General features: G+C 69.5%; 59 protein-coding genes (1 of these 59 running past the window's edge). 19 read left to right on the forward strand and 40 right to left on the reverse strand.

The features are described from left to right. Positions 1–227: 227 nt before the first annotated feature. Together A5678_RS18135 and A5678_RS18140 are read right to left on the reverse strand one after the other, a co-directional pair. Positions 228–1283: an NAD(P)-dependent oxidoreductase gene (locus A5678_RS18135; protein ID WP_068044809.1), complete on the reverse strand. Its 1056-nt coding sequence runs from the start codon at positions 1281–1283 to the stop codon at positions 228–230. Continuing rightward, positions 1280–2056 carry an S-methyl-5'-thioadenosine phosphorylase gene (locus A5678_RS18140; RefSeq protein ID WP_068044811.1) on the reverse strand — a complete coding sequence of 259 codons (777 nt, stop codon included), beginning with the start codon at positions 2054–2056 and terminating at the stop codon, positions 1280–1282. The genes A5678_RS18135 and A5678_RS18140 overlap by 4 nt, the downstream gene beginning before the upstream one ends. A 74-nt stretch (positions 2057–2130) precedes the next feature. Between A5678_RS18140 and A5678_RS18145 the strand changes: the two genes are divergently transcribed. Beyond that, a complete protein-coding gene (locus tag A5678_RS18145) occupies positions 2131–3003 on the forward strand; it encodes a 1,4-dihydroxy-2-naphthoate polyprenyltransferase (RefSeq protein ID WP_068044813.1) in 873 nt (290 codons plus the stop codon). A gap of 167 nt (positions 3004–3170) precedes the next feature. Beyond that, entirely contained in the window at positions 3171–4178 is a 1008-nt protein-coding gene (fabH, locus tag A5678_RS18150) for a beta-ketoacyl-ACP synthase III (protein WP_068044816.1), read from the forward strand. A 6-nt stretch (positions 4179–4184) separates the two neighbouring features. Here fabH and A5678_RS18155 read toward each other — a convergent pair whose 3' ends face one another. Continuing rightward, the gene (locus tag A5678_RS18155; RefSeq protein WP_197502189.1) at positions 4185–4493 is read right to left on the reverse strand and encodes a DUF4229 domain-containing protein; all 309 of its coding nucleotides are present in this window, start codon (positions 4491–4493) and stop codon (positions 4185–4187) included. Between the two features lie 96 nt (positions 4494–4589). Between A5678_RS18155 and A5678_RS27250 the strand changes: the two genes are divergently transcribed. Continuing rightward, positions 4590–4751, forward strand: a complete 162-nt coding sequence (locus tag A5678_RS27250) for a hypothetical protein (RefSeq protein ID WP_156746972.1) — start codon at positions 4590–4592, stop codon at positions 4749–4751. A 4-nt stretch (positions 4752–4755) separates the two neighbouring features. Here the strand turns inward: A5678_RS27250 and A5678_RS18160 are convergent, their stop codons facing one another. From A5678_RS18160 to A5678_RS18195, 8 genes are all read right to left on the reverse strand, one after another. Continuing rightward, complete coding sequence (locus tag A5678_RS18160) at positions 4756–5985, reverse strand: MinD/ParA family protein (RefSeq protein WP_231983711.1); 1230 nt, start codon at positions 5983–5985, stop codon at positions 4756–4758. Between the two features lie 95 nt (positions 5986–6080). Further along, a complete protein-coding gene (ccsB, locus tag A5678_RS18165; protein ID WP_068044817.1) occupies positions 6081–7058 on the reverse strand; it encodes a c-type cytochrome biogenesis protein CcsB in 978 nt (325 codons plus the stop codon). Further along, positions 7055–8635, reverse strand: a complete 1581-nt coding sequence (locus tag A5678_RS18170; RefSeq protein ID WP_068044909.1) for a cytochrome c biogenesis protein ResB — start codon at positions 8633–8635, stop codon at positions 7055–7057. Before A5678_RS18170 ends, ccsB begins: the two co-directional genes overlap by 4 nt. 122 nt (positions 8636–8757) lie before the next feature. After that, positions 8758–9537: a cytochrome c biogenesis CcdA family protein gene (locus tag A5678_RS18175; protein WP_068044819.1), complete on the reverse strand. Its 780-nt coding sequence runs from the start codon at positions 9535–9537 to the stop codon at positions 8758–8760. Further along, positions 9534–10121 carry a TlpA disulfide reductase family protein gene (locus tag A5678_RS18180; protein ID WP_068044820.1) on the reverse strand — a complete coding sequence of 196 codons (588 nt, stop codon included), beginning with the start codon at positions 10119–10121 and terminating at the stop codon, positions 9534–9536. Before A5678_RS18180 ends, A5678_RS18175 begins: the two co-directional genes overlap by 4 nt. A 2-nt stretch (positions 10122–10123) precedes the next feature. Further along, positions 10124–10729 (reverse strand): histidine phosphatase family protein, encoded by a 606-nt coding sequence (locus A5678_RS18185; protein WP_068044821.1) that lies wholly within the window; start codon positions 10727–10729, stop codon positions 10124–10126. Next, on the reverse strand, positions 10729–12060 hold the full coding sequence (hemL, locus tag A5678_RS18190) for a glutamate-1-semialdehyde 2,1-aminomutase (protein WP_068044822.1): 1332 nt from the start codon (positions 12058–12060) through the stop codon (positions 10729–10731). The genes A5678_RS18185 and hemL overlap by 1 nt, the downstream gene beginning before the upstream one ends. A gap of 51 nt (positions 12061–12111) precedes the next feature. Continuing rightward, complete coding sequence (locus A5678_RS18195; RefSeq protein WP_068044824.1) at positions 12112–12456, reverse strand: hypothetical protein; 345 nt, start codon at positions 12454–12456, stop codon at positions 12112–12114. Positions 12457–12529: 73 nt separating this feature from the next. On the opposite strand from A5678_RS18195, the gene A5678_RS18200 reads away from it, so the two are divergent. Then, positions 12530–12922, forward strand: coding sequence for a nitroreductase family deazaflavin-dependent oxidoreductase (locus A5678_RS18200; protein WP_068044825.1), 393 nt, complete (start codon positions 12530–12532; stop codon positions 12920–12922). Between the two features lie 66 nt (positions 12923–12988). Here A5678_RS18200 and A5678_RS18205 read toward each other — a convergent pair whose 3' ends face one another. Together A5678_RS18205 and A5678_RS18210 are read right to left on the reverse strand one after the other, a co-directional pair. After that, complete coding sequence (locus tag A5678_RS18205) at positions 12989–14347, reverse strand: amino acid permease (RefSeq protein ID WP_068044828.1); 1359 nt, start codon at positions 14345–14347, stop codon at positions 12989–12991. Positions 14348–14367: 20 nt separating this feature from the next. Further along, on the reverse strand, positions 14368–15108 hold the full coding sequence (locus tag A5678_RS18210; protein ID WP_156746973.1) for a class I SAM-dependent methyltransferase: 741 nt from the start codon (positions 15106–15108) through the stop codon (positions 14368–14370). A 501-nt stretch (positions 15109–15609) separates the two neighbouring features. On the opposite strand from A5678_RS18210, the gene A5678_RS18215 reads away from it, so the two are divergent. The 4 genes from A5678_RS18215 (at position 15610) to A5678_RS18230 (ending at position 22225) form a co-directional block, all read left to right on the forward strand. Beyond that, positions 15610–16485 carry an alpha/beta hydrolase family protein gene (locus tag A5678_RS18215; protein ID WP_197502190.1) on the forward strand — a complete coding sequence of 292 codons (876 nt, stop codon included), beginning with the start codon at positions 15610–15612 and terminating at the stop codon, positions 16483–16485. 9 nt (positions 16486–16494) lie between these two features. Beyond that, positions 16495–18654 (forward strand): acyltransferase family protein, encoded by a 2160-nt coding sequence (locus A5678_RS18220; protein WP_068044829.1) that lies wholly within the window; start codon positions 16495–16497, stop codon positions 18652–18654. Further along, positions 18651–18836, forward strand: a complete 186-nt coding sequence (locus tag A5678_RS28015; protein WP_068044832.1) for a hypothetical protein — start codon at positions 18651–18653, stop codon at positions 18834–18836. Before A5678_RS18220 ends, A5678_RS28015 begins: the two co-directional genes overlap by 4 nt. Positions 18837–18913: 77 nt before the next feature. After that, positions 18914–22225, forward strand: a complete 3312-nt coding sequence (locus A5678_RS18230; protein ID WP_068044834.1) for a LuxR family transcriptional regulator — start codon at positions 18914–18916, stop codon at positions 22223–22225. A 1-nt stretch (position 22226) separates the two neighbouring features. On the opposite strand, the gene A5678_RS18235 is transcribed toward A5678_RS18230, so the two are convergent. Further along, on the reverse strand, positions 22227–22913 hold the full coding sequence (locus tag A5678_RS18235) for a GDSL lipase (protein WP_068044915.1): 687 nt from the start codon (positions 22911–22913) through the stop codon (positions 22227–22229). Positions 22914–23003: 90 nt separating this feature from the next. Further along, complete coding sequence (locus A5678_RS18240) at positions 23004–24242, reverse strand: acyltransferase (protein WP_068044836.1); 1239 nt, start codon at positions 24240–24242, stop codon at positions 23004–23006. A 316-nt stretch (positions 24243–24558) separates the two neighbouring features. Between A5678_RS18240 and A5678_RS18245 the strand changes: the two genes are divergently transcribed. After that, a complete protein-coding gene (locus A5678_RS18245; protein ID WP_068044917.1) occupies positions 24559–24984 on the forward strand; it encodes an STAS domain-containing protein in 426 nt (141 codons plus the stop codon). On the opposite strand, the gene A5678_RS18250 is transcribed toward A5678_RS18245, so the two are convergent. The 7 genes from A5678_RS18250 to A5678_RS18280 form a co-directional block, all read right to left on the reverse strand. After that, complete coding sequence (locus A5678_RS18250) at positions 24971–25234, reverse strand: hypothetical protein (protein WP_068044838.1); 264 nt, start codon at positions 25232–25234, stop codon at positions 24971–24973. The two genes, A5678_RS18245 and A5678_RS18250, sit on opposite strands and share 14 nt — an antisense overlap. Then, positions 25231–25794: a DUF3093 domain-containing protein gene (locus A5678_RS18255; RefSeq protein WP_068044840.1), complete on the reverse strand. Its 564-nt coding sequence runs from the start codon at positions 25792–25794 to the stop codon at positions 25231–25233. Before A5678_RS18255 ends, A5678_RS18250 begins: the two co-directional genes overlap by 4 nt. A 1-nt stretch (position 25795) precedes the next feature. Further along, positions 25796–26776: a porphobilinogen synthase gene (hemB, locus tag A5678_RS18260; RefSeq protein ID WP_082945613.1), complete on the reverse strand. Its 981-nt coding sequence runs from the start codon at positions 26774–26776 to the stop codon at positions 25796–25798. Positions 26777–26889: 113 nt separating this feature from the next. Continuing rightward, a complete protein-coding gene (locus tag A5678_RS18265; RefSeq protein WP_068044843.1) occupies positions 26890–28542 on the reverse strand; it encodes a uroporphyrinogen-III synthase in 1653 nt (550 codons plus the stop codon). A gap of 23 nt (positions 28543–28565) precedes the next feature. Then, positions 28566–29510, reverse strand: coding sequence for a hydroxymethylbilane synthase (gene hemC / locus A5678_RS18270; RefSeq protein WP_068044919.1), 945 nt, complete (start codon positions 29508–29510; stop codon positions 28566–28568). 13 nt (positions 29511–29523) lie between these two features. Further along, on the reverse strand, positions 29524–30894 hold the full coding sequence (locus A5678_RS18275; protein ID WP_068044846.1) for a glutamyl-tRNA reductase: 1371 nt from the start codon (positions 30892–30894) through the stop codon (positions 29524–29526). 103 nt (positions 30895–30997) lie between these two features. After that, positions 30998–31258: a glutaredoxin family protein gene (locus tag A5678_RS18280; RefSeq protein WP_068044921.1), complete on the reverse strand. Its 261-nt coding sequence runs from the start codon at positions 31256–31258 to the stop codon at positions 30998–31000. Positions 31259–31317: 59 nt separating this feature from the next. On the opposite strand from A5678_RS18280, the gene A5678_RS18285 reads away from it, so the two are divergent. From A5678_RS18285 to A5678_RS18305, 5 genes are all read left to right on the forward strand, one after another. After that, positions 31318–31626, forward strand: a complete 309-nt coding sequence (locus A5678_RS18285) for a WXG100 family type VII secretion target (protein WP_068044847.1) — start codon at positions 31318–31320, stop codon at positions 31624–31626. Continuing rightward, positions 31619–31909 (forward strand): WXG100 family type VII secretion target, encoded by a 291-nt coding sequence (locus tag A5678_RS18290; protein WP_068044851.1) that lies wholly within the window; start codon positions 31619–31621, stop codon positions 31907–31909. The genes A5678_RS18285 and A5678_RS18290 overlap by 8 nt, the downstream gene beginning before the upstream one ends. Before the next feature lie 167 nt (positions 31910–32076). Beyond that, on the forward strand, positions 32077–32982 hold the full coding sequence (locus tag A5678_RS18295; RefSeq protein ID WP_068044853.1) for an HAD family phosphatase: 906 nt from the start codon (positions 32077–32079) through the stop codon (positions 32980–32982). 45 nt (positions 32983–33027) lie between these two features. Beyond that, the gene (locus tag A5678_RS18300; RefSeq protein WP_068044855.1) at positions 33028–33537 is read left to right on the forward strand and encodes a MaoC family dehydratase N-terminal domain-containing protein; all 510 of its coding nucleotides are present in this window, start codon (positions 33028–33030) and stop codon (positions 33535–33537) included. A gap of 10 nt (positions 33538–33547) precedes the next feature. Further along, positions 33548–34477, forward strand: coding sequence for a cyclopropane mycolic acid synthase family methyltransferase (locus A5678_RS18305; protein ID WP_068044857.1), 930 nt, complete (start codon positions 33548–33550; stop codon positions 34475–34477). 65 nt (positions 34478–34542) lie between these two features. Here A5678_RS18305 and A5678_RS18310 read toward each other — a convergent pair whose 3' ends face one another. The 9 genes from A5678_RS18310 to A5678_RS18350 form a co-directional block, all read right to left on the reverse strand. Further along, positions 34543–35631, reverse strand: coding sequence for a lysophospholipid acyltransferase family protein (locus A5678_RS18310; protein ID WP_197502187.1), 1089 nt, complete (start codon positions 35629–35631; stop codon positions 34543–34545). Beyond that, positions 35613–36740, reverse strand: a complete 1128-nt coding sequence (locus A5678_RS18315; RefSeq protein WP_068044859.1) for an SDR family oxidoreductase — start codon at positions 36738–36740, stop codon at positions 35613–35615. Before A5678_RS18315 ends, A5678_RS18310 begins: the two co-directional genes overlap by 19 nt. Positions 36741–36791: 51 nt before the next feature. After that, on the reverse strand, positions 36792–36893 hold the full coding sequence (locus A5678_RS26635; protein WP_003402602.1) for an AURKAIP1/COX24 domain-containing protein: 102 nt from the start codon (positions 36891–36893) through the stop codon (positions 36792–36794). Between the two features lie 157 nt (positions 36894–37050). Further along, positions 37051–37305 carry a cell division/environmental response transcriptional regulator gene (locus A5678_RS18325; RefSeq protein ID WP_066956383.1) on the reverse strand — a complete coding sequence of 85 codons (255 nt, stop codon included), beginning with the start codon at positions 37303–37305 and terminating at the stop codon, positions 37051–37053. 140 nt (positions 37306–37445) lie between these two features. Then, positions 37446–38321, reverse strand: coding sequence for a pyrroline-5-carboxylate reductase (gene proC, locus A5678_RS18330; RefSeq protein WP_197502188.1), 876 nt, complete (start codon positions 38319–38321; stop codon positions 37446–37448). A gap of 27 nt (positions 38322–38348) precedes the next feature. Beyond that, positions 38349–39191: a thioesterase family protein gene (locus A5678_RS18335; RefSeq protein ID WP_068044865.1), complete on the reverse strand. Its 843-nt coding sequence runs from the start codon at positions 39189–39191 to the stop codon at positions 38349–38351. 15 nt (positions 39192–39206) lie between these two features. Further along, positions 39207–40049, reverse strand: coding sequence for a sugar phosphate isomerase/epimerase (locus A5678_RS18340; RefSeq protein ID WP_068044867.1), 843 nt, complete (start codon positions 40047–40049; stop codon positions 39207–39209). A gap of 24 nt (positions 40050–40073) precedes the next feature. Next, on the reverse strand, positions 40074–41009 hold the full coding sequence (locus A5678_RS18345; RefSeq protein WP_068044868.1) for a hypothetical protein: 936 nt from the start codon (positions 41007–41009) through the stop codon (positions 40074–40076). Further along, entirely contained in the window at positions 41006–42022 is a 1017-nt protein-coding gene (locus A5678_RS18350; protein ID WP_068044870.1) for a Ppx/GppA phosphatase family protein, read from the reverse strand. The genes A5678_RS18345 and A5678_RS18350 overlap by 4 nt, the downstream gene beginning before the upstream one ends. A gap of 128 nt (positions 42023–42150) precedes the next feature. Between A5678_RS18350 and A5678_RS18355 the strand changes: the two genes are divergently transcribed. Next, positions 42151–42936, forward strand: coding sequence for a hypothetical protein (locus A5678_RS18355; RefSeq protein ID WP_068044877.1), 786 nt, complete (start codon positions 42151–42153; stop codon positions 42934–42936). Here A5678_RS18355 and A5678_RS18360 read toward each other — a convergent pair. After that, entirely contained in the window at positions 42899–43651 is a 753-nt protein-coding gene (locus tag A5678_RS18360) for a FadR/GntR family transcriptional regulator (RefSeq protein ID WP_068044879.1), read from the reverse strand. The two genes, A5678_RS18355 and A5678_RS18360, sit on opposite strands and share 38 nt — an antisense overlap. A 42-nt stretch (positions 43652–43693) precedes the next feature. On the opposite strand from A5678_RS18360, the gene A5678_RS18365 reads away from it, so the two are divergent. The 3 genes from A5678_RS18365 to A5678_RS18375 are packed head-to-tail and all read left to right on the forward strand — an operon-like array spanning position 43694 to position 46820. After that, on the forward strand, positions 43694–44647 hold the full coding sequence (locus A5678_RS18365) for a hypothetical protein (RefSeq protein WP_068044881.1): 954 nt from the start codon (positions 43694–43696) through the stop codon (positions 44645–44647). Beyond that, entirely contained in the window at positions 44644–44973 is a 330-nt protein-coding gene (locus A5678_RS18370; RefSeq protein WP_068044883.1) for a hypothetical protein, read from the forward strand. Before A5678_RS18365 ends, A5678_RS18370 begins: the two co-directional genes overlap by 4 nt. Then, complete coding sequence (locus tag A5678_RS18375; RefSeq protein ID WP_068044885.1) at positions 44970–46820, forward strand: GMC family oxidoreductase N-terminal domain-containing protein; 1851 nt, start codon at positions 44970–44972, stop codon at positions 46818–46820. The genes A5678_RS18370 and A5678_RS18375 overlap by 4 nt, the downstream gene beginning before the upstream one ends. 15 nt (positions 46821–46835) lie before the next feature. Here A5678_RS18375 and regX read toward each other — a convergent pair whose 3' ends face one another. The 6 genes from regX to A5678_RS18405 all read right to left on the reverse strand — a co-directional run bounded on the left by regX (position 46836) and on the right by A5678_RS18405 (position 52858). Next, positions 46836–47519 (reverse strand): two-component sensory transduction protein RegX, encoded by a 684-nt coding sequence (gene regX / locus A5678_RS18380; protein ID WP_007167631.1) that lies wholly within the window; start codon positions 47517–47519, stop codon positions 46836–46838. 49 nt (positions 47520–47568) lie between these two features. Continuing rightward, the gene (locus A5678_RS18385) at positions 47569–48789 is read right to left on the reverse strand and encodes a cell wall metabolism sensor histidine kinase WalK (protein ID WP_156746976.1); all 1221 of its coding nucleotides are present in this window, start codon (positions 48787–48789) and stop codon (positions 47569–47571) included. A 152-nt stretch (positions 48790–48941) separates the two neighbouring features. Then, positions 48942–49691 (reverse strand): phosphoglyceromutase, encoded by a 750-nt coding sequence (locus A5678_RS18390; protein ID WP_068044888.1) that lies wholly within the window; start codon positions 49689–49691, stop codon positions 48942–48944. 13 nt (positions 49692–49704) lie between these two features. Beyond that, positions 49705–50241, reverse strand: coding sequence for a YbjN domain-containing protein (locus tag A5678_RS18395; protein WP_068044890.1), 537 nt, complete (start codon positions 50239–50241; stop codon positions 49705–49707). After that, positions 50238–51509: a D-inositol-3-phosphate glycosyltransferase gene (mshA, locus tag A5678_RS18400; protein WP_068044892.1), complete on the reverse strand. Its 1272-nt coding sequence runs from the start codon at positions 51507–51509 to the stop codon at positions 50238–50240. The genes A5678_RS18395 and mshA overlap by 4 nt, the downstream gene beginning before the upstream one ends. A 98-nt stretch (positions 51510–51607) precedes the next feature. Then, positions 51608–52858 carry an ROK family protein gene (locus A5678_RS18405; protein WP_231983713.1) on the reverse strand — a complete coding sequence of 417 codons (1251 nt, stop codon included), beginning with the start codon at positions 52856–52858 and terminating at the stop codon, positions 51608–51610. 238 nt (positions 52859–53096) lie between these two features. Between A5678_RS18405 and A5678_RS18410 the strand changes: the two genes are divergently transcribed. Beyond that, entirely contained in the window at positions 53097–53846 is a 750-nt protein-coding gene (locus A5678_RS18410) for an SDR family NAD(P)-dependent oxidoreductase (RefSeq protein WP_068044895.1), read from the forward strand. Here the strand turns inward: A5678_RS18410 and A5678_RS18415 are convergent. Beyond that, positions 53830–55158, reverse strand: coding sequence for an Ig-like domain-containing protein (locus A5678_RS18415; protein WP_156746979.1), 1329 nt, complete (start codon positions 55156–55158; stop codon positions 53830–53832). The two genes, A5678_RS18410 and A5678_RS18415, sit on opposite strands and share 17 nt — an antisense overlap. An 87-nt stretch (positions 55159–55245) precedes the next feature. Beyond that, on the reverse strand, positions 55246–55556 hold the final stretch of the coding sequence (locus tag A5678_RS18420) for a UDP-N-acetylmuramate dehydrogenase (protein ID WP_068044899.1). It continues 787 nt past the right edge of the window; 311 of the gene's 1098 nt are visible here — the last part of the coding sequence; its start codon lies beyond the right edge, outside the window — the gene reads right to left on this strand; the stop codon is at positions 55246–55248.

Genomic DNA, 55556 nt, shown 5'->3' on the forward strand with positions numbered 1-55556 from the left:
ATGCTTGCGCGGCCGGTACTTCTTTGGCCTGTTTATCGGTATGTTTCGGGGCCCGGAGTTGGTGCCCCGAGGGCGCGCGTCCCGGTGGGTCACGCAGCCCCGCCGTCGGCCACGGACACCACCCGCATCACCACCGGCCCACGGCTCTTCCGGGGCGACGACTCCGCGACGCGACAGATTCCGGTTCAGAAGCCCAAGATCTACCGGCCGCCGCAGGCTTAGGGCGATCAGCGCAGCGGGGCGAACGCGAACTCGCGCAGGCCCTCGGCCGGGTCGATTGCCGCGCGGAAGCCGAGCACCTCGGCCGCCCGGGACGGATCGGCGACGATGTGGCGCACGTCGCCGCTGCGGTATTGACCGGTGATCACCGGCGAGAGCGAACCGCCGCGCGCCTCGCACAGCGCGCCGGCCACCTGCAGGATGGAGACGGGCCGCCCCGAACAGACGTTGACCGCGGTGAAGCCGTCGACATCGGCAACCGCGGCGGCGAGGTTGGCGGCGGCCACGTCGTCGACGTGAACGAAGTCCCGCATCTGGCCGCCGTCCTCGAAAACCCTTGGCGGCTCGCCCCTTTCGAGTGACGACCGGAAGATGGCCGCCACCCCGGAATACGGGGTGTCGCGCGGCATCCCGGGGCCGTAGACGTTGTGGTAGCGCAACGCCACCACCGAGCCGCCATTCGAGCCGCCCTTCGAACCGCCCACCGCCTCCGTCCACGCCAGCGCGTAGTGCTCCTGCGCGGTCTTGCTGGCCGCGTACAGGCTGCGCGGCCGCAGCGCGGCGTCCTCGTCGACCAGGCGCCACTGCAGTTCCTCGCCCCCGATCGGGCAGCGGTGTTCGAAGACCCCGGCGTCGAGGTCTTCGCGCCGCCGCGGCAGCGGGTCCACGTCCCCGTGCTGCCCGCAGTGGTAACGGCCCTGTCCGTACACCACCATCGACGACGCCAGCACCAGGCGGCGCACCCCGGCGGCGAACATCTGCGCCAGCAGCACCGTGGTGGCGAAATCGTTGTGGCCGCCGTAGGCAGGCGCGTCGGCGGCGTCCACACCGGCGCCGACCATCGCCGCCTGATGGCAGACCAGGTCCACCCCGTCCAGCAGGGGCGCCAGGGCGTCGGCGTCGCGGACGTCGACGCGGTGACATCCCTGCGGCAGCACCGGGTTCTGGCCGTGCGCCGCCGGCAGCATGGCGTCGACGCCGACCACTTCGTGACCTGCCGCCCACAGCGCCGCGGCGACCCGCGAACCGATGAAACCGGCCGCCCCGGTGAGCAACACCCTCACGGCAGATCGACGGGGAGCGTGACGCCGGTGTGCGGCAGGCAGTGTGTGCAGTTGCGTTCGTCGGCGACACGGCCGATGGCCTCGCGCACCAGCTCTTTGAACGGCCCGATGTTCTTCTCGAATTCGGCGAACACCTCGACGGTCGTCACGCCCTCGCCGGCCACCACACCGGCGTCCAGGTCGGTGACCAAAGCGATTGTGGCATAGCACATCTCGAGTTCCCGGGCGAGTACCGCCTCCGGGTAGCCGGTCATGTTGACCAGTGAGAACCCGGCGGAGGCGAACCACTGGCTTTCCGCACGCGTGGAAAACCGGGGCCCCTGGATCACCACCATGGTGCCGCCGTCGACCACGCCGGGCAGGCCGGCGACCGCGGCGCGCAGGGTGGGGCAGTACGGGTCGGCGAAGTCGACATGGATGCCGCCGGAGTCGAAGTATGTGTCGGGCCGGCCGCTGGTGCGGTCCACCAGCTGATCGGGCACCACCACCGCGCCCGGCCCGTTGTTGAAGTTCAGGCTGCCGACCGCGCACGGGCCGAAGACGCGTCGCACCCCGAGCTTGCGCAGCGCCCACATGTTGGCCCGGTACGGCACGGTGTGCGCCGAGAACTGGTGCGTGGCCCCGTGCCGGGGCAGGAACGCGACCTCGTGGCCCCCGACGGCACCGACCGTCACCGGGGCGCTGGGCGGGCCGTACGGTGTGTCGACGTCGACGGCGCGGGTGTCGGACTCGAAGAAGGTGTAAAAGCCGCTGCCGCCGATGACTCCGAGCATTCGCCCATTGTGGTGCATGGCCCCACGCCGATCGCGGGTGCGGGGGCGCGCCGGCCTCCTGGCAGGATGCGTGCGTGGCCAATTTCGGGCAGTGGATCTCCGGTGCACGGCCGCGGACGCTGCCCAACGCGGTGGCGCCGGTGGTCGCGGGCACCGGCGCGGCGGCGTGGCTGGGATCCGCCGTGTGGTGGAAGGCGTTGCTCGCGCTGGCCGTCGCGGTCGCGCTGACCGTCGGCGTCAACTACGCCAACGACTACTCCGACGGCATCCGCGGCACCGACGACGACCGGGCCGGGCCGGTGCGCCTGGTGGGCTCGCGGCTGGCCTCCCCCCGCTCGGTGCTGACCGCCGCGGTGGCGAGCCTGGCGATCGGGGCGGCGGCCGGCCTGGTGCTGGCGCTCGTCAGCGCGCCGTGGCTGATCGCGGTGGGCGCGGTGTGCATCGCCGGCGCGTGGCTGTACACGGGCGGCTCGAAACCCTACGGCTACGCCGGTTTTGGCGAGGTCGCGGTGTTCGTGTTCTTCGGCCTGGTGGCCGTCCTCGGCACCGAGTACACGCAGGCGCTGCGGGTGGACTGGGTCGGCCTGGCGCTGGCGGTGTCGATCGGGGCGCTGTCGTCGTCGGTGCTGGTGGCCAACAACCTGCGGGACATTCCGACCGACGCGCAGTCGGGGAAGATCACCCTGGCCGTCCGGCTGGGCGACGCGCGCACCCGCGTCCTGTACCAGACGCTGCTGGCGACCGCCGGGGTGTTGACCCTGGTGCTGATGGCGGCGACGCCGTGGTGCGCTGTGGGATTCGGTGCGACACCGCTGGCGCTGCGCGCGGCGGGTCCGGTGCGGTCGGGACGCGGCGGCCCGGAGTTGATTCCCGTGCTGCGGGATACCGGGTTGGCCATGGTCGCCTGGGCGATCGCGGTGTCCGCGGCCCTGGCGCTGGCCGGCTGATCGACCGTGCGCCCGCGGCGTTGACTGTGCACCGGTGGCGCGGTTTTACGGCGTGTCGCCGCCGTAAATGCACACTCGAGTGAAATGGCGCGACCGGATCCGATAACAATGAGGGACCGGCGTCGGGACCGATGGCCGTTCACAGCGAGCACCGATCGGGGACAGCAGTGAAGCAGATCGCCGCGACCAGTGGACCGAAGAACATCGGCATGCTCAGCGTCGGGGCATACCGCCCCGAACGGGTGGTCACCAACGACGAGATCTGCGAGAACATCGAGTCTTCCGATGAATGGATCTTCTCCCGCACCGGGATCAAGACCCGCCGGTTCGCCGCCCGCGACGAATCCGCCGCATCCATGGCCACTGAGGCCGGGCGGCAGGCGATCGCGAACGCCGCGCTGACGCCCTCCGACATCGACTGCGTGATCGTCGCGACGAGCACGCATTTTCTGCAGACCCCGGCCTGCGCCCCGGCCGTCGCCGCGGCGCTGGGTGCCACCGGCGTGCCCGCGTTCGACGTCTCGGCGGGCTGCGCCGGCTTCGGCTACGCGCTCGGCGTCGCGGCGGACATGATCCGCGGCGGGACCGCCGCCAAGGTGCTGGTCCTCGGTTCGGAGAAGCTGTCGCCCACCGTCGACATGCAGGACCGCACCAACTGCTTCATCTTCGCCGACGGCGCGGCGGGCGTGGTGGTCGGCGAGACGCCCGATCAGGGCATCGGGCCGACCGTCTGGGGCAGTGACGGCGAGCAGGCCCTGGCGATACGCCAGGACATCGACTGGATCGACTACATGGACAGCCCGACGGGCCCCCGCCCCTTCCTGCGGCTGGAGGGCAGCGCGGTGTTCCGCTGGGCGGCGTTCGAGATGGGCAAGGTCGGCCGGCAGGCGATGGACGCGGCGGGCGTCAGGCCCGACGAGATCGACGTGTTCGTGCCGCACCAGGCCAACAGCCGCATCAACGAGGTTTTGGCCAAGAGCCTCGAGCTGCGGCCTGACGCCGTCGTCGCCAACGACATCGAGCACACCGGGAACACCTCGGCGGCGTCCATCCCCCTGGCGATGGCCGAGCTGCTGGCAACCGGGGCGGCCAAGCCGGGCGACCTCGCCCTGCTGATCGGTTACGGCGCGGGCCTCAGTTACGCCGCGCAGGTCGTCCGGATGCCCAACTTCTGAACGCTCTCACGCGTCGTCGGTCGGCGCCTCGCCCTGCAACCGCGCCCGCAATTGCTCGCGCTCCCGCCGCCGGCGTTCACCGGCGATCGCCAGCGAGGCGGTAGCGCGCCGGCGCAGCGGGCCGAACAGCCAAATGCCCAGGGGCATGGCGATGATGAGAGCGAACAACGCGGCGACGACGATGGGGAACTGGCTGACTCCCATCAGGCGCGCCACCCCGTAGATCGCGGCGGCGAGCGCCACCGCCAGCAGCAGCCGCGCCGCCGCGTAGAGCAGAACGTCGACGACCGCCCGATGGCCGGCGCGTTGTGGCACGCCCTCGTCCACGCCGTCCCCGGTGCTGTTGCCGCCAGCTCCTTCTGACACAGGGAGAGCCTACGACGCGGGTATATTCGACCAAGGAGGTGTTGAGTGCTCTACCTGCTGCTCGTCCTGATGTTGGGGACGCTGATCTACGTTGGCTGGCGGACGGCTCGGTCCCAAGCCAACCGGCCGAAGACGCGCGTTATCGGACCCGACGACGACCCAGACTTCTTACGACGGTTAGGGCACGGGGACAACAACCCGCGTTAAGGCGCTACGCGACCCCGGGGTTGCGCGGGTCGCCCGGGAACCCGTCGGCGACAATAGCGGCCAGCTCGGTGAGCGCCTCACGGGTCGACCGCTTCAGCCGGTCCAGTTCGATCTCGGCGCCCTCCTCGAGGTGCGGGTCGAACGGCACTATCTGGACCGCACGGCAGCGGCGGGAGAAGTGGTCGACCACCTTGTTCATGTCGACCTTGCCCGTTCGCGAGCGCACCCCGTTGATGACCGCGATCGAGTTGCGGACCATCTCCTCATGGCCGTGGGCGTCCAACCAGTCCAGCGTCGCCGACGCGCTGCGCGCCCCGTCGATGGATCCCGAGCTGACCACGACGAGAACGTCGGCCTTCTCCAGCACCGCGGACATCACCGAATGCAGCAGTCCCGGGCCGCAGTCGGTGAGCACCAAGCCGTAGAACCGCTCCAGGACGTCCAAGACCCGGGTGTAGTCGGCGGCGGCGAACGCCTCCGAGATGGCCGGGTCGGTTTCCGACGCCAGCACTTCCAGCCCGCTCGGGCCCTTCGAGGTGTAGCGGCGGACATCGCTGTAGCGCTCGATGGTGCCGGCGTCGTGCAGCAGCTGGCGCACGGTCGCCGCCGTCTCCAGCGGGATCTTCTGGCTCAGGGTGCCGCGGTCCGGGTTGGCGTCGACCGCCACCACCCGGTCGCCGCGGATGGAGGCGAAGGTGGCGCCCATGGTCGCGGCGATGGTCGTCTTGCCGACGCCGCCCTTGAGCGACACCAGCGCGATCCGGTAGCACCCGCGCAACGGCCGGTTCACCTGCGCGACCAGGTTGTTGTAGCGGGCGGCCCGCGGGCCCTCACCCAGGTTGATCAGGTGGCCGGACAGGTCGTAGAGCAGCCGGCGCCAGCCCTCGGAGGGCGGCGGCTTGACGGGCCGCAGCAACATGCCGGTGGACAGCTCCGGGTACGGCGTGTGCGGCAGCGACTCGGGTCGCGCCGGCGCCTGCGGGGGCGGCGCGTCGGCCGGGCCGTTGTAGTAGGCGCCGTAAGCGGTCGGGTCGACCCGCGCGATGCCGGTCACCGGGGTGGCGTCCCACGGCGGCATCCCCGCGGGCCTGGGCGTGGTGGGCGGCGCCGCCTCGCGCCGCTCCGGTCCGGCGACCCGCCGCTCGGTGCGGAATCCGGCGAAGGCGCGGGTTGGCGCTTCACCGCCGTCGGCCGCCGATTCGTCAGCGTTGGCGGAGAGTTCCTGCGGAGGCAATTGCGTGGTCGGTTGATCGGGCACCCCCACGCCCGTCGTTGGATGGTCGGACACGTGCACTCCCCCTTAGTTTCACTTGGGTCGGTCGCTGGCGGTCACCCCACGCCCGCATACGAATGCAGGCCCACAGTGACCAGGTTAACGAAGAACAGATTGAAGACCATGGCCACGAACCCCGCGACGTTGATCCAGGCCGCCTTCCTGTCCCGCCATCCCGCCGTCGACCTGGCGTGCAGGTACGCGGCGTAGATCACCCACGCGACGAAGGACACGGTCTCCTTGGGGTCCCAGCCCCAATACCGGCCCCAGGCCTCCTCCGCCCAGATCGCACCGAAGATGACCCCGAAGCCGAACACCGGGAAGGCGAAGATCGTGGTGCGGTAGGCGACCCGGTCCAAAGTCTGCGCGTCGGGAAACTGCCGCACCATCCGGGCCAGCGCGCCCCGGGTGTCAGGATCACTGAGCCCCGACGTGCGCAGCAGGAACAGAATGCTCGCGATGCCGGCGACCATGAAGACCCCGGAGCCCAGGCTGACCACCGACACGTGGATGGGCAGCCAGTAGGACTGCAGCGCGGGCATCACCGGCGCGGCGTTGGTGTACAGCCAGCGGCCGGACACCGTGAGCAGGATCAGCACCGGCACCAGCAGGAAAACCCACAGCGGGCGGTATTGCGGGCGGCGCAGCACGAAGGCCCCGGCGAGCAGGCCGCACATGCAGGTCAGGTTGATGAACTCGTACATGTTGCCCCACGGCACCCGCAGGGTGGCCAGGCCGCGCAGCACGATGCAGGCGAGCAGCAGCCCGATGCCGAGGTAGACGACGGCCAGCCCGGCCCGCCCGACGCGTTCGTCCAGCGGCCGCCCGGGGGCGTCCTCCACGATGCCCGGGGTGAAGCCGTCGGACGACACCGCGCCGACCAGCATCTGCTCGCGCCGGTCGACGCGGCGGCCGCCGGCATACGCCAGCTCGAAGGCCAACAGCAGCAACGCGATCACCAGCGCCACCACGGCAGACGTGAACGCCCAGTCGGAGTACCGCGCCAACCCGATGTTGACGTGCACCGTGTTCATTTGACGTCCACCTGAGAACTCCTTCTGGACGCGGGGGGCGTCACCACGCCGGGCTCGCCCAGGCCGTTGAGCACCCGCTCGGTCAACCGCTCGAACTCGTCGCCCCACCCGGAGTTGTCGGTGCGCGCCAGCCCGCCCAGTTCGACGTTCACGGTACCGCCCGCCTCGCCACCAGCCACAGTGAGCCTGACCCACACCCGGCGCCGGCGCACCAGCAGCGATACCACCAGGCCGGCCATCATCGTGATGGCGAAGACCAGCACCCAGGCCTGCCCCGGGTCGTGGGAGACCTGCAGGTTGACGAACGGCACGGCGCCGTCGAAGCGGACGACGGTGCCTGCCGCCGGTCCCGCTTCGATCCGCACTTCCTGTCCGGCGCGCAGGTTGACGCGCTTTTCCTTGGTCAGCCGGCCCTGCTGGATCAGCCGCGGGTCGAGTGTGAACAGCGATTGCGGCCGCCCGGTGTCCAGGCCGGTGTCGCCGCGGTAGATGTCGACGGCCACCGCGGGGGCGTTCAGGGCCGGGAAGCGCGACGACAGGAGCGTGCCGTCGAGCTGCTCGGTCGGCGCCAGCAGGCCCTGGATCGCGATCTCGTGCTGGCGGCGCTCGGCGGCGCCCGGGTAGCTGCCGGCGGGCGGGTCGACGCGCACCACCCCGGACGAGAGCAGCGTCTGCGGGTTGTCGGGGCGCCATTGCACGGTCGAGGTGCGGGTCTGCCCGTCCGGGAACGTCACCGTGAAGGTGGGCGCGTAGCCGTGGCCCTGCAGGTACACCCGGTCGCCGCCGACCCGCAGCGGGTGGTTGACCTCCAGCAGGTAGTGCCGCCAGCTGTTGGCCGCCAGATCATGCCCGGCCTGGTAATCGATGTCGGCGGCGAACGAGGTGGCCTGCCCGGACGGCAGGTAGTGCGCCTGAAAGTCGTTGACGCGTATGCAGATGGGGTTGAGCGACGTGCCGTCCACGGTGTTGCCGGCGCGGAACGAATCGAACGCCGCCGGCGAGGCCGAGCAGAAGCCGGGGCCGGAGTCGGCGATGACGATGACGTTGCCCTCGTAGCCGAACAGCTTGCCGACGGCCACCGCAACCAGCAGGCCCAGCAACGAAAAGTGGAAGGCGATGTTGCCGAACTCGCGCAGATAGCCCTTTTCGGCGGACACCTCGACGGCTTCGCCTTCATGCCGGATGGCGGTGCGCCAGCCGCGCAGCCGGCCGGTGATCTCGTTGGCCAAAGCGTTCAGCTCGTCGGCCTCGGCATCGACCCGGGCGCTGGCGTGCTTGGGCAGCCGGACCAGGTTGCGCGGGGCGGCCACCGGGGTGGCGCGCAGGCTGCGGGCGTGCTCGATCATGCGCGGGGTCAGGCAACCGACCAGCGAGACGAACAGCAGGACGTAGACGGCGGTGAACCAGAAGCTGGAGAACACGTTGAACGCCTGCAGCCGGTCCAGCCACGGGCCGATGACCGGGTGGGCCTTGAGGTAGTCGTCGACCTTGCCGGCGTTGAGGCTGCGCTGGGGCAGCAGCGCCCCGGGGATCGCTCCCAGCGCGAGCAGGAAAAGCAGCACCAGCGCGGTGCCCATCGACGTCAGCGCGCGCCAGGTGTTGCGGGCCCGGGCGCCAAGTGCCGCGAGCAGACGCAAAATCGCACTCGGACGGGCCTTTTCGTGCGATTTTGCGTCTGCTCGCGGCTCTACGGGGGCGCTCAAATCGGCAGCCTCACGTCGGACACGAAGGCGTCGCGCAGCCAGGAGATGAAGTCGTTCCACACGCCGCTGACCAGCAGCACGCCGACAGTGATGAGCAGCGCGCCGCCGAAGATCTGGATGGCCCGGGTGTGGCGCCGCAGCCAGCCCAACGCCCCGACCGCGCCGGCCGAGCCGAATGCCAGTAAGACGAACGGGATGCCCAGCCCCAGGCAGTACGCGATCACCAGCGTGATCCCGCGGGCCACGCTCGCGCCGTCGGTGGCCGAGGCCACGGTGATCACGCCGGCCAGCGTCGGCCCCAGGCACGGCGTCCAGCCCAGTGCGAACACGGCGCCCAGCAGCGGCGCCCCGGCGACCGTCGTCAGCTGCCGCGGGCTGAACCGGGCCTGGCGCTGCAGGGCCGGGATCAGGCCGACGAAGACCAGCCCCATGATGATCGTCAGCACGCCACCGGCCCGCTGCAGCAGCAGCTGGTTGGTGATCAGGGCGGTCGTCATGCCCAGAACCGCGACGGTGCCGAGCACGAACACCGTGGTGAACCCGGCGACGAACAGCGCCGCCGAGCCCGCGACCCTCCACCGCGCCGACGGTGGCGCCTTGACCTGGCCCGGCAGCGGCTGCTCGTCGACACCGACGACGGCCGCCAGGTACGACAGGTAGCCGGGTACCAGCGGCACCACGCAGGGCGAGGCGAACGACACCAACCCCGCCAGCAGGCACGCGCCGAGGGCCACCAGGAGCGGTCCGGCGGCGGCGATCTGGGTGAACCCGGTCACTCTTGGGCCACCTTCTGCACCAGGGGCTGCAGGTCGGCCGCCAGCAGCTCGCGCAGGAATACCGCCGCGACCCGATGCTGACGGTCCAGGACGAGCGTGGACGGGATCACAGTCGTCGGGTACTTGCCGCCGAACGCGATCAGCGTGCGCATGGCCGGGTCGTAGATGGAGGGGAAGGTGACGTGGCGGTCGTTGACGAAATCCAGCGCCGCCTGCCGGTTGCTGTCGCGCACGTCGATGCCGAGAAACGACACCCCCTTGTCGCGGGTGGCGTCGTACACCTGCTGCAGTTGGCTCACCTCGGCCCGGCACGGACCACACCACTGCCCCCAGATGTTGATGACGACGACGCGGCCGGCGAAGATCGGATCGTCCAGCGACAGTGGGTGCGCCGGGTCCGCCAGGTCCGGCCCGGACAGCGGGCCGGGGTGGCCGCGGCTGGACGGCGGGTTGTAGTAGATGTCGGTCTTCCCGCCGGGCGAGACGAATTCGAAGGTGCCGCCCTGAGCTACCGCGTCGCGACCGGACGAACAGCCGACGACCAGGGTCGTCAGTACGACCCCGGCCATCGCCAGTCGCCACATGCTCAGCGCGCCGGCTCCTGGTACTCGACGTCGACCAGCCGGTCGCCCTCGTACACCAGCGTGGTGATCGAGCACAGCCCGCACTCGCGGCGCCGCGGGTCGTGCCACAGCCGCTGGCCGGTCAGGTGCAGCCGCAGCGTCCAGACCGGCAGCTGATGGCTGACGCACACCACCTCGCTGCCGGCCCCGCGGGCGCGGGCCTTGTCCACCGCGGTCGTCATCCGCGCCGCGATCTCGGCGTACGGCTCGCCCCATGAGGGGGTGAACGGATTGCGCAGGCGCCACCAGACCCGCGGGTCGCGCCAGGCGCCGTCGCCCGGGCCGACGCGGCGACCCTCGAAGAAGTTCGCCGATTCGATCAGGTCGTGGTCGGTGTCCACGGCGACGTCGTGCTTGGCGGCGATGGCAGCGGCGGTTTCCTGCGCCCGCTGCAGCGGGGAGGCGATGACCGCGACGACGTCGCGGCCGGACAGCGCATCGGCGACCGTGGCCGCCTGCTCACGGCCCCGGTCGGACAGGTGGAATCCGGGCAGCCGGCCGTAGAGGACGCCGCTGGGGTTGTACACCTCGCCGTGGCGCACGACGTGCACCCGGGTTTGCTCGGCCATCAGGGCTTGTCCTCCTGGGCGGCCGCGCGGGCCGCGTCGGGCAGGGCTTCGGCGATCCGGTCGAACGCCGCGTCGTCCAGCGCCGCCGAGACGAACCAGGCCTCGAACGCGCTGCACGGCGGGTAGACGCCCGCGTCCAGCAGGGCGTGAAAGAACGGCGGATAGCGCCACGTCTGGCTGGCCCGCGCGGACGCGAAGTCGGTCACCGGGGCGTCGCCGAAGAACACGCTGAGCATGTTGCCGGCCCGCGAAAGCTGGTGCGGCACAGCGGCGTTCGTCAACGCCTCGGAGAGCAGGCCCGCCAGCCGGTCGGCGTTGGCGTCCAGCGCGGCGTAGACCGCGGCGTCGGCGGCCCGCAGGGTCGCCAACCCCGCGGCCACCGCGACCGGATTGCCGGACAACGTGCCGGCCTGATACACCGGCCCCAGCGGCGCCAGCCGCTCCATCACCTCGGCGCGCCCGCCGAACGCGGCCGCTGGCAAGCCACCGCTCATCACCTTGCCGAACGTGAACAGGTCGGCCGCGACGGGATCGATTCCGTACCAACCACTTCGGCTGACCCGGAACCCGGTCATCACCTCGTCGACGATCAGCAGCGCGCCGTGCTCGGCGGTGATCGTGCGCAGCCCGGCGTTGTATCCGGCCGCGGGTGGGACCACGCCCATGTTGCCCGGGCTGGCTTCGGTGATCACCGCGGCGATCTGGTCGCCGAACTCGGCGAAGGCTCCGCGTACGGCGTCGATGTCGTTGTACGGCAACACGATCGTGTCGGCCGCCGCCGCCCCGGTGACACCCGGCGAGGACGGCAGGCCCAGCGTCGCCACCCCGGAGCCGGCGTCGGCGAGCAGCGCGTCCACGTGGCCGTGGTAGCAGCCGGAGAATTTGACGATCTTGGGCCTGCCGGTGAACCCGCGGGCCAGCCGGATCGCACTCATCGTGGCCTCGGTGCCGGAGTTGACCAGCCGGATCCGTTCGACCGGCGCCACCCGTCCGATGATCTCGCCGGCCAGCCGGCTCTCCGCCGGGGTGGGTGCGCCGAACGACAGGCCGGACGCGGCGGCCGTGGTGACGGCTTCGACGACGGCGGGGTGCGCGTGCCCGAGGATCATCGGGCCCCACGAACAGACCAGGTCGACGTAGCGATTGCCGTCGGCGTCGGTGAGCCAGCACCCGCGCGCCTCGGTGATGAAGCGCGGGGTCCCGCCCACCGCGGTGAACGCGCGCACCGGCGAGTTCACCCCGCCGGGGATGACGGCGCAGGCATCGGCGAACAGCCGGGCCGACACCGCCGTCGTCCCGGCGTGCGCGGTCGCCTGGTCACTGCTTCCCATGACAACCAGTGTCCCAGCCTCCGCGGCCGGTTCAACTACAGGGTGTAGCAGTCAGGCCTCTTCGTGGTGCTCGGCTTCCTGCGCGGCCTGAAAATTGCGGAGGGCGGCCTCGCGTTCTCTTTCCGCCGCGCGCCGATGCTCTTCGACGTCCCCGAGGCCCTCGGCGACCGCCAACTCGTGAATTTCGGCGGCCCGCTCGTGCGCGACGGCCGCTTCATAGTGACGATCTTGATCGCGGCGGTGCGCCTCCACGTCCCGCACGTGGGCATGCTTGGCGCGATCGGTCGCGCGCTCGACGTCCTCGGGGGTGATGGGCTTGCGCGCGGCGAGGTCCCGACCCCTGCGCAGCAGTTCCTCGGCGCGCTGGGCCGCTTCGTCACCTGGCGACTCGCCCATGTCAAGACAGTAGACCCGTTGGTACGGAGAAGTTGGGTTGATGCCAGGGGGCGGCGGCGAGTTGGATAGCGGTGTGCAGATGCCGCAGGGGCTCGCCCGGTTCAACCGTCACGTCACCAATCCGATTCAGCGGCTGTGGGCCGGCTGGCTGCCACCGTTCGCCATCGTCGAACACGTCGGCCGCCGCTCGGGCAAGCCGTACCGCACTCCGGTAAATGTGTTCAGCGCAGATGTCGACGGCAAGCCCGGGGTGGCGATCCTGCTGACCTACGGCCCGAACCGGGACTGGCTGAAAAACCTGACCGCCGCGGGAGGCGGGCGGATGCGCCGCAACGGCAAGAGCTTCGGCATCGCCGATCCGCGGGTGGTCACCAAGGCCGAGGCTGCCCAGCACGTGACACGGGGCAGGGCGGTGTTCGCCCGGCTGCCGTTCGAGCAGGCGGTGCTGCTGACGAAAACCGGCTGAGCCGACGGGGCGCCCCGCGTCACGCCCGTCGCGTCGATAGCGGGCGATAACGCTGATGCGCAAGTCTCAATCCACGGCGCGTACACCGACCCGGCCGCGGGCTCGGGCGGCGAAGTACAACCCGACCACCACCGCCCACGAAAGCAGGCTGAGCCACAGCTGGCTGCGCGCCGAGCGGTCGAACGCCATCTGCACCAGCACGGCGGTGATCCCGGCGAGGGTGAGGATGGACAACCCCGGGAAGAACCACATCTTCACCCGCAGCTTTTCCGCGGGGGTGCGGCGGCGCAGGACGATCTGCGACAGCGCGATCAGCCAGTAGACGAACAAGATGATGGCGCCCGACGAGTTGAGCAGGAAGAGGAACACGGTGTTGGGCGCGACGCGCGCCATGACGACGCAGCCGAAACCCACCGCCGAGGAACACAGGATGGCGATGTGCGGAACGCCACGTCCGCTCAGCCTGATCAACCGAATCGGCGCCTCGCCCCGGTCGGCGAGCACGAACAGCATGCGCGACGCGGTGTACAGCCCGGAGTTCAGGCACGACAGCACCGCGGTGAGCACCACGGCGTTCATCACCTGGTCGGCGCCGCGCAGCCCCAGGTGCTTCAGCGCGGCCACATACGGCGAGGCGCCGAGTTCCACTGAGTCCCAAGGCAATATGACCACCAGCAGGAAGACCGAACCGACGAAGAAGACACCGATCCGCGCGACCACCGATCTCGTCGCCTTCTGGACCGCGAGTTCGGGGTCCCGGCTTTCGGCGGCGGCCACGGTGACAATCTCGGCGCCGACCATCGAGAAGATCACCACCACTATCGCGGCGAAGACGGCCCCAACGCCCTTGGGAAAGAACCCACCGTGCGAGGTGAGGTTCGCCAGTCCCCCGGCATGGCCCGGCGCCAAACCCAGGATGAAGACCGTGCCCACCACGAGAAAGATCACGATGGTCGCGACTTTGATTCCGGCGAACCAGAATTCGAATTCGCCGAACGACGAGACCGAGAACAGGTTGGTCAGCGTCATCAAGACCATCAGGCACAGCGACAGCAGCCACAGCGGCGCGTGGAACCAGTAGTTGAGGACCTTCCCGCCCGCGACCGCCTCGAAGCCGACCACGATCACCCAGAAGTACCAGTACAGCCACGCGACCGAAAACCCCGCCCAGCCGCCCAGGGCCTTGGCCGCGTAATCGGCGAACGATCCGGTCGACGGGTCCGCGGCCGCCATTTCACCCAGCATGCGCATGACGAGGACGATCAGCAGCCCGCACAGCGCGTACGTCAGGAACGCCGCCGGGCCGGTGTCTTTGATCACCACGCCGGAGCCGACGAACAAACCGGCCCCGATGACGCCGCCGAGCGCGATCATGCTGAGCTGGCGCTGCGACAGCCCTTGGCGCAGTTGAGGAGTGCTAGCCATGCCGGCCTTGCCGCCGGTGTTCAGTCCAGGCGGGTGGCGACCACGGACCAAACCGGGAGGTGCACCCGGTGGTCTTCCAGCAGCGGGTCGATGACGCCGAGCCGGTGCACCAACGGCCGCATCCGCTGCAGAATCTCGCCCTGCTGCTCGGACGCGAACGTCTTCATGGCGTCGAATGTCTCCTTCAGAAAGCGGGCCTGGTAGGTCGTGCCGCCCAGGTAGTCGATGCGCCACCCGTTGGCACCGAAGACCCGCTCGAAATTGTCGGCGGGTATGGCCGTCCACTGCAGGCCGTTGACGTTGTGGGGGCTGAACTCGAACATGTACAGGCGCGCCCCCGGCTTGGTGGCCCGGTGCAGCGCCTGCGCGTACCGCGTCTGGATGACCCCGTCGTTGAGGAAGACGTGATAGAAGGCGCTGTCGACCACCGTGTCGAACCGGCCCTCGAACCCCTCCAGCTTGGTGGCGTCGGCCACCTGGAAATCGACCTGGACTCCGGCCCGCTCTGCATTGCGCTTGGCGCGCTCGATGGCCGACGGCGATTCGTCGATCCCTGTCGCCGAATACCCTTGTGCCGCAAAGTGAATGGCGTGATAACCGGGGCCCGTCCCCGGATCGAGCACCTCGCCGCGGATTCCCCCGTACGCCACCAACTGCTGCACCGCCGGCTGCGGACCGCCGATGTCCCAGGGGACCCGCCCGTCGAATGGTGCCGCTTCGTCGTACAGCCGCTCGAAACCGGCGACGTTCGCGTCAGTCATTGCCTTCTCGCTTCCTCGCGGCTCCCCGACGGGAACGACAATAGTGCGAAGGTAGCTCAGAGATGCAGGTCCTGGTCGCGGATCAGTGCCGTGGCGACCACGCTGATGACGGCCGTCGCAACCAAGTACCCGCACGCCAGGCATGGCGCGCCGCCGAGGGCCGCGATGAGCGTCGCTGCTCGTGCGGTTCGCCGCCGGTGACGACGTTGAGCAGCAGCCGGCCGCCCGAATGCCGCTGGACCCGGCCATCTGGGCGGCCAGGGTGGGGCTCAGCCAGGATGTATTACCTTGTGGCACAAGGGGATAGGTTCGGTCTTGCCGCGCAGGGCCGCGCCGGCAGGCGTCGCAATAAAGGCCGCAGCACTGCGCCGCAAGTCGCCCGCCAGACCCGCCATTTGGGACACCACAGGTAACCGGTTGGAGACCGATCGGTCACGCGAGATCACACAATGCTTCCATTTCGGCGTGGCTCGGGCGGGAATGCCGGGTCAGCGCGGCATTATTGCGATCATGCCTGACCTGACACGCCGGGCGGTGCTGAGGATGGGAGCCAGCACCGGCCTGGGAGCCGCTGGCGTGTTCGCCTTAAGCGCCCTGCTCGATCCGGTCAGGCCGCTAGCCGCGACGCTGCCGCAGGCTCCGGCCCCGTTCGAGCCGTCGGCGGCGAGCAGCAACCTCCCGACCAAGCTCACCGGTTCGTTCGTCTCCGCCGCCCGCGGGGGCGTGAAGACGAACTACGTGATCGCCTTGCCGCCCGGCCAAACCGGGATGCTGCGCCCCGTGATCGCGCTGCACGGCAAGGACGGCGACGCGAACATGATGCTCGACTGCGGTGTCGAGAGGGGCCTGGCCCAGCTGGTCAAGGAGGGCAAGCCGCCGTTCGCGGTGGTGGGCGTCGACGGTGGCAGCGACTCCTACTGGCACAAACGTGCCGACGGCACCGACGCCGGCGCGATGGTGCTCGACGAGCTGCTGCCGATGCTCTCCACGATGGGTTTCGACACCTCCCGGGTGGGCTTCATGGGGTGGTCGATGGGGGGCTACGGGGCGCTGCACCTGGGCGCCAAGCTGGGGCCGGCTCAAACCGCGGGGATCTGCGCGATCAGCCCGGCGTTGTACACCTCGTTCGCCGACAGCGCCCCCAAGGCGTTCGACAGCAATGACGACTTTACGCGGAACAGCGTGCTGGGTTTGCCGGCGTTGTCGCAGATTCCGCTGCGCGTGGATTGCGGCACCTTCGACCGGTTCTACTCGGCCACGCGGCAATTCGTGAACCAGCTGAAGACGCCGCCGGCGGGCAGCTTCTCGCTGGGCGGCCACGACATCGTCTACTGGCGGGCGCAATTGCCCGGCGAGCTTGCCTGGATGGCGTCCTAGCGGAGACCGATGACCGGCCGGCCGAACCAACTTCCCCCCCGCCCCGAGGAGCGGGCGGCGAAACAGACCGGATTTCGCCCCGACGTCGAGGGCTTGCGGGCCGTCGCGGTCATCGCGGTCGTCCTCTACCACGCGGGCATCCCGGGCGTCACCGGCGGCTACATCGGCGTGGACGTGTTCTTCGTCATCTCCGGGTTCCTCATCACCAGGATGCTGGTCCGCGAAGTGAGCACCACCAATACCGTTGCGCTGGGCCGCTTTTACGGGGCGCGCGCCCGCCGCCTGCTGCCGGCCGCGGCCGTCGTCGGCGTCATCACCGCCATCGGCGCGGCCGTCGTGCTGCCGCCGTTGCAGGCGCGCAGCGTGTTTGTCGACGGCATCGCCAGCGCCCTCTATGTCGGCAACTACCGGTTCGCCACCCAGGGCACCGACTACCTGACCGCGCACCTGGCGTCGCCGTTCCAGCACTACTGGTCGCTGGGCGTGGAGGAGCAGTTCTATCTGGTCTGGCCGGTCCTGATCATCGGCACGGCCTGGCTGGTGAGGCGCGTCCCGGCGCTGCGGGACTCTGCGGCGCGGGCGACACCGTATGCGATGGTCCTGGGATTGGTGGGGGCTTCGTCGTTGGCGGCGGCCGTCCTGTGGACCAGGACGTCGCCGCCCTGGGCATTCTTCTCGCTGCCGACCCGCGCCTGGGAACTCGCCGCGGGCGGCCTGGTGGCCCTGTCGATCCAGCACTGGCGGCACCTGTCGCTGCTGGCCGCGTCGATCGCCGGGTGGGGCGGCCTTGCGCTGATCGTGCTGACCTGCACGCAGCTGAACGCCCGGACCCCCTACCCCGGCACCGCCGCGCTGCTGCCCGTCCTGGGCACCGCGCTGGTCATCGGCGCCGGCAGCGTCACCCGCGGGCTGGGGGCCGGCCGGCTGCTGTGCCGGCCGCCGATGCGCGCAATGGGCCGGATCTCCTATTCCTGGTACCTGTGGCACTGGCCGGTGCTGCTGCTCATGCCGGCGCTGCTCGGCGAGCCGGCCGGCCTGCCGGCCAAGCTGACCGCGACGGCCGTCTCGGCGGGCCTGGCCGTGATCACCCTGCACCTGGTCGAAAACCCCGGCCGGTTCGCCGCCGCCCTGCGCCACTCGGCGAAGGCCAGCCTGGCCGTCGCGGGCGCCGCCAGCGCGGCCGCCGCGTGCGCCTGCGTGCTGCTGCTGAACGTGGTGCCGGTGCCGGCCGGTCATGGGGCGGCCGCCCCGCGGGTCAACATCGTCACGGTGCCGCCCAGCGGCGTCCCCAACCTCAGTGCGCAGGAAGCCGCGGTTCGTCAGGGCTTCGCGCAGGCCCGCGCGGCCGTCGCCGCATCGGCGAACCTGAAAGCCGTTCCCGCCAACCTGGATCCCTCACTTGCCGAAGCGCCCGCCGACAAGGCCGCCGTCTTCGTCAACGGATGCGTGCGCTCCTGGCGCGAGGTCGGGCAAAACGACTGCGCGACAGGCGATGTCGCGTCGCCGACGACCGTGGCGCTGGTCGGTGACTCGCACGCCGCCATGTGGGACCCGGCCTTCCAGCAGGTCGCCGAGCAGCGCCACTGGCGGTTGGAGACGCTGGCCAAGGTGACCTGCCCGCTGCAGGATCTGCACATCCTCAGCCCGTACCTGGGCCGCGAGTACACCGAGTGCGAGCAGTGGCGCGGCCAGATCATGGGCCGCGTGGCCGCCGAACACCCGCGCCTTGTCGTGGTGGACATGAGCCGGCGCTACGGCGCGGACTTCAGCTTCACCTCCTACGACCCGGCCTGGATCGACACCTTGGGCCGGACCGTGGCGCAATTGCGCAGCACCGGCGCGGCCGTACTGATTCTGGGACCCGCCCCCGATCCGCATTCCTCGGTGCCCGCCTGCCTTTCCGCCCACCTCGACGACGCCGGCGCCTGCGCGCCGTCGCGCTCCGCCGCGGTCGATGACGACGGCATCGCCGCCGAGCGGGCGGCAACCACGGGCGCCGGCGGTCAGTACGCCGATCTCACCGACTTGTTCTGCACCCCCGACCACTGCCCGATGATCGTCGGCAACACCCTGGTGTTCCGCGACGACAACCACGTGACGACCGAGTACGCGCAGTTGCTGGCGCCGGTGATGGGTGCGCTGGCAGATCGCGCCCTGGCGGGCTGGTGAGCGGTAATGAACTTCTGGTGGTCGACGAACGTCATATCAGCGAAGGGTTTTGGGAGGTTGAGGGGATGACTCCGCTGCTGCTGGCCTGCATTGCGGCCGCCGCTCCGATCGCCGGGTTCGGCTTGCTGAACTTGCAAGCCCGCCTGGAGCGATGGGACTACGAGCGGCACGCCGAGGACTGAACCCGGGTCGTAACTCCGCGTGGCGGCACCCCGGAGTTGCGCGCTTTTGCTGATGTTTTGCCGCTTACCGTCCCCGCATGCTGGCTAACATGATCGACATTGATTCGTCGGCGGACACCCCGCTGCTGGACTGGAGCGAGCAGAGCGTGAGCGAGCTGCCCACTGGGACCGTGACGTTGCTGCTTGCCGACGTGGAAGGCTCCACACGGCTGTGGGAGACCCAGTCCGACGCCATGACGACGGCGCTCGAGCAGCTGAACCAAACCGTGAACGATCTCGTCGCCGCCCATGGCGGGGTGCGGCCCGTCGAACAGGGTGAGGGCGACAGTTTCGTGGTCGCCTTCGCCCGCGCCAGCGACGCGGTCACCTGCGCGCTGAACCTTCAGCTGGCCGTGCCGCCGCCCATCCGGATCCGCATCGGCGTGCACACCGGTGAGGTGCAGCTGCGCGACGCCGGCAACTACGCCGGACCCACCATCAACCGCACGGCGCGGCTGCGCGACCTTGCCCACGGCGGGCAGACCGTGCTGTCCGGTGCCACCGAACCGCTGGTGCTCGACCGGTTACCGGCCGACGCCTGGCTGACCGATTTGGGCGCGCACCCGTTGCGCGACCTGCCGCGGCCCGAACGTGTCGTGCAACTCAATCATCCCGGCCTGACCAACGACTTCCCGCCGTTGCGAGGGGCGAATGACGTTGCCAATTCCCATCTTCCGACACAGTTGACCAGCTTCGTCGGCCGTGGCCCGCAGATCAGCGACATCGGACAGATCTTGCGGGACAACAGGTTGGTGACCCTGACCGGCGCGGGTGGCGTCGGCAAGACACGGTTGGCGGTGCAGGTCGCCGAGCAGGTTGCCGACGCGTTCCCGGCCGGGGCCTGGTTCGTCGACCTGGCTCCCGTCACCAATCCCCTCGTCGTGCCGGTCACCCTGGCGCGCACCCTGGGCCTTGCCGACCAGCCGGGCCGCTCCACCATGGAGACGGTGTCGAAGTTCGTCCGGGACCGGAAAATGCTGTTGGTACTGGACAATTGCGAGCACCTACTGGACGCCAGTGCGGCCCTGGCCGTGGCCCTGCTCGATGCGGGCCCGGGCGTCACCGTGCTGGCGACCAGCCGGGAGCCGATCGGCGTCGCCGGGGAACTGACCTGGCGCGTGCCGTCACTGTCGGTCGACGGCGAAGCCCTCGAATTGTTCGTCGACCGCGCCCGCCGGACCAGACCGGATTTCCAACCCACCGAGGCCAATTCGCCCGCCATCGCGGAGATCTGCCGGCGCCTGGACGGCATGCCGCTGGCGATCGAGCTGGCGGCCGCGCGGACCCGCACCCTGTCGCTGACCCAGATCGTCGACAGCCTTCATCACAACTTCCGCCTGCTGGCCGGCGGCGCGCGCAACGCGGTTCGCCGCCAGCAGACGCTGCGCGCTTCCATCGACTGGTCCCACGCCATGCTCACCGAGCCGGAACGCATCCTGTTTCGCCGACTGGCCGTGTTCATGGGCGGTTTCGACCTGGACGCCGCGCACGCCGTTGGAGCCGACGCCGGTGTGGAGCACTTCCAGCTCATCGACCTGCTCGGGCTGCTCGTCGACAAGTCGCTGATCGTCACCGAAGAAATCGACGGCATGATGCGCTACCGGCTGCTGGAGACCGTCCGCCAGTACGGGCTGGAAAAGCTGGCCGAGTCGGGCGAGGCCGAGGCCGTCCGGATCCGGCACCGCGATCACTACACCGCCGCCGCGGTGACGCTGGAATCGCGGATGCGCGGCGACGGGACGCCGTTGGTTCCGTGGGCCGAACTCGAGATGGCCAACCTGCGGGCGGCCCACGCGTGGAGCTGCGACGCCGGGGAATTCGAGCCGGCGTTGCAGCTCGTCTCGGCGCTGCAGCGGGTCTGGCTGACGCGCGCGCGGTTCCGCGAAGGCGTGGCCGGGTTCGACGCCGTCTTCGGCGACGCGCGTTATCGCGACGCCGATGTCGCGCCCGAGGTTTGGATACGCGCGGCGGCCGACGCGGGGCTGCTTGCGGTCTGGTACTCCGCTCCGGCCAGCCTTGAGCGTGCGGAAGAAGCCCTGGCCGCCGCCCACGAAGTCGAGGACAAGGCGCTCACCGTGCGAAGCCTGGTGACCTGCGCCATGCTGGCGTTCAACGACACCGAACGCGCACAGCCATATTTCGCCGAGGCGGCGGATCTTGCTCGCGCATCGGACGACCTCGCCGCGCTTTCGCAGCTACGCGCCTACCAGTGCTTCGTCTTCGCAGCCGCCGGCGACCCCATCGCCGCGCAGGCGGCCGGCGAGGAGGGGCGAGATTTGGCCGACATGCTCGGCGACAGCTTCATATCCCGCTACAGCCGGACGTTCCTCAGCAGCGCGCTGGCCCAGCGGGGCAAGCTGGCGGAGGCCGTCGCCGTGGCCCATTCGGTGGTCGAGGAGGCGCAGGCGGCCGGCGACCGCCTGATGGAAGCGTTCGGCCTGATCACCTCGGCGACCGCACTCGCCTTCGCCGGTTACGCGCCAGCAGCGCGCACCGCGGCCGAGGCCGCCCTGGAAGTCGGGGCCGCGCTGGGCGGTTTCCACGAGGACAGCGCGTACGCGGCCTTGGCCGGGGCCGCGCTGGCCGCGGGCGACGCCGCCGCGGCCAAGGAGGCCTGCGAGGCGGCGTGGCGGCACACCTATCCGCTGAAGGAGTTGCTCACCAGATGCGTGGTGCCGATGGCCGACGCGACCCTGGGCTGTGGCAACCCGGTCGGCGCCCGCCGCTGGGCGGACGACACGGTCGCGGTCGCGCCGGGATGTCAACAGATGCTGGCGCTGACTTCGCGCGCGCGGGTCGCCGTCGCCCAGGGCGAGCCGCAACAGGCCGAACGCGACCTGCACGACGCCGTCGCGGTCGCCGAGCGCACCGGCGGATATGTTTTCCTCCCGGACGCCCTCGAAGGCCTCGCGGCACTGGCCACCGACCCCGAGCACGCCGCAAGGCTGTTCGGGGCGGCCGAGGCTATCCGGCGGCGGCATGGCGAGGTGCGCTTCACAGCCTTTCAAGGGGACTACGACGCGTCGCTGGCGAAAACACGAGAAGCGTTGGACCCCAAAGATTTTGAAACGGCATGGGCCGATGGGAACGCACTGTCGACCGGCGAGGCCATCAGCTATGCTCAGCGGGGTCGCGGCGCACGCGGGCGACCGGCCAGCGGTTGGGAGTCGCTGACGCCCACCGAGCTCGACGTCGTCCGGCTCGTCGGCGAAGGACTGTCCAACAAAGACATTGCGGCGCGGCTGTTCGTCTCCCCGCGCACCGTCCAATCCCATCTGACGCACGTCTACACCAAACTCGCCGTGTCGTCGCGGGTGCAGCTCGCCCAGGAAGCGGCCCGACACAGCTAGGTCAGGTGGACAGCTGCGTGCGGATCAGCGGCGCGATCTTGTCCGCCATGTATTGGTGCCCGGCGTCGTTTGGGTGCACACCGTCCGCCCCGATCAGATCCGGCCTACCGACGAACCAGCTTTCAGCGATCGGGTCGACCCATGTTGCCCCCGCGGCCGCGGCCGCCGCGCCGAGGACGTCGCGAATCTGGAGCATGGGGAAGGGCACATCGGCTGTCGGCCACGGCGGTCCGATCACCAGGAACCGTGCCGACGGCGCCAGCCGGCGGGCCAAATCGAATGTGTTGCGGGCATTTTGAGCAATCAGCCCCGGATCGATGGTCTCGTCGTTGCGGGAGCCGAAGAACACCACCAGCACATCGTCGCGCTGCACGGCCCTGGCGGTCAGGTCCTCGAAGACGCTGCCATGGTCGCCCGGCATGCCGTAGCCGGCCCGGCCCTCGGCCGCGACGTCGGCCGAGATCCGTTCACCGCGCGCAGCGAGCACGTCCCAGGCGCGGGCTGGCCATGACCGCGGGCCCAGTCCACCTTCGCCGGTGCCGGTGGTATAGGAGTCCCCGATGACGGCGAGGTGGTTCAGCCGGAAATCCAGGGTCAACGTGTCGTACGTGCGCACCTGAGCGGGGTATGCGATGCCGACTCCCACCAGAAAAGTCAGGCCGATGACAAAGGTGGCCAGACGACTCACTGCTACCTCCCCGTCCACGGCATCGTCACGTGCCACTGAATCTTCATCGATTGTCCGCCGCCGGCTCGCGGCGGGGCGCCAAGGCGATCGTCACACGGCGCGGACCGAAACCGCTTCCAGTGAGCGGTCTATCGGATGGACCTTCCCGCTCGGCGGTTCGCCGGGTTCGCTGCTCGCGGTGACGGCTTTGACATCCACCATCCTGCGCATCCAGCGGCGGGCGGGCTCTTCGACGAAGTGATACATCACGATCGAGATGACCACGGCGATCGCAAGCAGGCCAATGATGTTCCATTTCCATGGATTGTCCTGCGGCCGCAGCTCGAACTGCTCCACCGACCATCCCCATGCGGTGTGAACCAGCTCGTGAACCATGTACAGGCAGAACGAGATCTGCCCGCCGTAGACCATCAACCGGGTGGAGAGCACCCTCGGCAGGCTGCCGACGCCGATGGCCAGCGTGATCACCAACGGAATGAACAGGATGTCGACCACGCCGCCGCTGTCGTTCTCCACCACCCCGGAGATCGGGTGCGCGTCGAACCAGTAGAGGATGCCGACCATGGCGCCCAGGAGAAGCAGCGACAGGTAGCCGGCCACGCGGCGGCCGCGATCGGTCAGCCGCAGTCTGCGCACCGCGGCGCAGGCAAGCGCGCCGGCGGTGAACTGGGTGACGATCCGCGGCAGCCAGCTCCACGGCGTGTAGAAGTGGCCGCTGGCCAGCAGCATGACCACGGGCGGCAATGCCGCAGCGAACGCGAGCATCATCAGGCTCCGTGCCCGCGTCGCCTGCTTCATCCGCAGGATCACCAGCACCAGCAGGCCGAAGAGGAGATAGGCCAGCCATTCCGCACTGATCGACCAGGCCGGCCCGTCCCAGCTCGAGTCATCGAAGAACGGCACGAACCACAGCTGCACCAGCAGGATTTGGCGCACATAGCTGATCGCGGTGAGCTGCCCGGCGTCGGGCGACGGCACGTGGCCGACGTGCAGGGTGAAAATCACCCACAGGGCGGCGAGGTGCAGGGTGACCAGGTACACCGGCCACACCCTGGCCAGCCGCAGCCACAGGAAGTGCAGGGTCGCGCGCGTCGACCATGTCCGGCCCATGCGGTCCAGGTAGTTCCAGGTCAGGACGAATCCGCTGAGGATGAAGAACAGGTCGACGCCCTGGGCTCCGCAGTTGAGCACCGGCGCGAGGGCGTCGTGGAAATCGGCCCCCACGTCGCCCAGCATCGGCCGGAAATGAAACAGCACGACCCACAGCGCGGCGACGATGCGCAGCCCCGTCAGGGCCTTGATCTCGCCCCTGATCTCTGCGCCGCGCACGATGCTCTTTCCGCCTGGACTCTGCTGTTCCGTTCGTAGGTCGGCTGACCGGGCGACCACGCGATGTCACAAGCCCCCGCATCGCAACCGGTAGCCATGGCAGCCTAGCAGCGCAATGGCCCCGGCGCGCGGACGGTTGTGGTGTGGCATGCGGCCTTTCGCCGGCTACCCGCACCCGCCGGCCTTTGCTCGGAAACGGCGAGAATGGCGGTGAGAGTCGCTTCTTAGCAAAACGTTAGATGCGGCTTTCACCCTCCTTAACCTTGGCGTTTAGCGTCAGAAGCACAGCGAACGCCACGGAGAGCGAGGGGTGTTCATGACGATCGCCGACGTCCTGACGCGGGAGCAAAACGGCATCTTTCAATGCGACGGCGCCTGGATCCGGGCCCACCGTCGCCAGCTTGCGACCGTGGTGACGATCCGAGGTGAAATCGACGCCCTCAATGCCGACCGAGTCGCCGGATACATTCATCGTTTCGTCATCGGGGAAGACCGCGTGGTGCTCGACCTGAGCGGCGTCAGCCAATTTACTGCGGCGGGCATTTCGCTTTTGCAAACCTTCGATGACGACTGCCGTGCCGAAGGGGTGCAATGGACGCTGGTCGCGAGCCCGGCGGTCATCGAATCGTTGGGTGACAGCGGGTTTTCCGACGACCACTCGGTGCCCGAGGCACTGCACGACCTGGCCGACGCCATCGCCAGGCGCCGTCGACTGGCGCTGCCGCTGGTCAGGACGTCTTAGAGCGTCGCTCCCGGAGGTGCCGGGCGGTTCCGACCACCGCAAGCACCCCGGCAGCCGTCAGCAGCAGCAGGGTCAGCAACAGCAGCTGCGGGTCATACACCGTTGACGTGGTGAACGGCTGCCCGTCCGCGACGGGCGCCACCGCCACCTCGTGATGCGAACGCGACCAGCTCACTCCCGCGCCGACGAGCGCCGCGCAGGCCAGGCCCAGTTCGACCAGGGCCCTGGTGCCCCAGCGCGGGGCGCTCACCGCGCGGGTCCGTCGTCGTCGCGATCGGCGTCCATGGCATCCGAGCCGGCGGGTTCGACCCGCTCCTGCACCAGCGGGGTCAGCGCCTCGCGGAGCTGACGATGCCGGCGGGCCCAGGCCTGCACGGTGCGTTTTCCGGTGAGCTGAAGCCCGATGCCGATCCGGCCACGGGGCACCCCGACCAATTCCCCAAGCGCCCGCGCCGACTGCCACCGGGCCAGCTCCTTACCGGACGCTTCGTGGTTTTCGGCATCGGGATACACCTTGAGGATCTCGCGCACCAGGATCGTTTCGGTGCCCTGCCGCAGGGCGTCCTCGGTGAGCTCGACCGAGACGTGGATGCGGGCCGCCTTGACCTGCAGCCCGACGAACCCCGACACCAGGACCAGAAAGATCACCGGGATCAAGAACGACACCGGGGCGCCACTCCAGATCTCGATCAGGATCATCGAGCCCGCGGCCACGGGACCCCATGCCACCCACCACCAGCTGGCACCCGGCTCGTAGAACAACGGCTTCGGCCCGCCCCTCGTCGACTGTGATGTCAAAGGAAGCCCCATCTCACGAAAGCCAACCGGCCGCGTCCACGGCCCAATAGGTCAGCACGATATCGGCTCCGGCACGGCGGATGCTGGTCAACGACTCGAGCGCCGCCATCCGCTCGTCGATCCAGTTATTCGCGGCTGCGGCGCAAACCATGGCGTACTCCCCCGAGACTTGGTAGGCGGCCACCGGCACCGGCGAAACGTCCGCCGCGGCGGCCACCACATCGAGGTAACCCATAGCGGGTTTGACCATGATGATGTCCGCGCCCTCGTCGAGGTCCAGCCGGATCTCGCGCAGCGCCTCACGGAAGTTGCCCGGCTCCTGCTGATAGGTGCGCCGGTCCCCGGACAGGCTGGAACTGACCGCCTCGCGGAAGGGGCCGTAGAACGCCGAGGCGAACTTCGCGGCGTAGGCCAAGACCACCACGTCGGTGTATCCCGCGGCGTCCAGGCCGTCGCGGATCGCGGCCACCTGGCCGTCCATCATCCCGCTCGGCCCGACCACGTGTGCGCCCGACTCCGCCTGTGCCACAGCCAGTTTCACGTATCTGGCCAGGGTGGCATCGTTGTCGACCCGGCCCCTGGCGTCCAGCACGCCGCAATGGCCGTGGTCGGTGAATTCGTCCAGGCAGGTGTCGGCCATCAACACCGTCGCGTGGCCGAGATCCTTGGCCAGGTCCCGCAGGGCCAGATTGAGGATGCCGTCGGGGTCGGTGCCGGCCGATCCCGTTGAGTCCTTGTCCTCGTCGCGGGGCACGCCGAACAGCATCAGCCCACCCACGCCGGCGGTGACGGCATCGGCGGCGGCGCTGCGCAGCGAGTCGCGGGTGTGTTGCACGACGCCGGGCATCGACGCGATCGGCCGCGGCTCGTCGATACCGTCGGCGACGAACATCGGCAGCACCAAATGCCTTGGCTCCAAGGACGTTTGCGCCACCAAACGACGCAGCGCGGGGGTGGAGCGGAGCCGACGCGGGCGCTGCCGCGGGTAGGCCATCACAATCGCCCGTGGCGACCCGCTGCGCCCGGCTCCGCCCTCTTGTGGCGATCCGCTGCGCCCGGCTCCGCCGCGCTTGCGATCGCCACGGCCGCGCTTGTGATCGCCACCGGTTAGCGCCTGCGGCTCTTCTTACGCGGTGGTGGCAGCGCGCCCTCGGCGCGCAACCGCGCGGCGTGCTCGGCCAAAGCGTCGACCAGCGGGCCGACAGCGGCCGTTTCCGGCTGCACGTCCACCCGCAAACCGAACTCGGCGGCGGTCTCGGCCGTCTTGGGACCGATGCAGGCGATGATCGTCCGCGCGTGCGGCTTGCCGGCGATGCCGACCAGGTTGCGCACCGTGGAGCTGGAGGTGAAGCACACGGCGTCGAACCCGCCGGTCTTGATCATCTCCCGCGTCTCCGCCGGCGGCGGGGCGGCCCGCACGGTCCGGTAGGCGGTGACGTCCTCGATCTCCCAGCCGCGTTCGCGCAGCCCCTCGGCCAGCGTCTCGGTGGCGATGTCGGCCCGCGGCAGCAGGACTCGATTCACCGGGTCGAAAATGCTGTCGTAGGGCGGGAAGTCGTCCAGCAGACCCAGCGACGACTGCTCGCCGGCCGGCACCAGCTCGGGGCTGATCCCGAACGCGCGGACCCGGTCGGCCGTCGACTCACCCACACAGGCGATCTTCACGCCCGAGAAGGCGCGGGCGTCCAGACCGAACTCGCCGAACTTCTCCCACACGGCGCGCACCGCGTTGGTGGAGGTGAACACCACCCACTGGAAGCGGCCGTCGACCAAGCCCTTGACGGCTCGCTCCATCTGCGCGGGGCTGCGCGGCGGCTCGACGGCGATGGTCGGCACCTCGATCGGCAGCGCGCCGTAGGACGTCAGCCGCTCGCTCATCTCGCCGGCCTGGTCCTTGGTGCGCGGCACCAACACGGTCCAGCCGTACAGCGCGCGGCTCTCCCACCAGTTCAGCTTCGCCCGGCTGGCCACCGTCTTTCCGATGGTCACCACCAGCGGCCCGGTCAACGGGCCCGCCGGGTCCGTCGCGCCCAGCACGGCCGAGTCGGTCAGTCCGCCCAGCGTGGTCTCGATCGAACGCTGCTGGCAGGTGGTGCCGTGTGCGGTGACCACGCACGGGGTGGTCTCGGCCAGCTCGTGCTCGATCAGCGTGCGTGCCGCGTCGGCCAGATGCGACGTGGTCGCCTGCAGGATCAGCGGGCCGGGCGCCGCGGCCAGCGCATCCCAGTCCACGTCCCCGCGGACGTCGGCAACCGTATGCGACGAGCCCAGCGGCAGCCCCGCGTAGGTGGGCACGGAACCCGTGGGAGCCAGGCCGGGCACGATCTCGATGTGCAGGTGGCTCCGCGCGACGGCGTTCACTTCGGTGATGACAGCGTCGACCGTCAGCGGGTCACCGGCCACCAGCCGCACCACGTCGGCGCCGGTGCGGGCCTCGGCGATCAGCGTCTTGGCCACCTCGGCGGGTTCGCCGAGCGCCGGGCGGACATCGGCGCCGGCCGATATCACCGCGGGTTGCTCCGCGCCGGTGGCGGCGTCGCCGTGCCCGGCGCGGCCGTCGGCGGGCGCCGGGCCGGAAACCGGCGGCAGGTCCTTGCCGATCAGCGCCAGCACCGCCTCCGGTACGTCCGGGTCGGTGAACACCAGGGCGGCGTTCGCCAATACCGTGGCGGCCCGGGTAGTCAAGAGCCCCGGATCGCCGGGACCAGAACCTACGTACGTGATGCGGCCGGGTCTCGGCTTACGCCCTCGCGTCGTCATTGTCGCTCCCACGTCACTCGCAATTAATTTCCTCGTGCCGGGTCCTGCCGCGCTTCCTGCATGAGCTCTCGGGCGCCGAGTTCGAACAACTCTGCGGCGACCGAAATCCCCAGCTCACGCGCCCGATCGGCGGTGCCGATGCCGGACGCGCGGATCACGTCGGATCCGTCCAGTGCCGCCACGCACCCGCGCAGCGACAGCTCTTCGAAGACCCGGCCCTCCTCATCGATGGACTCGACCACCTCGGCGATCGCGCCAACCGGTGCGGAACAACCGGCCTCCAGTTCGGCCAGCAGGGCTCGCTCCGCAGTGACCGACGCGCGCGTGTCGGTGTCGTCCAACTCCGCCAGCACTGCCACCAACTCATCGCCGGCGCGGCATTCGACGGCGAGCGCGCCCTGAGCCGGTGCTGGCAACATCTGCACCGGCTCTAGCGTCTCGGTGACATCGTCGAGGCGACCGAGCCGGGCCAGTCCGGCCCTAGCCACCACGATCGCGTCGAGATCACCACTGCTTACCCTGTTCAACCTGGTATCTAGGTTGCCTCGTAGGGGGCGGATTTCCAAACCGAGACCCAATGCTCTAAGCTGCGCGGCCCGGCGCGGGGACGACGTGCCCACCAGCGAACCGGCCGGCAACTCCCCGAGCACCAGCCCGTCGCGGGCAACCACCACGTCGCGGGGGTCGTTTCGGGGTGGGATGGCCGCGATGGTGAACCGCGGGTCGTCCGCCGTAGGCAAATCCTTGTGGGAGTGCACCGCGGCGTCCACCCGGCCGTCGTGCATGGCCTCGCGCAGGGCGGTGGTGAAGGCGCCGACGCCCAGGGTCTCGATGGGCGCCGACGAGCGGTCGCCGGCGGTGGTGATGATCACCAGCTCCGCGGGATGACCGTTGGCGATCAGCGCGTCCCTGACGACGCCGGCCTGGGTGGTGGCCAAGAGACTGCCCCGGGTACCTATCCGGATCACGTTCGCCAATCGGCTACTCGGCGGACGGTTCTTGCGTTCCGGCGTCGAAACCCGTTGGTATCACGGGCAATTCGCCCGCAGCGACGGCATCGACGGCGGTCTGGTCGAGTTCGAAGAGTTCGCGCAGCGCTTCGGCGTAGCTGTCCCCGCCAGGGGCGCTGGCGAGTTGTTTGATCCGGACGGTGGGCGCATGCAGCAGCTTGTCCACCACCCGCCGCACGGTGCGCGCGACCTCCTCGCGGTGGGCGCTCTCGAGGCCGGGCAGCCGGTTGTCCAAGCGCAGCAGCTCGGCCTCCACCACGTCGGCGGCGCGCTGGCGCAGCGCCGTCACCGTCGGCGTGACCTCGGCCATGCGTTGCCCCGCCAGGTAGGCGGCGACTTCGACCGCCACGATGTGGCGCGCGGCGTGGACATCGGACGCCGCGGCATGCGCGGACGGCTCGTGCTGCACGCGGGCCACGTCGACGACCCAAACACCGGGCAGGCCGGCGACCGCGGGGTCCACATCACGCGGCATGCCCAGGTCGCAGATCACGAGCGGGCGGGTCGACTCGTCGCGGCGGGCGGCCGCCAGCGCGAGGTGCACGTCGGCCAGCGTGACGACCGGGCTCACCGCGCCCGTGCAGCTGACCACGACGTCGGCGTCGGCCACCGCGCCGGCCAAGCGGTCGAGTGACATCGCGTCGGCCTGCACACCTGATTCCCGGAGTTTGCGGGCCAACCGCTGCGCCCGGGACAAGGACCGATTCAGCACGTGCACGTGCTGCACGCCGGCCCGGGTCAGGTGGGCCGCCGCCAGGGCGCCCATCGCGCCGGCGCCGACCAGTGCGGCGGTCTTGCCGCTTAACCCGCCCAGCCGGCGTTCGGCCATGTCCAGGGCGACCGACACCACCGAGGCGCCGGCCGCGTCGATGGCGGTTTCGGAGTGCACCCGCTTCCCCACCGACAGCGCCCGCTGGGCCAGCTCATGCAGCACCCGGCCGACGGTGCGGTTGGTTTCCGCGGTGGCGTACGCGCGGCGCACCTGGCCGAGCACCTGCTGCTCGCCCACGACCGCGGAGTCCAAACCGCTGGCCACCGCGAACAGGTGCTCGACGGCGGCCTCGCTGTAGCGGACGTACGCGTACTTGGTCAGGTCCCCCATCGACATTCCGGAGTGATCCGACAGCACCTGCCCGATCGCCGCCAGCCCGCCGTGGAACGCATCCACCACCGCGTAGACCTCGACCCGGTTGCACGTCGACAGCACCATCGCCTCGGTCACCAGCGGCGACTGCAACACCCGGTCGACGATCTTGCCCTGATCGGATTCGTCGATGGTGAGTTGTTCCAGGACGGAGACCGGCGCACTGCGGTGCGAAACCCCGAAAAGCAAGACGCTCACGGCAGCATCACCTGGCCAGCTCCCTTGCTTCCTCCAGTAAATGAACTGGTTTCCAAGGTAATCGTTTAACAGGTGGGCTACCAAATAATCGCCCGGCGGCTCCTCATCGAGCGAGATCCGCGCGCAGCCGGGCCTCGTCGATGTCCCAGTAACTGTGCTCGCGGCCGTCGAGCAAAACCACGGGCAGCCGGTCGCCGAACTCGGCCCGCAGCGCCGGGTTGCCGGCAGCGTCGACGTCGATCGTCGACAGGTCGAAGCCGAGCTCGGCCGCGAGTTCGCCGAGCCGGGCGTGTACCCGCTCGCAGATGGTGCAGCCCTCGCGGGTCAACAGTTCCACGCGGGGCCGCCGGGGGGCGTCGGTCATGGCCACCAGTGTCGCATCGGTGACTTGTGAGGCCACCTACCAGCCGTTATGTTCCGGATATGGCTGACGAGACCCTGCGGGTGGATCCGGTGGCGATGCAAAGCCATGCCGTTTCCGTCGGTGGCGCCGCCGAGCGGCTTTCGGCTGAGCTGACCCAGATCGGCAATCAAGTGGGTCAGATGCTAGGCGGCTGGCGAGGAGCGTCGGGGACGGCGTACGCCTCGGCGTGGGAGCTGTGGCATCGCGGCGCCCGTGAGGTACAGCTGGGACTGTCGATGTTGGCGCACCTGGTGGGTGAGGCCGGCGAGGGCTACGAGGCCAACGAGGCCGGGTCCGCCCAAGCGGAGCGGGCGGTGTGCGGTGGCTGAGGCATTCCGGGTGGATCCCCAGGCGCTGGCGGGTGCGGTGCGGCGGATGGCGGTTTTCGAACGCTATGCCGAAGACATGATCACCGAAATCGATTCTCGCGTAGCGCGTTTGCACACCGCGTGGACGGGCAGGGCCGCGGCCGCGCACGCCGAGGCGCATCAGCACTGGGTGCGCGGCCAGGCGATGATGCGCGAGGCGCTGGCGCAACTCGGGAAGGCAGCCGCGACCGCGCACGGCAACTACCGCGGCGCCATGTCGACGAATCTCGGTATGTGGTCCTGAGCTAGTCAGGCCGTCGATCGACGAGTGTGACGCTGGCTTCACCGTCGGCGTCGAGTGTCGGCCAGCTTCACGCTCGGCATACACCCCTCCCCGACGCCGCCCGGATAGGGTTGAACACCGGGACCCACTGGGTCGCCGGGCAACACAGCGATCTAGGAGGTTTGGCGATGACTTCCTCTGACCCGGTCAACGGAGACCTCAGTCGCGTTGACTTGGAGTCGCTGGCCGCCGACGCCAGCGCCGCCCGCGCGCTGGAAGGCCTGCGGGCCGAGACCGTCGCCGAGGATCGCCCGCAGCCGCCGATCGACCTGACGGCCGCGGCATTCTTCGACGTGGACAACACGTTGGTGCAGGGGTCGTCGGCGGTGCACTTCGGCCGCGGGCTGGCGGCGCGCAACTACTTCACGTACCGCGATGTGCTCGGTTTCATCTATGCCCAGGCCAAATTCCAGATCCTCGGCAAGGAGAACAGCGACGACGTCGCCGCCGGCCGGCGCAAGGCGCTCGCCTTCATCGAGGGCCGATCGGTCGAACAACTGGTGGCTTTGGGCGAGGAGATTTACGACGAGATCATCGCCGACAAGATCTGGCCGGGCACCCGCGAGCTCACGCAGATGCACCTCGACGCGGGCCAGCAGGTCTGGCTGATCACCGCCACGCCTTACGAACTGGCGGCGACCATCGCGCGGCGGCTCGGCCTGACCGGCGCCCTGGGCACCGTCGCCGAGTCCGTCGACGGCGTATTCACCGGCCGGCTGGTCGGCGACATTCTGCACGGCACCGGAAAGGCACACGCCGTGCGGTCGCTGGCGATCCGGGAGGGGCTCAACCTCAAACGCTGCACGGCGTACTCCGACAGCTTCAACGACGTGCCCATGCTGTCGCTGGTGGGCACCGCGGTCGCCATCAATCCCGACGCCCGCCTGCGCACCCTGGCCCGTGAACGCGGCTGGGAGATCCGTGACTTTCGCACCGCCCGCAAGGCCGCCCGGATCGGGGTGCCCTCGGCTTTGGCGCTGGGCGCCGCCGGCGGCGCACTGGCCGCGGTGGCGTCCCGACGACAATCGCGCTGATAGGCTGCGCCGCTGAGACCCATTCGAGCGGAGAGCGACAGCGGCATGACGACCCCCAAAGAAGCCGAAGGACTCATCGGCAGCCACTACCGGGCACCGGACTACTTCCTGGTCGGCCGCGAGAAGATTCGGGAGTTCGCGGTCGCCGTCAAGGATGAGCATCCGACGCACTTCAGCGAGGCCGACGCGGCCGCCGCCGGGTACGACTCGCTGGTGGCTCCGCTGACGTTCCTCGCTATCGCCGGACGGCGCGTGCAGCTGGAGATCTTCACCAAGTTCAGCATTCCGATCAACATCGCCCGGGTGATCCACCGCGATCAGAAGTTCAAATTCCACCGACCGATCGTGGCCGGCGATATGCTTTTCTTCGACACCTATCTAGACTCGGTGATCGAATCCCATGGCACCGTGCTCGCTGAGATCCGCAGCGAAGTCACCGACGCCGACGGGAAACCGCTTATCACCAGCGTCGTTACGATGCTGGGGGAAGCCACAACCCAAGCCGACACTGATGCAACAGTGGCCGCAATTGCATCCATATCAGCCGGAAAGTAGGGTCAAATCGATGACGTCACAGGGGGAAATGGGTAGCACCCAGCTCAAGCCGCCGGTCGAGAAGGTCCGGTCTCATTACGACAAGTCGAACGAATTTTTTAAGCTGTGGCTGGACCCGTCAATGACGTACAGCTGCGGCTACTTTGACGAGAATCCGGACCCGCAGAACCTGACCAAGACGCTGGAAGAGGCGCAGTACGCCAAGCGCAAGCTGGCCCTGGACAAGCTCAACCTCGAGCCCGGCATGACGCTCCTCGATATCGGCAGCGGCTGGGGCTCGACCATGCGGCACGCGGTGGCCGAGTACGACGTCAACGTCATCGGCCTGACGCTCAGCGAGAACCAGTACGCCCACTGCGTTGCGGAGTTCGACAAAATGGACAGCCCGCGCCGCAAGGAGGTGCGGATCCAGGGTTGGGAAGAATTCCCCGGCGACGTACCGATCGACCGCATCGTGTCGCTGGGCGCGTTCGAGCACTTCGCCGACGGCGCAGGCGACGCCGGGTACGAGCGTTACGCCACCTTCTTCAAGAAGTACTACGACCTGCTGCCCGACGACGGCCGGATGCTGCTGCACAGCATCGTGGTGCCCACCGCCGAAGAGGGCAAAGCCATGGGTTTGCAGGTGAACATGACCCTGCTGCGGTTCATCAGCTTCATCCTCAAGGAGATCTACCCGGGCGGGAAGTTGCCCCAGGTCAACCTCGTCGACAAATACGCGACGGATGCGGGTTTCAAGATCGAGCGCCACCACTTCATCGGGAAGAACTACGTGCCGACGCTGACCGCCTGGGGCGATGCCCTCGAGGCGCACAAGGAGGAGGCGATCGCCCTGAAGGGGCAGGAGACCTACGACATCTACCTGAAGTACTTGCGGGGCTGCTCGGACTTGTTCCGCGACGGGTACACCAACGTCTGCCAGTTCACGATGGTCAAGTAATCCAAGCGCAAGACGCCCCGAAGCCGTTGGCTCCGGGGCGTTTTCGCGTCAGGAAACGAACAGGCTCAGCCGAAGAAGATGTTGCGCCGGCCGGCGAGCAATCGGTAGAGGGTCTGCTGGATCGTCTCGCGCACCTGATCGGTCAGCTCGAAGGTGACCATCGGGTCCTCGGCGTCGTGAGCGGCGTAGTCATTGGTGTAGATCGGCTCACCGAACGCGATGCGCCACTTCGATGGCAGCGGCACCAGGCCCGCCGGCCCGGCCAGCGGGAATAGCGGCGTGATTGGGAAGTAGGGCAGGCCGAACAGCCGGGCCAGCAACTTCACATCGGTCACCATCGGATAGATCTCTTCCGAACCGATGATCGAGCACGGGATGATGGGCGCCTTGGTGCGCAGCGCCGCCGTCACGAAGCCCCCGCGGCCGAACCGCTGTAGCCGGTAACGGTCCTCGAAGCGCTTCCCCAACCCCTTGTAGCCCTCCGGGAACACGGCGGTCAGTTCGCCGGCGGCGAGCAGCCGGTGCGCGTCCGTCGTGCAGGCCATGGTGTGGCCCGCCTTGCGGGCGGCCTCGCCCACCACGGGTAGGTCGAACACCATGTCGGCGGCGAGCAACCGCAGGTCCCGATGCGCGGGATGCTCGTCGTGCACGGCCACCGAAAGCATCAGCCCGTCGAACGGCAACACCCCGGCGTGGTTGGCCACCACCAACGCGGCCCCGTCGCTGGGCAGGTTTTCGACTCCGCTGACCTCCACCCGGAACCACGACCGGAAGAAGAACCTCAGCAACGGCCGCACGATCGCGCTGTTGAAATGCGGGTCGAAGCCGAACTCGTCGACGGTATACTCACCCGTGATCCGCTGGCGCAGGAAGCCGGCGACCGCCGCGACGCGCTGAGCGAGTTCGTTGAGCGGGGCATCCGCCAGCCCAGCACCCGTGGCGCGCCGGTGTTCGTCTATCTCGCGGACGACGGCGGCGATCTGTTCGGCCGACGCCCGACCGTGCGGGTCCGAAAGCAAGGAAGGATGCTGGCGTGCTGAATCCGCGCGCTGATCGGCTCTCCGACGCGCCGCTACCCGACCCCGATTTGTATGCAGTGGAATGACATTGGCTCTGGTTTCACCCGCCACGATACCTACCTGACCCCGCCCCACGGAATTGGATTTCGGCTACCCCAGCGCTGAGCTAAAGATATGGCGCGACCCTCCAGGGAGCGTACCCGATCAGGGTCGATAATGGGAGTCATGCCGCGGCCGCGGACGTAGTCGTCGAAAGCCTCGGCCGTCGTCCATTTCGGCTGGTAACCGAGTTCCGAGCGCATGCGGGTGGTGTCCATGACCCGGCCGTAACTCAGGTAGGCGAACTGATCGCGGCTGATCTCGTTGTAGCGGTTGGCCCGCCTCAGTGAATCGAGCGCCCAGACGCCAAAGCCTGGCACCGGGAAAGGAATCCGGCCGGCGCGGCGGATCGCCTGCGACAACATGATGATCCCGTCGGCGCCGATGTTGAAGGTGCCGGCCTTGCCGGCCATCGCCGCGCGCTCCAGCGCGCCCAGCGCATCCTGCTCGTGCAGCAACTGCAGGCGCGCGTCGCGGCCGAACATCGTGGGCACCAACGGGCCGGCCAGGTAGCGCGACAGCGTGGTGTCCATGGCCGGCCCGATCATGTTGGCCAGCCGCAGGATCGTCACGGCGATATCGGGCCGGCGCCGTCCCAGCCCGCGCGCGTAGGCCTCGATGTCGAGACTGTCCTTGGCGAAACCACCGCGCAGCGGTCGACGGCTGGTGCTGTCCTCGGTGAACATCACCGGATCGTGGGCGCTCGACCCGTACACCTCGGACGTCGACTTGAGCACGACACGCCGCACCGAGGGCGCCTTCTGACAGGCCGCGAACAGCTGCATCGCGCCCATCACGTTGATTTCCTTCAGCGCCGCGGTGCCCCCGGACCGCGGTGCGTACGACGCCGCCGCCGCGTGCACCACCGTGTCGACGTCGCCGTTGCGAATCACCTTGGCGATGAAGGGATTACGGATGTCGGCACGCACGAACTCCGCGCGACCCATGCGGCGCAGCATGTCCTTGCTGGGCGCGATCGCGTCCACCGCGATGACCCCGTTGATCATCGGGTTCTGCGCCAGCCGGGCGGTCAGGTAGCCACCCAGGAACCGGCACGCACCGGTAACCAGCACAACCTTGGGGTAATGCACCGTGTTGTTCGCGGTGTCGCCGATTCCGGCGTTATCCCCACTCGATTGATCCACCCAAACAGCCTATCCACCGGGAGGGATCGCAGCACTACGCCGCGAGCGGGCCTACTTGCCGAGTTTTCTGCGTTGCACCCGCGTGCGGCGCAACAACTTGCGGTGCTTCTTCTTGGACATGCGCTTGCGCCGCTTCTTGATTACTGAACCCATGAACTCCGCTATCTGACCCGTGACCTGCTTGCAGGATTGACCCGGACACTTTACCCGGCGGGACGCATCGAACACCAAACCGGCGCCGACCACCGCCGCGTAACCGCGAAGCGCACCACTGGCTGCCGCAGACTCGGCGCATGCAGCCAGTTTCAGGTCAACCCGCGTCGAAGTAAGACGTCTCCAGCATGTCGTGCACCGCCTTGGCGTGCACCCGGAAAGACCGCCCGACCCGGACCGCGGGCAGCTCGCCGTTGTGCACCAGTCGGTACACCGTCATCTTGGAGACCCGCATCAACGCCGCCACCTCAGCGACCGTCAAGAATTGTGTCCTGCCCTGCTGGCCCTCGCCGGAACCGGCATCCCGCTTACCAGCAGAATCTCGTGCCGATGGCCCGTTCGTAGACGTCATCGCAACCCAATCGTGTCAGGCCCGCGCAATGCCAGCGGCTTCCCCTCCGCTGGCACCCACACGTGCATACAAAGAGGAGAATAGCGGGACTGATGGGGTTACTGGTACTGGTGGGGGACAATCAGTTCAAAATTCTTGGATTACTCCGATGTAATTCTTAGCTGCTCAGAGCGCATTTTGGCGGCCTGAACCGCCGCATCGACGGCCGCCCGCAGGCCGCCCTTTTCCAGTTCGCGGAGCCCCGCGGCGGTGGTGCCACCGGGTGACGTGATGGTCGCCCGCAGCTGCGTCGCCGTGGCGTCCACCCGCAACGTCGGCGCCTCCCCCTCGCCCGGCCGCCGCTCGGCGTCCATCCGTTCCAGCAGCATGGCCGCGGACCCGGCCATCGTCTGCGCCGTCAGGTCGGCGGCCACGTCCCTGCTCAGGCCCGCGGCGACGCCGGCGTCGACCAGGGCCTCGACCATCAAGAAGAAGTACGCCGGGCCGGACCCCGACAGCGCCGTCACCGCGTCCATTTGGGCTTCCGGCACGGTCAGCACGCCGCCGACCGAGTCGAACAGGGCCGATACCCCCTCGAGCTGCGGGGCGGTGACGAACCGGCCCTTGGCCAGCGCGGTCACCCCCGCGCCGACCAGTGCCGCCGCGTTCGGCATCGCCCGGACCACCGGCGTTCCGGCCGGGAGCTTGGACTCGAAATACGAGATGCCGATCCCCGCCGCGACGGTGACGAATACCTGCTCGGCGCTGTCGCTTTCGGACGCGGTGGCGGCCCGGGCCAACTCCACCATCACCGGCTCGACATCGCCGGGCTTCACCGCGACCACGACGAAAGACGCGTTCTCCACCGCATCGGCCACCGACGTGATCAACACCGAATAGGTGTCGGCCAGGTATTGGGCGCGCTCCGGAACCCGTTCGGCGACCACCAGGTCTTTCACCTGCCGGCCCGCGCGAAGCAGACCCGACAGCAGTGCCTCCCCGATGCTGCCGCCACCGATGATCGCGATTCTTGCCATGCCCGACAGCATCGCAGACAGCGGGGGCTACCCGGCGGCAGGGACCAACGCCAGTTGGCGGGCTTGCACCACCAGGCGACCCAGGCTGTCGACGACGGTGTGGTCCTCGTCGAACCAGTCATGCCCGATCTCGGTGCAGGTCGCGACGATTCGCAGCCACCCGTGGGCGGGCAGTCCGCGCAGGAAGGCGGTCAGCTGGACCGTGGGAGCCCAGCCGGTGCGCTCCACGGCGAAGGTGACCGGTGCCGACAGATCCCCGCACATCAGCGCGAACAGCGCGTCCGGAGCCACCCCGCGCGGGCGTGCCCACATCTGGATCACCGGCGGGCCCCCGTCGGCGGAGGCCCCCAGAGTCGACAGCACCGGTCGCACGTCGCAGCCCTCGCCGAGGTGCACCAGGCCGGCCAAGGGATGCCCGGGCCCGATCGGCTCGATGTCGTCGGGTGGCTCGGGCGCCATCAGGCCCACCACCGGGTTGGCCGACAGCAGCGGCTTCGCATCCCCGTCGGGCGGAAAGTGTTCCGGCTCGCCGAGGTTGACCACGGCGTGCACCGCGGTGCGGTCGCCCTGCGTGAGCTCGACATCGACGACGCTGATCCGGCGGCCGCGCTTGCGGATCGAGGTCACCAGCCGCATCGGGCCCGGATCGGGGGCCCACAGGAAGTTCGCCGACACCGCGACGGGCTGCTGGACCGGTTCGAAGCCGGCCGACTGTCCGCCGCAGGCGGTGCGGGCGGCGTTGGCGCAGAGCGCCAGCATCGCGCCGCCGTGCACCTTGGGACCGATGGTCCAGTGCTTGTCGAGCTCGCCCGCGAAGACGCCGGGGTCAACCTCCCGCAACGTCATCGCGGTGGTGAATAACGCGTTCATGGTCTCCTGGAATTGTCAGCGCAGCAGGTGCGTGCGGGCGAACTGCAACGATTCGGCGAGCATGCTTTCGCGCTCATTGGCGCTGCGCGCGCTGGAGGTGGACACCTCCAGAATGACGTGGCCGGCGAAGTTGCTGCCGGCCAGCATCTGGCACACCTCGGCGGTGGGCTGCGTGCCGCGCCCGGGCACCAGGTGCTCGTCGGCGGGCAGGCCGCTGCCGTCGCACAGGTGCAGGTGGACCAACCCGCCTCCCATCCGCTGCGCCATGTCCAGCGAGTCGCTGCCGGCGGTGGCGGTGTGGGACAGGTCCAGGGTGTAGTGCTTGTGATTCCCGTCCAGCGGGTCGTACGAGGGCGCGAACGCCGATATCGCCGGCCCCGGGCCGCCGCCGCGCCGGCGCATCCGCTCCAGTGATTGGCCGGATCCGAAGAACCGGTCCGTCCGGAACGGGAACATGTTCTCCACCGCGACCATCACGTCGCTCGACGCTTCCAGCTCGGCGACCTGGTCGCTGAATCCCTCGGCGTAGCGGCGCTGCCAGCGAAACGGCGGATGCACGACGACGGTCTGCGCGCCGAGCTGCTCGGCCGCCCGCACGCTGCGGTCCAGCTTGGGGATCGGGTTGGCGCCCCACACCCGCTGCGAGATGAGCAGGCAGGGCGCGTGCACGGACAACACCGGTACCCGGTAGCGCCGGGACAGCTTCTGGACGGCGTCGATGTCCTGGCTGACCGACTCGGCCCAGACCATCAGCTCGACGCCGTCGTAGCCGAGCCGGGCCGCGTACTCGAACGCGGCCTCGGCCCGCAGTGGGTACACCGAAGCCGTCGAAAGTCCGACTTTGATAGCTGGGCGCAACGGTCTGTGTGGTTCCGGGTCCGCCTAGCCCGACTGCAACGACAGCGCCAAGGGGCCCAGGGTGATCAGCGACCCCACCGCGACCGCGATCAACGTGCTGGCGATGTCCTCCGTCTTGCGCACCACCCGAACGCCGGCCACCAGGCCGAGGATCACCAGCACCGAGAGCACCAAGGCCACGATGCTGTTCCAGCGCCACAACTCGTCGAAGGCGACGAACAACCCCGCGCCGAAAGCGACGGCCAGAATCGACTGGAATACGACCAGGCTGCCGCGCCACAGCGACTCGAGCCTGCCCTGCGCCGGGTGTACGTCGGTGGCCGCGCCATCGCGCTCGGTCTCGGCACCGAGGTGATCCGCCTCGCGCTCCTCGCCCGACACGAACCCGGCGGCCAGGGTGTCTGCGTCCTCTTCAGCCTCGTCGGTGTCGGTTTGCAGGAAGGAGCGCACGTACGCGGAGTCCTCCAGCGCGGGTTCGGCGTCGCGCACCTCCGAATCCATCACGTCCACCGGGAGGTCGCTGTAGTGGTCCAGCGGGTCGGGATTCATCCCCTCGGCGCCGGATTGCCCGGTGCCGTTGGTCTTCCCCGCCTCGCCGTGGCTCAGGGGGCGCGGGTACTCGCTGCGTTCCGGCCCTGCCGCCTTCTTGGGTTGCGGCGGCGACTTGGGCCACCGCGGCTCGGGCTGCGACCAGTAGGCCGTGGCGGGCTTGTCTTCGGTTTGCTGCTCGGAGACGGATTCGGCGGACCGTTCGGCCGTGCGGGGGTCCTCGTGGTCGTCACGGATGGCCGGAATCTCGCCGGTCAGCTCGGCGACGGTCACCGCGTCGCTGTCGCCGCGCCGCCGGCGGCGCCGCCGCGTGACCGCCGGGGCGCCGATGGTTCCGTTCTTGGCCAGAAGTTCGGCCACCGAGATCGGCCGAGTGCCGGGGCTCTCGGTCTCGGAATGTGGTCCGGTCATGCTTTGTCGCCTCTCGATCGGTTCGCGTCCCGATCAACCGCCTGACCTCCAGCATCGCGCACGGATCGCTTCATGAGGGGCGTTCCGTCGGCTTCGCTGTCGAGTTTGCGCAAGATGAGACCTTCCCGTAATGCCCACGGGCAGATATCCACCGATTCGATCGACAGCGCTCGCATGCTCGCCTCCGCCACCAGCGCACCCGCCACGATCTGTGGCGCCCGCTCGGCGCTCACCCCTTCCAGTTCTGCCCGGTCAGCGGTCGTCATCCTAGAGATGAAAGATATGAGTTGCCTGAGGCCGTTTGCTGTGAGCGTCCTCTTCGCCCGCGGTCCGGCCGCCGACGGCGCCGCACCGGTGAGCCGCGCCAGGGAACGGAACGTCTTGGACGTCGCCACCGCCAGGTCGGGTGCGCCGGCGTCGAGCATGGTCACGGCCGAATCGGCGAGCTCGGCGTCCAGCCAGTCCCGCAGCATGCCGACCCGGCGCCGGCCGGGCGGATCGTCGGGCAGCCACTCGCGGGTCAAGCGGCCGGCGCCCAGCGGGAGGGACAGGGCAACCTCGGGCTCCTCGTCGACGCCGCTGGACATTTCGAGCGAGCCGCCGCCGATGTCGAGGTTGATGATCCGCCCCGCGCTCCACCCGTACCACCGGCGTACGGCCAGGAACGTCAGCCGCGACTCGTCGACCCCGCTCAAAGCCTCCAGCTCGACGCCGGTTTCCTTGCGGACGCGGGTGAGCACGTCGTCGGAGTTCACCGCGTCACGTAGCGCGGACGTGGCGAAGGCCATCAGCTCGGCGCAGCCCGAGCTGTCCGCGATCTTGGAGAACTCGTCGATCGTGGAGATCAGTTTCTCGGCGCCGCGCTTGGTGATCTTGCCCGAGCTGTCGATCGACTCCGCGAGACGCAGCGTGGCCTTGGTCGAACTCATGGGCGTGGGATGCCCACCACGGTGCGCATCAACCACCAGGAGATGCACCGTGTTGCTGCCCACATCGAGGACGCCCAATCGCACGGAAAACAACCTAGTCGGATATGGGTGGGTCTCGCGTTGCGGCCCGCTGTGGAGGTTGCCGAGCTGGCGCGGCCGGGCCCCGAGTGTCAGCGGGCCGAAGAGCCGGAATCGTCGTCTAACGTGGACGCGTGGCGAATTCCTATCCGGAGCCCGGGCACGAGGTCGAACTGGATTTCGCCCGTGAGTGGGTCGAGTTCTACGACCCCGACAATCCCGAGCACCTGATCGCGGCCGACCTCACCTGGCTGCTGTCGCGCTGGACATGTGTGTTCGGCACGCCCGCATGCCACGGCACGGTGGCCGGCCGCCCGGACGACGGATGCTGTTCGCACGGCGCGTTCCTATCCGACGACGACGACCGCGCCCGGCTCGACGACGCCGTGCAGCACCTGACCGACGAAGACTGGCAGTTCCGCGAAAAGGGCTTGGGCCGCAAGGGGTATCTGGAGCTCGACGAGCACGACGGGCAACCCCAGTACCGCACCCGCAAACACAAGGACGCCTGCATCTTCTTGAACCGGCCCGGCTTTCCCGGCGGCGTCGGCTGCGCGCTGCACAGCAAGGCCCTCAAGCTGGGGGTCGCGCCACTGACCATGAAGCCCGACGTCTGCTGGCAGTTGCCCATCCGGCGCAGCCAGGAGTGGGTGACGCGGCCCGACGGCACCGAAATCCTCAAAACCACTGTCACCGAATACGATCGGCGCGGGTGGGGCTCCGGGGGCGCCGACCTGCACTGGTATTGCACCGGCGACCCGGGCGCCCATGTCGGGGCCAAGGCGGTGTGGGAGAGCATGGCCGACGAGCTGACCGAGCTGCTCGGCGCCAAGGCCTACGCGGAACTGGCGGCGACGTGCAAGCGCCGCGGCAAGCTGGGACTCATCGCGGTGCACCCGGCGACTCGCCTCGCCGAGTAGCTTCAGTCCGGTTGTAGGACAAGACCATTCGCTGTGCGCTGGCGCGCAGGTACTCCTCGACCGCGGCGGCGGCCGCGGCCTCGTCGCCGGCCAGCACGGCGTCGGTGACGGCACCGAGGCCGGCCACCACGGGCGCGGCGTCGTCATACGCGGCGGTGAGGTCGTGCTCGCGGCCGCCGAAGGCGCGCTCGACCCACCGGTACAGCAACGCCAGCGCGCGGTTGCGGCTGTGATGGATGAGCACCCGGAAGTAGGCCAGGTCGGCGGCCTGGCGCGCCGCCGCGCTGTCGGCCTCGCGGACCGCGACCAACGCGGCGCGTAGGGCCTCGGCATCCTCGGGGCCGGCGCGCCGCGCGGCCGACCGCCCGATCAACGGGCCCAGGGCGGCCCGGATCTCGAAGAGCTCCACCAGAAACTCGGGCCCCAGCCTGCGAACCAGCGCCTCGACCACCGCGGGGTGGGTGAGCGCCTGCGGGTCGGCCACCACGTTGCCGCTGCCGTGCCGGGCCTCGATCAGCCCCATCTGCTGCAGCCGGGCCAGGCCCTGTCGCAGCGACGTGCGGTTGACACCGAGCTGTTCGGCCAGTTCGCGCTCGGGCGGTAAGGCCGAGCCCGGCGGAAAGGCACCGTCGAGGATGGCGTCGCTGATCGACGCGGCGATCTGTTCATCGACGCGTTGGCGGTCGGGCGGACGCAGCGGACTTGACTGGTTCATTGGCTCAACCAATATAGTGGACGGACCCACGGGAGGTGAGCAATGGACGGCGACATGCGATCGGCGGCGACCCCACGCTGGCGCGGTAAGCCCGGGCGCCTGGAAGTCTGGTATGCCACCCTGTCCGATCCGGTGACGCGCGCCGGGCTGTGGGTGCACTGCGAGACGGTGGCGCCGCTGGCCGGCGCCGATGCCTACGCGCACGGCTGGGCCACCTGGTTCGTCCCCGACGGGCCGCCCCGCACCGAGCGTTTCGGACCCGTGCCCACCCGGCCGGCGACCGGCCCCTGGTGGTTCGACGCCGAGGGCGTACGGGTGGGCGACGGACAGCTGAGCGGACGCGCCGGATCGCTCGCCTGGGATCTGTCCTGGACGGACACCGGCGCACCGCTGTGGACGTTTCCGCGCGCGGCCTGGGAGCGCGAGCTCCTGCCGGGCGCCCAGGTCGTCCTGGCCCCCACCGCCGACTTCACCGGCTCACTGACCGTCAACGACGCCGCCGCGCGCATCGAGGGGTGGCGCGGCGGCGTCGCGCACATCTACGGGCACGGCAACGCCAAACGCTGGGCATGGGTCCACGCCGACCTCGGCAACGGCGACGTTCTGGAGGCGGTCACCGCCGTCTCGCACAAGCCCGGCCTGAACAGGCTGGCCCCGACGGCGTTCGTTCGGTTTCGCATCGACGGAAAGGATTGGCCCGCAAGCCCTTTGCCGTCGCTGCGGATGCGGACGAGGCTCGGCCTGGACCATTGGCAGCTGGAGGGACGCATCGGCGGTCGCCGGGTGCTCATCCGGATCGACCAGCCGGCCGACAGGTGCGTGAGCCTGCAATACACCGATCCCGACGGGGGCAAGGCGGTGTGCACCAACACCGAACGGGCCGACATCCACATCGAGATCGACGACCGGCACTGGTCGGTGCTGGGCACCGGGCATGCCGAAGTGGGCCTGCGCGGCCGCGCGGCGCCCGACGTCAACGAAAGGACTCCGACATGAGCTTTCTGTTCGACCCGCCACTGCTGTTCGCCTCCGGCGTGCTCATCGAGCGGCGACTGCCCGCCGACCGTCGCGATCTCGCCGAGGCCGCCACCCTGGGCGTCTTCTTCGGCGGGTCGTTCGGGCTGTACAACAACGTCCCCGGATTGGGAGTGTTGTGGCGGCCTTTCCGCGCCCGCAATGGCCGCGACTTCATGTGGAACAGCGGTGTTTTCGGTGTGAATACCGCCGAAGCGGACTGGCCTCTGCACGCCGCGGCCGGCGCCATCTTCACCACGTATCCGTTCTTCATCAAGATGGGCCGCCGGCTCGCGCGGGTGCTATGAGCCTGGTCGCGTCGTTTGGGAGCGCGCTGCTGCCCGACGAATACGGCGGCCCGACACCGCCCGAGCTGACCGATCGCGTCGAGCGCTACCTGCGGCAGCTGCCGACGACATCGCGGGTGGCCATGCGCGCCGGGATGCTCGCGCTGGCCGCGGCGAGCTACGTCACCACCGGCCGGTCACTCTCGCGGCTCGACCCCGACCGGCGCGAGCAGGTGCTGCGCCGGGTCGCCGCGCTCAGCCCGGACGCCGGCGCGGCCGTCGAGGCCATGAAGGCGGTCGTGCTCCTGGCCAACGGCGCGGAAACCTATGCGCCGGAACTACTCTCGCATGCCGGGGAACAGGGGACGGCCCGGCCCGACGCGGCGTTGAACATCGCCTCCTCGGCCGAGAGCCGCTCCGTCATCGCCGCCGACGCGGTGATCGTGGGCTCCGGCGCGGGCGGTGCGATGGTGGCCCGCACCCTGGCGCGGGCCGGACTGGACGTCGTCGTCCTCGAGGAGGGACGCCGGTGGACGGTCGAGGAATTCCGCACCACCCATCCCATCGACCGCTACGCCGGGTTGTACCGCGGCGCCGGTGCCACCATCGCCCTGGGACGCCCGTCGGTGGTGCTGCCCATCGGCCGGGCGGTCGGCGGCACCACGGTGGTCAACTCCGGCACCTGCTACCGCCCCCCGGCGGCCGTGCAGCGGCGCTGGCGCGACGAGTTCGGGCTTGCCCTGGCCGATTCGGACCGGCTGACCGGGCGCCTCGACGAGGTCGAGCGCACGCTGCGAGTCGCCCCGGTGCCGCTCGAGGTGATGGGCCGCAACGGGCGGCTGCTGCTGGATGCCGCCGCCACGCTGGGGTGGCGGGCGGCGCCCATTCCGCGCAACGCGCCCGGCTGTGAGGGCTGCTGCCAGTGCGCGATCGGCTGCCCCCGCAACGCCAAGTTCGGCGTGCACCTCAACGCGCTGCCGGAGGCGTGCGCCGCGGGCGCGCGGATCGTCTCCGAGGCCCGCGTCGAGCGGGTGTTGCACCGGCACGGTCGCGCCCGGGGCGTGCGGGCCCGCCGGCCCGACGGCACGGCGCTGGACGTCCTGGCCGACACGGTCATCGTGGCGGCCGGCGCCACCGAGACGCCAGGACTGTTGCGGCGCAGTGGCATTGGCGTGCACCCGCGGCTCGGCCGCAACCTGGCGCTGCACCCGGCGACGATGCTCGCCGGGCGTTTCGACGACGACGTCGTCGCCTGGCACGGGGTGCTGCAAAGCGCCGCGGTCCACGAGCTTCACGAGTCGCACGGCGTGCTCATCGAAGCGACCTCGACCCCGCCGGGGATGGGTTCGATGGTGTTTCCCGGCTACGGCGCCGAGTTGCTCGGCTGGCTGGACACCGCACCCCGCGTCGCGACGTTCGGCGCCATGGTGGCCGATCGCGGTGTCGGCTCGGTGTCCTCGGTGCGCGGCGACACGCTGGTGCGCTACAACATCGATCGGGCCGACGTCGCCAAGCTCGTCGTGGCGATCGAGGCCATGGGCCGGCTGTTGTTCGCGGCGGGGGCGACCGAGGTGCTCACCGGTTTACCCGGCACGACGACGGTGACGTCGCTGCCCGCCCTGCAGGACGCCCTGCGCCGCAGCGACCCGAAGAGCTTGCACCTGGCCGCCTTTCACCCGACCGGTACGGCCGCCGCCGGTGTCGACGCTCAGCTCTGCCCCGTCGACGAGATCGGCCGGCTGCGCGGCGTGGACGGGGTATGGGTCGCCGACGCCTCGATCCTGCCGAGCTGCCCGGAAGTCAATCCCCAGGTGTCGATCATGGCGCTGGCGTTGGGCGTGGCCGACGAGGTTGTCGGCGCACGCTGATCGATTGCTTGCGGGCTAGCCCTCGAGCTTGTAGCCCAGCCCGCGCACGGTCACCAGGTGCACCGGGTTGGCCGGGTCGGCTTCGATCTTGGACCGCAACCGCTTGACGTGGACGTCGAGCGTCTTGGTGTCGCCGACGTAGTCGGCGCCCCACACCCGGTCGATCAACTGTCCGCGCGTCAGCACCCGACCGCTGTTGCGCATCAGGTACTCCAGCAAGTCAAACTCCTTGAGCGGCAGGGTGATCGTGTCGCCGTTGACGGAGACGACGTGTCGCTCGACGTCCATCCGTACCGGGCCGGACTCGAGCACACCGTCGCTGATTTCGGAGTCGTCGTCACCGCCGCGGCGGAGCACCGCGCGGATCCGGGCGATCAACTCGCGCGCCGAATATGGCTTGGTCACATAGTCATCGGCACCCAGCTCAAGCCCGACGACCTTGTCGATCTCGCTGTCCCGCGCGGTCACCATGATCACCGGCACGCTGGAACGAGCGCGCAGCTGCTTGCACACGTCGGTCCCCGACATGCCGGGCAGCATCAGATCGAGCAGGACGATGTCGGCGCCGCCACGGTCGAACTCGGCCAGCGCGGCTTGTCCGTCGGTTACGACCGTGGCCTCGAAGCCCTCCTTACGCAGCAGGAACGCCAGCGGATCGGCCAGCGACTCCTCGTCTTCCACGATCAGCACACTGGTCATCTGCGCGATTCCTCCTCATCGCTACGCTCTGCATCGTCATACGCGCGGGTCATCGACTTAGTTCTTCCTCTCGTTGTGACCTGTTGGGCCGCACGTCGCGACCCTGCGGTTGCTCGGGTTGTTCGTCATTGTCCGTGTAGGCCGGAATCGACAGCGTGAACGTCGATCCGGTCCCCGGCTTGCTCCACACGCCGATGCTGCCGTTGTGGTTGGCCGCGACATGTTTGACGATGGCCAGGCCCAGCCCGCTGCCGCCAGTGGCGCGCGAGCGTGCCTTGTCCCCCCGGAAAAACCGCTCGAAGACTCGCTCCTGGTCTTCCAGCGCGATCCCGATGCCGCGGTCGGTGACGGCGATCTCGATGTTGTCGCCGCGGCGCCGGCGGCTGATCGAGACCGGCGAACCGGGTGGCGAATAGGCGATTGCGTTGGAAACCAGGTTGGCCAGCGCGGTGACCAAAAGCGTTTCGTCGCCCAACACCCGCAAGCCGCTGGGGGCATCGGTGCGAACCTCGATGTGTGCGTTGTCGGCGCCCACCTTGTGGCGTGAGATTGCTTCCGACACAACGGTATCCACGTCTACCTCGGTGACGTTGGGTAACCGCTCGGCGCCCTGCAGCCGGGACAGCTCGATCAGCTCGGCGACCATATCCCCCAGCCGGTTGGCTTCGACGAGCACCTTCTCGGCAAACCGGCGAACGGTCTCGGGGTCGTCGGCGGACGCCAGCAGGGCCTCGGCGAGCAGGGCCATGGCGCCAACCGGGGTCTTGAGCTCGTGACTGACGTTGGCCACGAAGTCGCGCCTGGTCGCTTCCATGCGCGCATAGTCGGACTGGTCGTGCGCGAACACCACGGCGAACCGGCGGTCCTCTTCGCTGAGCAGCCGGGCCTGCCCGTGCACCGATAGCCCGGACCGGCCCGCCGCCCGTTTGGCCGGCCGCAGGTCGAATTCGACGTCGACCCCGCTCAGCGCCTGCTGGGCCGCCTCCCAGGCCTGGTCGTCGAGCTGCCGGTCGCGCACCAGGCCCAGTTCCCGGGCCCGATCGTTGAGGTAGACGACGTCGCGGTGGGAATCCACCACCGCGACTCCCAGCGGCATCAGCGCGACGATGCGTTGCAGCATCTGCGCGACGGTGATCCCGGTCCATTCGGTGCTAACGCGTTGCCGGCGCCGGACCACTTTCGGCGACAGCCGCGTCCCGGCTGCCACCCCTATGGCCAGCCCCAGGACGGACAAGACCCCGGCCAGCAACAGCGCCGAGAACACAGTCACATAGCAAATCCTACAAATCTTCCTGAACGCCGCCCTAGCGGAACGAGGCCAAAATCGGACAAGTCACACTTTGCGCTTCAGGTGTTCCACTCCCGTTAACGCGATGTTCGGCAAATGGGCCTTTGAAACTCGCAATGACGCCGCGGCCGGCTTTATCCGCGCCCCTGGCTGGCAACCGCCGCGGCACCCGCGGCCGCGGCCTCCGGGTCCAGGTAGGTGCCGCCCGGCACCACCGGCCGCAGGTCGGCGTCCAGCTCGTAGCGCAGCGGGACCCCGGTCGGGATGTTCAGCCCGACGACGTCGTCGTCGGACATCCGGTCGAGGTACTTGACCAGGGCGCGCAGCGAGTTGCCGTGCGCGACGATCAGCACCGTTTTGCCGCTGCGCAGGTCAGGGACGATCACGTCGGTGAAGTACGGCAGAAACCGGACCACCACGTCAGCCAGGCACTCGGTCAACGGTCCGCCGCCGATGTTGGCGTACCGGGGGTCGGTGTCCTGGCTGAACTGGCTGCCCCTCTCGATCGGCGGGGGCGGCGTGTCGTAGCTGCGCCGCCAGGCCATGAACTGCTCGTCGCCGTAGCGGGCCTTGGTCTCGGCCTTGTCCAGGCCCTGCAGCGCCCCGTAGTGCCGTTCGTTGAGCCGCCAGCTGCGCCGCACCGGGATCCACAGCCGGTCGACGGCGTCCAGCGTCAGGTGCGCGGTGGTGATCGCGCGGCGCAGCAGCGAGGTGTAGAGGACGTCGGGCAACAGCTTCTGCTCGGCCAGCAGCTCGCCGCTGCGCACCGCCTCGGCCCGGCCCTTTTCGGTCAGCCCGACGTCCACCCAACCGGTGAACAGGTTCAGGGCGTTCCAGTCGCTCTCGCCGTGGCGGAGCAGCACCAGCGTGGCAGTGTCTCCCATGCCGGCAAGTCTCTCACGCCCCCGCGGTGGGCGAGTCGTCCCTGTCGTCGTCTTCGTCGATCAGGTGAGCGAACGCCTGCAGGTTCTTCAGCGACTCGCCGCGGGACACCCGCCACTCCCACTCTTTCTGTATCGACGAACGAAAACCCAACTCCAGCAACGTATTAAAGTCCGAATCGACGGCCTCGAGCACCTGCCCGAGCACTCGGTCGATCTCGTCGGCGTCCACCGACGCCAACGACATGCGGCCGACCAGGTAGATGTCGCCGACCTTGTCCAGCGTGTAGGCCACCCCGTACAGGCGGCGGTTGCGCTTGAGCAGGAAACGGTAGACGCCCTCGTGGTTCTCGTCGGGCTTGCGGCACACGAACGCCTCGATGCGCACCGAATGCTCCCCGACGCTGAGGATGGTGTTGGTCTTGAGTTTGCGCTCGCCGGGCAGTTCCACCACCAAGCCGGACAGCCCGCCGTGGGCCCCCTCGTGTTTCGAGTACTCCAGACCGCTCGCCTGCAGCGCGTCCTCGATCACCCGCTCCACAGTGGACGTCATGCGCCCACCCCGCGCCGCTCCTCGGTGTACTCGCTGATCGCGCGCCGATAGCTGGCGAGCAGGGCATCGGTGGTGTTCTCCCAGGAGAACGTGGCCGCGTGCTCGGCGGCCGCGCGGCTCATCGCCTCGGCCTGCGGCGCGGGCAGCCGCAGCACCCGGTCCAGGGCGTCCGCCCATTGGTCGACGTCGTGGCCGGCCACCAGCGTGCCGGTGATCCCGTCGCGGACGGCCACCGGCAGACCGCCGACCGCGGCGGCCACCACCGGCGTGCCACAGGCCTGCGCCTCGACAGCTACCAGGCCGAACGACTCCGAATAGCTGGGCACGGCGACCAGGCTGGCGGCCTGGAACAGGGTGGCCAGGTCCGTGCGGGACTGCGGGGGCAGGAACGTCACCCGCGCCGCGATGCCGAGCTCGTCGGCCAGCCGGCGCAGCCCGTCCGGGGAGGCCGTGCCGCTGCCCGACGGACCGCCGGCCACCAGGATGCGCACGCCCGGCAATCTGGCGGCGGCGCGCAGCACGATGTCGGGCGCCTTCAGCGGCTGGATCCGCCCGACGAACGCCACCACGTCTTCGTCGAGCGGCAACCCCAGCGCGGCCCGGGCCGCCCGGCGGTCGCCCGGGCGGAACACCTCGAGATCCACCCCCGGGTGTACGACATCGATCCGGTCCGGGTCGGCGCGGTGTATCGAGATCAGTTGCCTGGCTTCGTCATCGGTGTTCACGATCAGGCGGTCCGCCTCGTCGACGACCTGCTGCTCGCCGACCTTGCGCAGCGGCGGCTCGGGCGAGTCACCGGCGGCCAGCGCCGCGTTCTTGACCGCGGCGAGCGTGTGCGCGGTGTGCACCAGTGGCACCGCCCAGCGGTCGCGGGCCAGCCAGCCGACCTGTCCGGACAGCCAATAATGCGAGTGCACGATGTCGTAGTAGCCGGGTTCGTGCGCCGCTTCGGCGCGCAGTACCCCCGCGGCGAACGCGCACAGCTGGGTGGGCAGGTCGTATTTGTCCAGGCCTTCGAACGGTCCCGCAACGACGTTGCGCACCAGCACGCCGGGCGCCACCCACGCGACGGGAGGATCGGCGGACGCGGTGGCCCGGGTGAAGATCTCCACCTCGATGCCCCGCCGGGCCAGGTGCAGCGCGGTCTGGAGCACGTAGACGTTCATGCCCCCGGCGTCGCCGGTGCCCGGCTGGGCCAGTGGCGAGGTGTGCACCGCCAACACGGCGACCCGGCGCGGTTTCAGCCGGAAAACGTCCTCGTGGCGCACTCTGTCATCTTTACCAGGAAGTTGGGCCGACCGGCCCAACGCGTCATCCCTACAGGACGTCCCGCTCACCGGCCCAACGCCCAGCCCATGGCTTCGCGCTAAGCGGAAGACTCGTCGACGGCGACGTCGCGCAGCCGCGGATTCAGCGCCCCGGCCCGCCGCATCGCACCGAGCGGATCGGCGTACAGCCCGCCCAGCGACACGGTCCCCGCGCCGGCCTCCTGCACCCGGTTGCCGAAGACGGTGACGCGGATGTCGCGCGGCGGCAACACCGAGCGCTCGGCGAACGCCGCCTCCACGTGCTCCATCGCCTCGGGATACTCGGTGAAGGCCTGGCCGCCGACCACCAGTTCGTCGGGGTTGAGCATGTCGCGCAGCAACGCCACCGCCTCCCCGAGCACCCGGGCCCGCTCGTTGAGCAGTTCTTTGGCCTGCTCGTTGCCGCCGCGGGCCAGCCGCAGCAGGTCGGCGATGCCGGCGGCCGACGAGTTGGGCCGGCCCGGGGAAGCCAACGGCAGGATGCGCAGCCGCCGGGCGGCGGCCAGCACCGCCTCGTCGCTGACGGTGGAGTCCAGTTGGCCGGTGCCGCCCAGCAGCTCGGAGTGGGCGGGCAGGGCCGCGATGGTGCCGGGGCCGCTGGCCGGGCAGTGCACCCGTCCGCCGATCACCAGCGCGTAGCCCACGGTCTCGCGAGCGTAGACGTACAGGCTGGTGGGCGAGCTGGGCAGGAATCGCCGCATGCCGAGCAGCAGCTCGGCGCCGGCCATCGCGTCGACGTGCGAGGCCACCGACACCGGCAGTCCCAGCGCGTCGGCCAGCACCGGGCCGACCGGCGCCTGCCGCCAGCCGAGCCGTGGGTGGTCGACGTGACCGGTGGCGCTGTCCACGGTGCCGCCGATCGCGACGCCGACCCACAGCGGGCGGCGCCGGTGCCAGCGCCGCAGGTAACGAGCGGCGCTCTCGGCCAGCGAGGCCAGCGCGGGTCCGGCCGGGCTCAGCGGAGTCGGCGTCTCGACGGTGTCGAGGGTGCGACCGAACAGGTCGGTGGCCACGATGCTGGTGGTCCGGGCGCCGATATGGATGCCCAGCGTCACGAACGGCTCGTGGTTGACCTCGACCGGCACGCGTGGCCGCCCGATCGCCCCGGAGACGGCCAGGTCGGCGCGTTCCCGCAGCAAACCGGTCTCGAGCAGGGCGATGACCTGGCGGTTGACCGTCGCGATGCTCAGCGAGGTGACGCCGGCGATGACGTCACGCCCGACCGGGCCACGCAATCGGACGGCCCGGAAAACCGAGGCCGCCGCCGAGTCGGCGATGTGCAGCGCCGGCGGCACAATCTGGCGACGCACCGACCGGTGGCCCTTGTAGCCGGCACGGGCGGGCGAATGATGAGTCTGGGCGAGGGTATCCGAGCGCACGAGCGTCCTTTGTCCGATTCTTGTTGGCCGTCACTGGCCACACCTGAAAGTCAGGAGCGGCAAAGTGCGCGACAACACGCACCCGCCGCGCAAAGACACGCGGTGGTGGTGCTGGACAGGGCGCTGAGGTGCACCAAGAAAATTTAGCACGCTCACTAAGGTTGCTTCTATGGTTGGAAATGTCAGGAATGAGCGGGTCGCGGTGGTTACCGGCGCCAGCTCGGGAATCGGCGAGGCGACGGCCCAGGCCCTTGCTGCGCAGGGTTTTCACGTGGTCGCGGTTGCGCGTCGGGCGGAGCGGATCAACGCCCTGGCACGGGAGATCGGCGGAACCGCGATTGTGGCCGACGTCACAGACGACGCGGCGGTGGCCGCTCTCGCCGACGAATTGGCCCGGGTGGACGTGCTGGTCAACAACGCCGGCGGCGCGCGCGGGCTCGCACCGGTCGCCGATTCCGACTTCGAGCACTGGCGGTGGATGTGGGAGACCAACGTGATGGGCACGCTGCGGGTCACCCGAGCGCTGCTGCCCAAGCTCATCGACTCCGGCGACGGCCTGATCGTCACGGTGACTTCCGTTGCGGCGCTTGAAGTTTACGACGGCGGCGCCGGGTACACGGCCGCCAAACACGCCCAGGGGGCGCTGCACCGCACCCTGCGCGGCGAGCTGCTGGGCAAGCCGGTGCGGCTGACCGAGATCGCGCCGGGCGCGGTCGAAACCGAGTTTTCGTTGGTGCGCTTCGACGGCGATCAGGAACGCGCCGACGCCGTGTACACCGGCCTCACACCGCTGGTTGCCGCCGATGTCGCCGAGGTGATCGGCTTCGTGGCCTCGCGGCCGGCCCACGTCGACCTCGACCTGATCGTCATGAAGCCGCGCGACCAGGCGTCGGCCACCCGGTTCAACCGCCGGGGTTAGCCCCCGGACTGGAAGAGGTGGTCGCTGAAGTGGAGGTCGTGGGCGTTCCCGAGAGGCTCGGGGCGGTCGACGGGGTGACCGGCGCGGTCACCGGGATCTGCGTGGACGGCGGATGCGCGGTGGGAGGCGGTAGCGCCGACATGGCGACCCAGGTGTCCCAGTCGACGGCCCAGTCCCAGAGGTCACCGTCGGAGTAGGACAGCTGGATCGAGCTACCGGTCACCTCGACGGGGTCGCCGTAGATAGCCGACTGGAAGTACTGTTCCGCGTCGCTGGTCGACAGGTTGATGCAGCCGTTGGTGACGTTGCTGTTGCCCTGCGCGCCGGCGCTCGACGGGTTGGCGTGGATGAACTCGCCGTTGTTGGAGATCCGCACCGCCCAGCGTTCGTGCACGTGGCTGTAGCCGGCCGCGGGGTTGGACATGTAGAAGTCGGCGTACTTCTCGGTGACCACGTGGATGCCGTTGCGGGTGACGTTGCGCGCCTTGTCGGCCTCGCCGTAGCTGCACGGGAAGTCCATGATGACGCCTTCGTCCCTGACCACCTGAATGCGGTGCGAGGTGACCTCGGCCTTCACCACTTGCCGGCGGCCGATCTGGATGTTCAACGAGATGTCCTCGGCCCCGTAGGCGCTGTCGCCGAACGGCAGGCCGTACAGCTTGGCGTCGACGTTGACGGTCGTGCCCGCGGGGTAGTACTCGCGGGTGCGCCAGTGCACCCGGGCGCCCTGCGCCTCGTCGGGCAGCCACGCCCAACTGCCCTCGACGGGCGGATTCGTGGTGACGGTCAGCGCCTTTTCGACGGCGGCCTTGTCGGTGATCGGCGCGTCGAACTGGATGATGATCGGCGCCGCCACTCCGACGGTCTGGCCGTCAGCCAGCTGGAACGCCCCACCGATCTTCTTGGTGGGCGACACGGTGGTGAACTTGCCCGTGACGGGGATCGCCTTGCCGTCGTGCCCGACGGCGGAGCCGCTCCAGGTGTAGGTCGCGTCATAGCCCAGCGGCTCGGTGGTGGTGTAGACCGTGCGGTCGGAGTTGAACTTGCCCGCCACGGGCTTGCCCGCGGAATTCGTCAGCGCGACGCGCTGGAACCAGCCGTCGCTGATCTGGACGCTGATCGGCGCGATCGGCACCACGTTTTGGGTCGCATCGGCCGGCTGGAACTTCAGCTGCGGCGCGGGCTGCTCCTTCTTCTCGGCCTGCTTGCCCGTGGTGCCGCCACACGCGGCCAACAGGCTGGGGGCGAAAACCCCCAGTCCGAGGGTCGCCAAGGCCACGCGCCGGTTGATTGGCGGCGGGGTGTGGGACATGCTCACGAAAGTCAAAGATACCGGGCAAAATCCACCAACCCTGCCGCGACAAATCGGGGCCGTGGCGCTCTTCCGCAGGATTCGGAGCTACAGCCTGCAGCCGAGCAGGACCGGCTCGGGTTTCAATGTGACACCAAACACATCACGGACCCCGTCGCGGATGATGCGGGCCAGCGCGATCACCTCGCCGGCGGTGGCGCCGCCGCGGTTGGTCAGGGCCAGCGCGTGCTTGGTGGACAGCCGGCACCGGGCCGCCGGATCGTCGGGATAGCCCTTGGTGAAGCCGGCGCGCTCCACCAGCCAGCCGGCGGCCAGCTTGACGCCGTCCGGTGCCGGGTAGTGCGGAATCGTCCCCGGGACGCTCGCGGCCAGCCGCTCGTACACCTCGGGCGCGACCA

The sequence above is a fragment of the Mycobacterium sp. E2733 genome, from assembly GCF_001667585.1.
Taxonomy (GTDB): domain Bacteria; phylum Actinomycetota; class Actinomycetes; order Mycobacteriales; family Mycobacteriaceae; genus Mycobacterium.

Excerpts from the sequence above, each read along its gene's own strand:
- A5678_RS18140 (WP_068044811.1), bottom strand. The coding sequence starts at position 2,056 with ATGCTCGGAGTCATCGGCGGCAGCGGCTTTTACACCTTCTTCGAGTCC.
- ccsB (WP_068044817.1), bottom strand. The coding sequence starts at position 7,058 with ATGAACACGGTGCACGTCAACATCGGGTTGGCGCGGTACTCCGACTGG.
- A5678_RS18170 (WP_068044909.1), bottom strand. The coding sequence starts at position 8,635 with ATGGGCACCGCGCTGGTGCTGCTTTTCCTGCTCGCGCTGGGAGCGATC.
- A5678_RS18180 (WP_068044820.1), bottom strand. The coding sequence starts at position 10,121 with ATGTGGCGACTGGCGATGGCCGGGGTCGTACTGACGACCCTGGTCGTC.
- A5678_RS18185 (WP_068044821.1), bottom strand. The coding sequence starts at position 10,729 with ATGGCCGAGCAAACCCGGGTGCACGTCGTGCGCCACGGCGAGGTGTAC.
- hemL (WP_068044822.1), bottom strand. The coding sequence starts at position 12,060 with ATGGGAAGCAGTGACCAGGCGACCGCGCACGCCGGGACGACGGCGGTG.
- A5678_RS18195 (WP_068044824.1), bottom strand. The coding sequence starts at position 12,456 with ATGGGCGAGTCGCCAGGTGACGAAGCGGCCCAGCGCGCCGAGGAACTG.
- A5678_RS18205 (WP_068044828.1), bottom strand. The coding sequence starts at position 14,347 with ATGGCTAGCACTCCTCAACTGCGCCAAGGGCTGTCGCAGCGCCAGCTC.
- A5678_RS18210 (WP_156746973.1), bottom strand. The coding sequence starts at position 15,108 with ATGACTGACGCGAACGTCGCCGGTTTCGAGCGGCTGTACGACGAAGCG.
- A5678_RS18220 (WP_068044829.1), top strand. The coding sequence starts at position 16,495 with ATGACCGGCCGGCCGAACCAACTTCCCCCCCGCCCCGAGGAGCGGGCG.
- A5678_RS18230 (WP_068044834.1), top strand. The coding sequence starts at position 18,914 with ATGCTGGCTAACATGATCGACATTGATTCGTCGGCGGACACCCCGCTG.
- A5678_RS18245 (WP_068044917.1), top strand. The coding sequence starts at position 24,559 with ATGACGATCGCCGACGTCCTGACGCGGGAGCAAAACGGCATCTTTCAA.
- A5678_RS18255 (WP_068044840.1), bottom strand. The coding sequence starts at position 25,794 with ATGGGGCTTCCTTTGACATCACAGTCGACGAGGGGCGGGCCGAAGCCG.
- hemB (WP_082945613.1), bottom strand. The coding sequence starts at position 26,776 with ATGGCCTACCCGCGGCAGCGCCCGCGTCGGCTCCGCTCCACCCCCGCG.
- A5678_RS18265 (WP_068044843.1), bottom strand. The coding sequence starts at position 28,542 with ATGACGACGCGAGGGCGTAAGCCGAGACCCGGCCGCATCACGTACGTA.
- A5678_RS18280 (WP_068044921.1), bottom strand. The coding sequence starts at position 31,258 with ATGACCGACGCCCCCCGGCGGCCCCGCGTGGAACTGTTGACCCGCGAG.
- A5678_RS18285 (WP_068044847.1), top strand. The coding sequence starts at position 31,318 with ATGGCTGACGAGACCCTGCGGGTGGATCCGGTGGCGATGCAAAGCCAT.
- A5678_RS18295 (WP_068044853.1), top strand. The coding sequence starts at position 32,077 with ATGACTTCCTCTGACCCGGTCAACGGAGACCTCAGTCGCGTTGACTTG.
- A5678_RS18300 (WP_068044855.1), top strand. The coding sequence starts at position 33,028 with ATGACGACCCCCAAAGAAGCCGAAGGACTCATCGGCAGCCACTACCGG.
- A5678_RS18305 (WP_068044857.1), top strand. The coding sequence starts at position 33,548 with ATGACGTCACAGGGGGAAATGGGTAGCACCCAGCTCAAGCCGCCGGTC.
- A5678_RS26635 (WP_003402602.1), bottom strand. The coding sequence starts at position 36,893 with ATGGGTTCAGTAATCAAGAAGCGGCGCAAGCGCATGTCCAAGAAGAAG.
- A5678_RS18325 (WP_066956383.1), bottom strand. The coding sequence starts at position 37,305 with ATGACGTCTACGAACGGGCCATCGGCACGAGATTCTGCTGGTAAGCGG.
- proC (WP_197502188.1), bottom strand. The coding sequence starts at position 38,321 with ATGGCAAGAATCGCGATCATCGGTGGCGGCAGCATCGGGGAGGCACTG.
- A5678_RS18335 (WP_068044865.1), bottom strand. The coding sequence starts at position 39,191 with ATGAACGCGTTATTCACCACCGCGATGACGTTGCGGGAGGTTGACCCC.
- A5678_RS18345 (WP_068044868.1), bottom strand. The coding sequence starts at position 41,009 with ATGACCGGACCACATTCCGAGACCGAGAGCCCCGGCACTCGGCCGATC.
- A5678_RS18360 (WP_068044879.1), bottom strand. The coding sequence starts at position 43,651 with ATGAACCAGTCAAGTCCGCTGCGTCCGCCCGACCGCCAACGCGTCGAT.
- A5678_RS18365 (WP_068044881.1), top strand. The coding sequence starts at position 43,694 with ATGGACGGCGACATGCGATCGGCGGCGACCCCACGCTGGCGCGGTAAG.
- A5678_RS18370 (WP_068044883.1), top strand. The coding sequence starts at position 44,644 with ATGAGCTTTCTGTTCGACCCGCCACTGCTGTTCGCCTCCGGCGTGCTC.
- A5678_RS18375 (WP_068044885.1), top strand. The coding sequence starts at position 44,970 with ATGAGCCTGGTCGCGTCGTTTGGGAGCGCGCTGCTGCCCGACGAATAC.
- regX (WP_007167631.1), bottom strand. The coding sequence starts at position 47,519 with ATGACCAGTGTGCTGATCGTGGAAGACGAGGAGTCGCTGGCCGATCCG.
- A5678_RS18390 (WP_068044888.1), bottom strand. The coding sequence starts at position 49,691 with ATGGGAGACACTGCCACGCTGGTGCTGCTCCGCCACGGCGAGAGCGAC.
- A5678_RS18395 (WP_068044890.1), bottom strand. The coding sequence starts at position 50,241 with ATGACGTCCACTGTGGAGCGGGTGATCGAGGACGCGCTGCAGGCGAGC.
- A5678_RS18410 (WP_068044895.1), top strand. The coding sequence starts at position 53,097 with ATGGTTGGAAATGTCAGGAATGAGCGGGTCGCGGTGGTTACCGGCGCC.
- A5678_RS18415 (WP_156746979.1), bottom strand. The coding sequence starts at position 55,158 with ATGTCCCACACCCCGCCGCCAATCAACCGGCGCGTGGCCTTGGCGACC.